The sequence below is a fragment of the Vreelandella arcis genome, assembly GCF_900103865.1.
Lineage (GTDB): Bacteria > Pseudomonadota > Gammaproteobacteria > Pseudomonadales > Halomonadaceae > Vreelandella > Vreelandella arcis.
The window spans coordinates 230,548-287,451 of record NZ_FNII01000005.1; the positions used below are offsets into that span (position 1 = coordinate 230,548).

General features: G+C 57.2%; 56 protein-coding genes and 1 tRNA gene (2 of these 57 cut by a window edge). 23 read left to right on the forward strand and 34 right to left on the reverse strand.

Going from position 1 to position 56,904, the window contains the following annotated elements:
• The 5 genes from coaBC to slmA form a co-directional block, all read left to right on the forward strand.
• Positions 1-323, forward strand: the final stretch of a protein-coding gene (gene coaBC, locus BLR97_RS07870; RefSeq protein ID WP_089704539.1) for a bifunctional phosphopantothenoylcysteine decarboxylase/phosphopantothenate--cysteine ligase CoaBC. It extends 955 nt beyond the left edge of the window; the window shows 323 of its 1,278 coding nt (coding positions 956-1,278); the start codon falls outside the window, past its left edge; the stop codon is at positions 321-323.
• Positions 320-778 carry a dUTP diphosphatase gene (gene dut, locus BLR97_RS07875; protein ID WP_089704542.1) on the forward strand — a complete coding sequence of 153 codons (459 nt, stop codon included), beginning with the start codon at positions 320-322 and terminating at the stop codon, positions 776-778. Before coaBC ends, dut begins: the two co-directional genes overlap by 4 nt.
• Before the next feature lie 32 nt (positions 779-810).
• Positions 811-2,193 (forward strand): phosphomannomutase/phosphoglucomutase, encoded by a 1,383-nt coding sequence (locus BLR97_RS07880; RefSeq protein WP_089704545.1) that lies wholly within the window; start codon positions 811-813, stop codon positions 2,191-2,193.
• A gap of 121 nt (positions 2,194-2,314) precedes the next feature.
• Positions 2,315-3,214 carry an acetylglutamate kinase gene (argB, locus tag BLR97_RS07885; RefSeq protein ID WP_089704549.1) on the forward strand — a complete coding sequence of 300 codons (900 nt, stop codon included), beginning with the start codon at positions 2,315-2,317 and terminating at the stop codon, positions 3,212-3,214.
• 19 nt (positions 3,215-3,233) lie between these two features.
• A complete protein-coding gene (gene slmA, locus BLR97_RS07890; RefSeq protein WP_089704553.1) occupies positions 3,234-3,842 on the forward strand; it encodes a nucleoid occlusion factor SlmA in 609 nt (202 codons plus the stop codon).
• Positions 3,843-3,948: 106 nt separating this feature from the next.
• Here slmA and rpoH read toward each other — a convergent pair whose 3' ends face one another.
• The 4 genes from rpoH to ftsY all read right to left on the reverse strand — a co-directional run bounded on the left by rpoH (position 3,949) and on the right by ftsY (position 7,883).
• Entirely contained in the window at positions 3,949-4,815 is an 867-nt protein-coding gene (gene rpoH, locus BLR97_RS07895; protein WP_089704556.1) for an RNA polymerase sigma factor RpoH, read from the reverse strand.
• A gap of 103 nt (positions 4,816-4,918) precedes the next feature.
• The gene (gene ftsX / locus BLR97_RS07900; RefSeq protein WP_089704559.1) at positions 4,919-5,950 is read right to left on the reverse strand and encodes a permease-like cell division protein FtsX; all 1,032 of its coding nucleotides are present in this window, start codon (positions 5,948-5,950) and stop codon (positions 4,919-4,921) included.
• A complete protein-coding gene (ftsE, locus tag BLR97_RS07905) occupies positions 5,947-6,615 on the reverse strand; it encodes a cell division ATP-binding protein FtsE (RefSeq protein ID WP_089704562.1) in 669 nt (222 codons plus the stop codon). Before ftsE ends, ftsX begins: the two co-directional genes overlap by 4 nt.
• Positions 6,612-7,883, reverse strand: a complete 1,272-nt coding sequence (gene ftsY, locus BLR97_RS07910) for a signal recognition particle-docking protein FtsY (RefSeq protein WP_089704565.1) — start codon at positions 7,881-7,883, stop codon at positions 6,612-6,614. Before ftsY ends, ftsE begins: the two co-directional genes overlap by 4 nt.
• 91 nt (positions 7,884-7,974) lie before the next feature.
• Between ftsY and rsmD the strand changes: the two genes are divergently transcribed.
• Together rsmD and zapB are read left to right on the forward strand one after the other, a co-directional pair.
• Complete coding sequence (gene rsmD / locus BLR97_RS07915; protein WP_089704568.1) at positions 7,975-8,583, forward strand: 16S rRNA (guanine(966)-N(2))-methyltransferase RsmD; 609 nt, start codon at positions 7,975-7,977, stop codon at positions 8,581-8,583.
• A gap of 104 nt (positions 8,584-8,687) precedes the next feature.
• Positions 8,688-8,876 (forward strand): cell division protein ZapB, encoded by a 189-nt coding sequence (gene zapB / locus BLR97_RS07920; RefSeq protein WP_089704571.1) that lies wholly within the window; start codon positions 8,688-8,690, stop codon positions 8,874-8,876.
• Here the strand turns inward: zapB and rimI are convergent.
• The 8 genes from rimI to BLR97_RS07960 all read right to left on the reverse strand — a co-directional run bounded on the left by rimI (position 8,873) and on the right by BLR97_RS07960 (position 16,713).
• Entirely contained in the window at positions 8,873-9,316 is a 444-nt protein-coding gene (gene rimI, locus BLR97_RS07925) for a ribosomal protein S18-alanine N-acetyltransferase (RefSeq protein WP_089704574.1), read from the reverse strand. The genes zapB and rimI overlap by 4 nt on opposite strands.
• A complete protein-coding gene (locus tag BLR97_RS07930; protein ID WP_089704577.1) occupies positions 9,306-10,142 on the reverse strand; it encodes a hypothetical protein in 837 nt (278 codons plus the stop codon). Before BLR97_RS07930 ends, rimI begins: the two co-directional genes overlap by 11 nt.
• Positions 10,139-10,447: a BolA family protein gene (locus BLR97_RS07935; RefSeq protein ID WP_089704580.1), complete on the reverse strand. Its 309-nt coding sequence runs from the start codon at positions 10,445-10,447 to the stop codon at positions 10,139-10,141. Before BLR97_RS07935 ends, BLR97_RS07930 begins: the two co-directional genes overlap by 4 nt.
• A 41-nt stretch (positions 10,448-10,488) precedes the next feature.
• On the reverse strand, positions 10,489-11,892 hold the full coding sequence (locus tag BLR97_RS07940) for an MFS transporter (RefSeq protein WP_089704584.1): 1,404 nt from the start codon (positions 11,890-11,892) through the stop codon (positions 10,489-10,491).
• Positions 11,893-12,029: 137 nt separating this feature from the next.
• Positions 12,030-12,416 carry a hypothetical protein gene (locus BLR97_RS07945; RefSeq protein WP_089704588.1) on the reverse strand — a complete coding sequence of 129 codons (387 nt, stop codon included), beginning with the start codon at positions 12,414-12,416 and terminating at the stop codon, positions 12,030-12,032.
• Positions 12,417-12,508: 92 nt separating this feature from the next.
• Positions 12,509-14,020: a lysine--tRNA ligase gene (lysS, locus tag BLR97_RS07950; RefSeq protein WP_089704591.1), complete on the reverse strand. Its 1,512-nt coding sequence runs from the start codon at positions 14,018-14,020 to the stop codon at positions 12,509-12,511.
• Positions 14,021-14,054: 34 nt separating this feature from the next.
• Positions 14,055-15,153, reverse strand: a protein-coding gene (prfB, locus tag BLR97_RS07955) for a peptide chain release factor 2 (RefSeq protein ID WP_139172907.1) whose coding sequence is annotated in 2 segments (ribosomal slippage) — positions 14,055-15,077 and positions 15,079-15,153 — 1,098 coding nt in all. Because the reading frame shifts where the segments join, the coding sequence is not laid out codon by codon here.
• 231 nt (positions 15,154-15,384) lie between these two features.
• Positions 15,385-16,713, reverse strand: a complete 1,329-nt coding sequence (locus BLR97_RS07960) for an OmpP1/FadL family transporter (RefSeq protein WP_089704597.1) — start codon at positions 16,711-16,713, stop codon at positions 15,385-15,387.
• Between the two features lie 264 nt (positions 16,714-16,977).
• Between BLR97_RS07960 and BLR97_RS07965 the strand changes: the two genes are divergently transcribed.
• Positions 16,978-17,397 carry a MerR family transcriptional regulator gene (locus BLR97_RS07965; RefSeq protein ID WP_089704600.1) on the forward strand — a complete coding sequence of 140 codons (420 nt, stop codon included), beginning with the start codon at positions 16,978-16,980 and terminating at the stop codon, positions 17,395-17,397.
• A complete protein-coding gene (locus tag BLR97_RS07970) occupies positions 17,394-19,934 on the forward strand; it encodes a heavy metal translocating P-type ATPase (protein WP_089704602.1) in 2,541 nt (846 codons plus the stop codon). Before BLR97_RS07965 ends, BLR97_RS07970 begins: the two co-directional genes overlap by 4 nt.
• A gap of 74 nt (positions 19,935-20,008) precedes the next feature.
• Here BLR97_RS07970 and BLR97_RS07975 read toward each other — a convergent pair whose 3' ends face one another.
• From BLR97_RS07975 to ffh, 11 genes are all read right to left on the reverse strand, one after another.
• Complete coding sequence (locus BLR97_RS07975) at positions 20,009-20,638, reverse strand: YitT family protein (RefSeq protein ID WP_089704780.1); 630 nt, start codon at positions 20,636-20,638, stop codon at positions 20,009-20,011.
• 71 nt (positions 20,639-20,709) lie between these two features.
• Positions 20,710-22,527, reverse strand: a complete 1,818-nt coding sequence (locus tag BLR97_RS07980; RefSeq protein ID WP_089704605.1) for a single-stranded-DNA-specific exonuclease RecJ — start codon at positions 22,525-22,527, stop codon at positions 20,710-20,712.
• A 5-nt stretch (positions 22,528-22,532) separates the two neighbouring features.
• Positions 22,533-23,921, reverse strand: a complete 1,389-nt coding sequence (thrC, locus tag BLR97_RS07985) for a threonine synthase (protein ID WP_089704609.1) — start codon at positions 23,919-23,921, stop codon at positions 22,533-22,535.
• 8 nt (positions 23,922-23,929) lie between these two features.
• A complete protein-coding gene (locus BLR97_RS07990; protein ID WP_089704612.1) occupies positions 23,930-25,246 on the reverse strand; it encodes a homoserine dehydrogenase in 1,317 nt (438 codons plus the stop codon).
• Positions 25,247-25,316: 70 nt separating this feature from the next.
• On the reverse strand, positions 25,317-26,120 hold the full coding sequence (locus BLR97_RS07995; RefSeq protein ID WP_089704615.1) for a DsbC family protein: 804 nt from the start codon (positions 26,118-26,120) through the stop codon (positions 25,317-25,319).
• The gene (gene xerD, locus BLR97_RS08000) at positions 26,095-26,976 is read right to left on the reverse strand and encodes a site-specific tyrosine recombinase XerD (RefSeq protein ID WP_089704618.1); all 882 of its coding nucleotides are present in this window, start codon (positions 26,974-26,976) and stop codon (positions 26,095-26,097) included. Before xerD ends, BLR97_RS07995 begins: the two co-directional genes overlap by 26 nt.
• A gap of 102 nt (positions 26,977-27,078) precedes the next feature.
• Complete coding sequence (rplS, locus tag BLR97_RS08005) at positions 27,079-27,435, reverse strand: 50S ribosomal protein L19 (RefSeq protein WP_089704621.1); 357 nt, start codon at positions 27,433-27,435, stop codon at positions 27,079-27,081.
• Positions 27,436-27,589: 154 nt separating this feature from the next.
• Positions 27,590-28,366: a tRNA (guanosine(37)-N1)-methyltransferase TrmD gene (trmD, locus tag BLR97_RS08010; protein ID WP_089704783.1), complete on the reverse strand. Its 777-nt coding sequence runs from the start codon at positions 28,364-28,366 to the stop codon at positions 27,590-27,592.
• Positions 28,367-28,413: 47 nt separating this feature from the next.
• Positions 28,414-28,959: a ribosome maturation factor RimM gene (gene rimM, locus BLR97_RS08015; RefSeq protein WP_089704624.1), complete on the reverse strand. Its 546-nt coding sequence runs from the start codon at positions 28,957-28,959 to the stop codon at positions 28,414-28,416.
• Between the two features lie 45 nt (positions 28,960-29,004).
• Positions 29,005-29,253: a 30S ribosomal protein S16 gene (gene rpsP, locus BLR97_RS08020; protein WP_007111767.1), complete on the reverse strand. Its 249-nt coding sequence runs from the start codon at positions 29,251-29,253 to the stop codon at positions 29,005-29,007.
• Positions 29,254-29,481: 228 nt separating this feature from the next.
• Positions 29,482-30,903, reverse strand: a complete 1,422-nt coding sequence (gene ffh, locus BLR97_RS08025; protein ID WP_089704629.1) for a signal recognition particle protein — start codon at positions 30,901-30,903, stop codon at positions 29,482-29,484.
• Positions 30,904-31,117: 214 nt separating this feature from the next.
• Between ffh and BLR97_RS08030 the strand changes: the two genes are divergently transcribed.
• Positions 31,118-31,915, forward strand: a complete 798-nt coding sequence (locus tag BLR97_RS08030) for a cytochrome C assembly family protein (protein ID WP_089704632.1) — start codon at positions 31,118-31,120, stop codon at positions 31,913-31,915.
• An 82-nt stretch (positions 31,916-31,997) separates the two neighbouring features.
• On the forward strand, positions 31,998-33,278 hold the full coding sequence (locus tag BLR97_RS08035; RefSeq protein WP_089704634.1) for an HlyC/CorC family transporter: 1,281 nt from the start codon (positions 31,998-32,000) through the stop codon (positions 33,276-33,278).
• Here the strand turns inward: BLR97_RS08035 and BLR97_RS08040 are convergent.
• Together BLR97_RS08040 and BLR97_RS08045 are read right to left on the reverse strand one after the other, a co-directional pair.
• Entirely contained in the window at positions 33,275-33,934 is a 660-nt protein-coding gene (locus BLR97_RS08040) for a 1-acyl-sn-glycerol-3-phosphate acyltransferase (RefSeq protein WP_089704637.1), read from the reverse strand. The two genes, BLR97_RS08035 and BLR97_RS08040, sit on opposite strands and share 4 nt — an antisense overlap.
• Positions 33,934-34,548, reverse strand: coding sequence for a TetR/AcrR family transcriptional regulator (locus BLR97_RS08045; protein WP_089704640.1), 615 nt, complete (start codon positions 34,546-34,548; stop codon positions 33,934-33,936). The genes BLR97_RS08040 and BLR97_RS08045 overlap by 1 nt, the downstream gene beginning before the upstream one ends.
• Positions 34,549-34,725: 177 nt before the next feature.
• Between BLR97_RS08045 and BLR97_RS08050 the strand changes: the two genes are divergently transcribed.
• Entirely contained in the window at positions 34,726-35,403 is a 678-nt protein-coding gene (locus BLR97_RS08050) for an SOS response-associated peptidase (RefSeq protein WP_089704643.1), read from the forward strand.
• A 98-nt stretch (positions 35,404-35,501) separates the two neighbouring features.
• Positions 35,502-38,282, forward strand: coding sequence for an insulinase family protein (locus BLR97_RS08055; RefSeq protein ID WP_422821914.1), 2,781 nt, complete (start codon positions 35,502-35,504; stop codon positions 38,280-38,282).
• A gap of 16 nt (positions 38,283-38,298) precedes the next feature.
• Here BLR97_RS08055 and sbcB read toward each other — a convergent pair whose 3' ends face one another.
• The 4 genes from sbcB to minC form a co-directional block, all read right to left on the reverse strand.
• A complete protein-coding gene (gene sbcB / locus BLR97_RS08060) occupies positions 38,299-39,792 on the reverse strand; it encodes an exodeoxyribonuclease I (protein WP_089704650.1) in 1,494 nt (497 codons plus the stop codon).
• A gap of 84 nt (positions 39,793-39,876) precedes the next feature.
• Positions 39,877-40,128, reverse strand: coding sequence for a cell division topological specificity factor MinE (minE, locus tag BLR97_RS08065; protein ID WP_027337743.1), 252 nt, complete (start codon positions 40,126-40,128; stop codon positions 39,877-39,879).
• Positions 40,125-40,943 carry a septum site-determining protein MinD gene (gene minD, locus BLR97_RS08070; RefSeq protein ID WP_089704654.1) on the reverse strand — a complete coding sequence of 273 codons (819 nt, stop codon included), beginning with the start codon at positions 40,941-40,943 and terminating at the stop codon, positions 40,125-40,127. Before minD ends, minE begins: the two co-directional genes overlap by 4 nt.
• A 136-nt stretch (positions 40,944-41,079) precedes the next feature.
• Positions 41,080-41,850, reverse strand: coding sequence for a septum site-determining protein MinC (minC, locus tag BLR97_RS08075; RefSeq protein WP_089704657.1), 771 nt, complete (start codon positions 41,848-41,850; stop codon positions 41,080-41,082).
• Positions 41,851-42,039: 189 nt separating this feature from the next.
• Between minC and BLR97_RS08080 the strand changes: the two genes are divergently transcribed.
• Positions 42,040-44,856, forward strand: a complete 2,817-nt coding sequence (locus tag BLR97_RS08080) for a DUF349 domain-containing protein (protein ID WP_089704661.1) — start codon at positions 42,040-42,042, stop codon at positions 44,854-44,856.
• A 64-nt stretch (positions 44,857-44,920) separates the two neighbouring features.
• Here the strand turns inward: BLR97_RS08080 and phbB are convergent, their stop codons facing one another.
• A complete protein-coding gene (phbB, locus tag BLR97_RS08085; protein ID WP_089704665.1) occupies positions 44,921-45,667 on the reverse strand; it encodes an acetoacetyl-CoA reductase in 747 nt (248 codons plus the stop codon).
• A 270-nt stretch (positions 45,668-45,937) separates the two neighbouring features.
• Here phbB and BLR97_RS08090 point away from each other — a divergent pair.
• A tRNA-Met gene (locus BLR97_RS08090) sits at positions 45,938-46,014 on the forward strand.
• A gap of 103 nt (positions 46,015-46,117) precedes the next feature.
• On the opposite strand, the gene BLR97_RS08095 is transcribed toward BLR97_RS08090, so the two are convergent.
• On the reverse strand, positions 46,118-47,515 hold the full coding sequence (locus BLR97_RS08095) for a hypothetical protein (protein WP_089704668.1): 1,398 nt from the start codon (positions 47,513-47,515) through the stop codon (positions 46,118-46,120).
• A gap of 269 nt (positions 47,516-47,784) precedes the next feature.
• On the opposite strand from BLR97_RS08095, the gene BLR97_RS08100 reads away from it, so the two are divergent.
• The 6 genes from BLR97_RS08100 (at position 47,785) to BLR97_RS08125 (ending at position 53,037) form a co-directional block, all read left to right on the forward strand.
• On the forward strand, positions 47,785-48,174 hold the full coding sequence (locus BLR97_RS08100) for a lysozyme inhibitor LprI family protein (RefSeq protein ID WP_089704671.1): 390 nt from the start codon (positions 47,785-47,787) through the stop codon (positions 48,172-48,174).
• Positions 48,175-48,566: 392 nt separating this feature from the next.
• Positions 48,567-49,232 (forward strand): ABC transporter permease, encoded by a 666-nt coding sequence (locus tag BLR97_RS08105; RefSeq protein WP_089704674.1) that lies wholly within the window; start codon positions 48,567-48,569, stop codon positions 49,230-49,232.
• Positions 49,233-49,274: 42 nt separating this feature from the next.
• The gene (locus BLR97_RS08110; RefSeq protein ID WP_089704677.1) at positions 49,275-50,435 is read left to right on the forward strand and encodes an ABC transporter ATP-binding protein; all 1,161 of its coding nucleotides are present in this window, start codon (positions 49,275-49,277) and stop codon (positions 50,433-50,435) included.
• Positions 50,436-50,437: 2 nt separating this feature from the next.
• The gene (locus BLR97_RS08115) at positions 50,438-51,169 is read left to right on the forward strand and encodes an ABC transporter permease (RefSeq protein ID WP_089704680.1); all 732 of its coding nucleotides are present in this window, start codon (positions 50,438-50,440) and stop codon (positions 51,167-51,169) included.
• A 45-nt stretch (positions 51,170-51,214) separates the two neighbouring features.
• Positions 51,215-52,096, forward strand: coding sequence for a glycine betaine ABC transporter substrate-binding protein (locus tag BLR97_RS08120; protein ID WP_089704682.1), 882 nt, complete (start codon positions 51,215-51,217; stop codon positions 52,094-52,096).
• A 98-nt stretch (positions 52,097-52,194) separates the two neighbouring features.
• On the forward strand, positions 52,195-53,037 hold the full coding sequence (locus tag BLR97_RS08125; RefSeq protein WP_089704685.1) for a nitrilase-related carbon-nitrogen hydrolase: 843 nt from the start codon (positions 52,195-52,197) through the stop codon (positions 53,035-53,037).
• A 42-nt stretch (positions 53,038-53,079) separates the two neighbouring features.
• Here BLR97_RS08125 and BLR97_RS08130 read toward each other — a convergent pair whose 3' ends face one another.
• A complete protein-coding gene (locus BLR97_RS08130) occupies positions 53,080-54,357 on the reverse strand; it encodes a M24 family metallopeptidase (protein ID WP_089704688.1) in 1,278 nt (425 codons plus the stop codon).
• 51 nt (positions 54,358-54,408) lie between these two features.
• On the reverse strand, positions 54,409-55,290 hold the full coding sequence (locus tag BLR97_RS08135) for a HalD/BesD family halogenase (RefSeq protein WP_089704691.1): 882 nt from the start codon (positions 55,288-55,290) through the stop codon (positions 54,409-54,411).
• A 109-nt stretch (positions 55,291-55,399) separates the two neighbouring features.
• On the opposite strand from BLR97_RS08135, the gene BLR97_RS08140 reads away from it, so the two are divergent.
• Positions 55,400-56,281 (forward strand): LysR family transcriptional regulator, encoded by an 882-nt coding sequence (locus BLR97_RS08140; RefSeq protein ID WP_089704694.1) that lies wholly within the window; start codon positions 55,400-55,402, stop codon positions 56,279-56,281.
• 73 nt (positions 56,282-56,354) lie between these two features.
• Here BLR97_RS08140 and BLR97_RS08145 read toward each other — a convergent pair whose 3' ends face one another.
• Positions 56,355-56,486 (reverse strand): entericidin A/B family lipoprotein, encoded by a 132-nt coding sequence (locus BLR97_RS08145; protein ID WP_089704697.1) that lies wholly within the window; start codon positions 56,484-56,486, stop codon positions 56,355-56,357.
• A gap of 147 nt (positions 56,487-56,633) precedes the next feature.
• Between BLR97_RS08145 and BLR97_RS08150 the strand changes: the two genes are divergently transcribed.
• Positions 56,634-56,904 carry the 5' portion of an HIT domain-containing protein gene (locus BLR97_RS08150; protein ID WP_089704700.1) on the forward strand. The gene runs 155 nt beyond the window's last position, so only the first 271 of its 426 coding nucleotides appear in the window; its start codon is at positions 56,634-56,636; its stop codon lies off the right edge, out of view.

Sequence of the window (56,904 nt, forward strand, 5' to 3'; positions counted from 1 at the left end):
ATCCCGATATTATTGCCGACGTAGCTGCGCTTTCGCCCCAGGGCCGCCCATTTGTGGTGGGATTCGCCGCCGAAACCCAGGACGTTGAGCATTATGCGTCTGATAAACTCACCCGCAAAGGGCTCGACATGATCGTTGCCAACGACGTTGGTCAGCCCGGTCTTGGGTTTGGCAGCGACGAAAACGCGGCGCTGCTGCTATGGCGCACGCCCCAGGGTATTGAACGTCGGATGGAAACCCCACAACCCAAAACACAACTGGCGGATCGCGTGATTCAACAAGCTCTCATGCTACTGCCCTCGTCTACCGGAGAGTCCTCATGACCGCCCGCCCTCGCCTGCAGTGCAAAGTCCTCGATGAACGACTGCGTGACTATTTGCCTCATTACGCGACCGACGGGTCGGCGGGCATGGACCTTCGCGCGCTGCTCGACGAGCCGCTAACGTTAAACCCCGGTGATACACACCTCGTAAGGACAGGCCTGGCAATCTATATTGAAGACCCGGGCCTTGCCGGCATGATTCTGCCTCGCTCCGGCCTGGGGCATAAGCACGGCATCGTTCTAGGCAATTTGGTGGGCTTGATCGATGCCGATTACCAAGGAGAGTTAATGATTTCCGTATGGAATCGCGGGCAAAGCCCCTTTACGCTCGCGCCGTTTGAACGGTTGGCACAGTACGTGCTTGTTCCTGTGGTGCAGGCTGAGCTTGATCTGGTCGATCAGTTCAGCGACTCCACTCGCGGCAGCGGCGGCTTTGGCAGCACTGGCCGTCATTAACTTGTACAGGCCACTTTTGTAAGGATACTCCCATGACACACCCCACAATTCCCGCTTCGATTTTTCGCGCTTACGACATCCGCGGCATCGTCGATGACACGCTCACCGAGGACACAGTGGAATGGATTGGCCGCGCAATCGGCTCTGAAGCCGCTGATCGGGGCGAATCCACCGTCGTGGTCGCACGCGATGGACGTCTCTCGGGCCCGCGGCTCCAGGCGGCCCTAATGCGCGGCCTGAACGCGGCGGGGCGCGACGTCATTGATGTCGGCATGGTACCCACCCCGGTGCTGTATTTTGCCACCCATATTCTTGACGGTACGCGCTCCGGGGTGATGGTCACCGGCAGCCACAATCCGCCCGACTATAACGGCTTCAAGATTGTTCTCGATGGCGACACCCTCTCGGGCGATGCCATCACCGCTCTCTACGAGCGACTTGCGTCTGACCAACTGGCAAGCGGCAGCGGCAGCATTCGCCAAGAGGACGTGCGCGATGCCTATCTTCAGCGCATCCTCGGCGATGTCAGCGTCAGTCGCCCGCTGAAGGCGGTGGTCGACTGCGGGAACGGCGTCGCGGGGGAACTGGGGCCTCAGTTGATCGCCAAGCTGGGCGTCGATACGCACCCGCTGTTTGACGATATCGACGGCACCTTCCCCAACCATCACCCCGACCCCGGTAAGCCCGAAAACCTGCAGGATCTGATTCGCACGGTCCAGGAAACGAACGCCGATATCGGCCTAGCCTTCGATGGTGACGGCGACCGACTAGGCGTCATTACCCCTCGTGGGCGGCTGATCTACCCGGATCACCTGTTGATGGCGTTTGCCACCGACATGCTAGGCCGCAACCCTGGCGCCAAGGTCATCTTTGACGTCAAGTGTACCGGCAACTTAATCAAGGTGATCAGCGACGCCGGGGGCGAGCCGGAAATGTGGCGCACGGGCCACTCGCTAATCAAGGCACGCATGAAGGAAACGGGGGCTCAGTTGGCCGGCGAAATGAGCGGGCATATCTTCTTCAAGGAACGCTGGTACGGCTTCGACGACGGAATTTACGCCGCCGCTCGGCTGCTAGAGATTCTGGCCAATTTCGAGGGCGACGCCGATGCTTATTTCGACAGTTTCCCGCAAGACATCGGTACCCCGGAAATTAATATCACCGTCACCGACAGCAACAAATTCAGCCTAGTGGATAAACTTGCTCGAGAGGGCGACTTCGGCGATGGTATCAAAACCACATTGGATGGCATTCGGGTCGACTACCCCGACGGATGGGGGCTATGCCGCGCCTCGAACACCACCCCCATGCTAGTACTGCGTTTTGAAGGAAAAAATGAAGCGGCTTTAACGCGCATTAAAGCGCAGTTTGCCAGCGCACTGAAAAACGTCGACCCCGCTTTGACGCTACCCTAGGCAAAGCCAGCCACGTCATCGCGTGGCGGGATCGTGCCCATTAGAAGGCACGGCCCGCCATGGGCTTCAAAGTGTGCTTAATGCCAATAAATGAGCCACATCATTATCAAGGGACAACGCCATGAGTTCAGCCAGTCACGGCCCGCAGGTCGTTGTGGAGGTGCTTTCCGAAGCCCTCCCCTATATCCAGCAATTTTCCGGCAAAACCGTCGTGGTCAAATACGGCGGCAACGCGATGACGGAAAGCACTCTGATTGATTCGTTTGCCCGCAACATTGTGTTAATGAAGGAAGTGGGTATTAACCCGGTGGTGGTTCATGGCGGCGGCCCCCAGATTGGCGAGTTGTTAACCAAGCTCAATATCGAATCGCGCTTTGTTAACGGCATGCGCGTGACCGACTCGCAAACCATGGACGTAGTCGAGATGGTACTCGGCGGGCTGGTCAATAAAAGCATCGTCAACCTGATCAACCAAAGCGGCGGCAAAGCGATTGGCCTGACCGGCAAGGACGGCGCACAGATCCGTGCCCGCCAGTTGAAGGTCGAGCATCAGAGCCCCGAAATGAAAGCCCCGGAAATCATCGATATCGGCCATGTCGGTGAGGTGGAGTCGATCTCCACCGACTTGATTGAAATGCTCGCGGCGCGTGATTTTATCCCGGTGATTGCGCCGATTGGCGTGGATGACGCAGGCCACAGCTATAATATCAATGCCGACCTGGTGGCGGGCAAGATTGCCGAGGCGCTCAATGCCGAAAAGCTCATGCTGCTGACCAACGTGGCGGGGCTGATGAATGCCGACAGCGAGGTGCTCACCGGCTTGACCACGGCTCAAGTTGACGCGCTGATTGCCGATGGGACTATTCATGGCGGCATGCTGCCTAAAATTCGCTGCGCGTTAGATGCTGTGAAAGGCGGCGTTAACAGTGCTCACATTATCGATGGTCGTGTGCCGCATGCCGTGCTGTTGGAGATATTCACCAACGCCGGTGTCGGTACGCTGATCACCGATACCCACTAACCGCGACGGGAGAAACGCAATGAGCGATGATCGCAAACCTCGCCGCCGCGAGCAGATACTCCAAGCCCTCGCCCTGATGCTTGAGGAAGACAGCGGCAAACGGATTACCACGGCGGCCCTGGCTCGCCAGGTGGGTGTATCAGAAGCCGCCCTCTACCGCCACTTCCCCAGCAAGGCGCGCATGTTCGAAGGGCTGATCGACTTTATCGAAGAAAGCATCTTTGCGCGCATTAACCGCATTATGGAAGAGGTACCCGACGCCACCAACCGCTGCCATACGATCCTGTCACTGGTGCTCGGCTTTGCCGAAAAGAACCCGGGGCTTGCCCGTGTGATGGGCGGCGATGTACTCACCGGAGAAACTGCGCGACTGCGTCAGCGGATTCACCAGCTTTTCGAGCGTCTGGAAACCCAGTTCAAGCAGATTCTCCGCGAGGCTGAGATCCGCGAGGGACGTCGGCCGAATATTTCTGCATCGGCCGCCGCGAACCTACTGATCGCCCATGCAGAAGGCCGCATTGCTCAATATGTGCGCAGTGATTTCAAACGTTTACCCACTGACTACTGGGACGACCAGTGGACGCTGCTTTCAAGCCAGCTGCTACGCGAGGCAGCGCAGCCTGCTTAACCGCTTGTCCAGGATGATGGTAGCCGTTGGCAGATAAAACCTTGGCAAATAAAAAACGGCGCCCCCACAAAGGGAGCGCCGTTTTTGTTGGGTCGAACTTATGCGCTTATGCCGCGATCGTATCGCCCATTTTTTGGCGCAGTTTCTTCATGGCATTTTTTTCGAGCTGGCGAATGCGTTCGGCGCTAACGCCGTAAACATCAGCCAAGTCATGCAACGTGGACTTATGTTCGCCCAGCCAACGACGCTGCAAAATATCCCGCGAGCGCTCATCCAAGCCTTCAAGCGCCAGCTGTAAGCGGCGAGTTGAGTCTTCCTCAAAATCGCTGTCTTCTAGCTGCGTTGCCGGATCTGAGGCCGAATCGTCTAAAAAGTGCACCGGTGCTTGATACGCACTATCTTCATCGTCGCTGGGCGATGCATCAAAGCCCGCATCGTAGGAAGACAGGCGTCCTTCCATATCGCGCACGACATGCGGCTTTACGTCGAGATCCTTGGCAATGGCCTCAACCTCGTCGTTATTAAGCCAGGCGAGGCGCTTTTTCGCACCGCGCAAATTAAAGAACAGCTTACGCTGTGCCTTGGTCGTGGCGATTTTGACAATACGCCAGTTACGCAGCACAAATTCGTGAATTTCAGCTTTAATCCAATGCACCGCAAACGAAACCAAGCGCACACCCTGATTCGGGTCAAAGCGCTTGACGGCCTTCATTAAGCCGACGTTACCTTCTTGAATTAAATCAGCTTGCGGCAAGCCATAGCCCGAATAACTGCGGGCGATGTGTACCACAAAGCGCAAGTGCGATAGCACCAAACGGCGTGCCGCTTCCAAATCGCCTTCATCGTACAGGCGGAACGCAAGCTCACGCTCTTCATCGGCACTCAGTACCGCAATGCCGTTGACCGCTTTGATGTAGCCGCCCAGGTCGTGGCCTGGGGAAAGCTGTCCCACCGGTAGAAGACTTGTGCTCATGTGCAGGTGGTCTCCCTGATAACCCTTACGTGATTTGTATCGCTAAGACCTTGTCGTATCAACAAGGTTCCCTCACCGCTACCTAATTGGCGACGCGGGAGGTTTAACGCGGGCGGATGCTGGCAAGATGCCGAGAGACGGCAAGCCATGCCCCTAACCAGCCAAGTAGTGTACTGCAAGATAGCAAAATTGTGGAGCCTGTCACGTCCAATTGAGGTAGCGAAAAACTCGCCCCGTAACTCGCCGCCAAGGCTGCGACCGGTAGCGACAACCAGTGATTGCCCAGGGATAGCAGCCCAAGCGCCAAAAGCCCCCCACCAAAGCCGTACCAGGCACCGCTGTATAAGAAGGGACGCCTGACAAACGCATGGGTAGCGCCGATCAACATCACCACTTCGATTTCACGGCGGCGACTCTCCACCGACAGTCGGATGGTATTGCCCACCACCAGTAGCACCCCAAGGCCAAATAAAACACCCAGGGCCAGCGCCACTCGCGTTCCCAGCTCGGCCAGGTGGCGCAGTCGCTCGACCCAGGCCAGGTCGACCCGCACTTCATCAACCCCCGAGAGAGCTGCCAAGCGATCGGCGAGCGTCTGCATGAGATCGGGATCAACGCCACTAGGACGTACAACAATGCTGCTCGGCAGCGGGTTGCCTTCAAGCCCGGAGAGGGCATCGTCAACGCCCAGCGACTGTTGAAAATCGGCCATACCCTGCTCGGCGCTAATAAACCGAGTGCGTTGCACATCGTCATCAGCGCGTACCGCTTGTTCGATGCGTTCCGCCTCCTCTGCCCCAACGTCCATTTCAAGGTACACCGTTAACGTGGCGCTTTCGTCCAGCTCTGCATCCAGCAACCTGGCACTGTCCAGCGTTAGCCACAATGCCGCGGGCAGTACCAGCGCAATGGCAATGGCTAGCATGGTCAGTAAATTGCCCAGCGGGTAGCGAATCAGCCGCTGGAGGCTGTCGAGCCACATCGCACGGTGGTGCCGTCCCCATGCACGCAGACGGCTTACAAGGCGTGGCTGCTGGGCCCGCGCACGTGGAGCGGGGCGCTGAGAGCTTCGTGGGGCGGCTCTGCTACGCGACCGAGGGGCGGCGCCTTTCGGCTTATCGATGGGTCGTTTCATGCGGCCCCCTCATCGGCCACTAAGCGCCCGTCGCTCAGGCGTAACATTCGATGCTGCAATCGCGCAATTAATGCCAAATCGTGGCTGGCGATCATGACGGTCGTGCCGATACGATTAAAATCTTCAAACAGCGCCATAATGTCGGCCGATAGTTGAGGATCAAGGTTCCCTGTGGGCTCGTCGGCAAGCAACAGCGCCGGCTTATTGACCACGGCACGCGCGATGCCCACACGCTGCTGCTCGCCGCCGGAAAGCTCAATGGGTAACGCTTTTTCGCGGTGCAGCAGGCCGACTTTATCCAGGGCAGCGCGGACGCGACGAGCAGACTCCCGGGGTTCGATGCCCTGAATATCCAACGGCAGCGATACGTTGTGAAACACGCTACGATCAAACAACAGTTGGTGATCCTGAAAGACGACCCCAATCTGGCGGCGATAAAACGGCACTTGGCTGGCATGCAACTGGGCAATATCGTGCCCTGCCACGACCACTCGCCCACGGCTCGGCTTTTCCAAGCGCATAATCAAACGCAATAGCGAGCTTTTCCCGGCGCCTGAATGCCCGGTGAGAAACACCATTTCGCCTCTCGCAACGCGAAAGTTAAGGTGCGAAAGCGCTTCAAAGCGCCCTCCGTAGCGCTTACCCACATGCTCAAAGGCGATCATGGGTTGGCATCGTCTCCCTGGCGGTCAAACAGTGCGTTTACGAAGTCCTTCGACTCGAAGGGGCGAAGGTCATCTAACCCCTCGCCCACGCCGATATAGCGGATCGGTGTGTTGAGCTGCTTCGCCAGGGCAAAAATAATCCCGCCTTTCGCGGTGCCATCCAGCTTGGTGAGCGTGATACCGCTGACCGGCACCGCCTCGTTAAACGTGGTGGCCTGGGAGACGGCGTTTTGCCCCGTGCCAGCATCCAGCACCAGCATCACTTCATGGGGCGCGGTGTCGTCGACCTTTTTCATCACGCGATGAACCTTTTTCAGCTCTTCCATCAGGTGGCTTTTGTTATGCAAACGTCCGGCGGTATCGGCGATTAACACATCCACCCCACGGGCTTTTGCAGCGGCCACCGCGTCGTAAATCACCGAGGCACTGTCGGCACCGGTGTGCTGGGCAATGACCGGCACGCTATTGCGCTCGCCCCACACTTTAAGCTGCTCTACCGCTGCGGCGCGGAAGGTGTCCCCCGCCGCGAGCATGACGCTTTTGCCTTCGCGCTGGAAACGCTGAGTGAGCTTACCAATCGTGGTGGTTTTACCCACACCGTTAACCCCCACGACCAATATGACGAAGGGGCCTTCGCTATCTTTATCAAAACTAAGCGGCTGGGTGACGGGTTCAAGCATCGCCGCCAGTTCTTCTTGCAAGCCACGATAAAGCGCTTCGGGATCATTCAGCTCTTTGCGGGATACCCGTGCCTCCAGCCGCTCAATAATCTCGCTGGTCGCCTCAATGCCGACATCGGCCATCAGTAGCTGGGTTTCAAGATCTTCGAGCAGTTCGTCATCTATCTGCTTTTTACCCAGAAATAAGTCGGCAATGCCATCGGTTAAATTCGCGCGGGTTTTGCCAAGGCCTGACTTAATACGCGCAAGCCAGCCTTTCTTGTCGCCTTTGTCGGCAACCGGTTTGTCTTGCAGCGCCGGTTTTTCAACGGGCGCGGGCTTAGCTTCTGGCTCTGGCTCTGGCTCTGGCTCTGGCTCTGGCTCTGGCTCTGGCTCTGGCTCTGGCTCTGGCTCTGGCTCTGGCACAGCGTCAGGCGCAGACGGTCGCTCGTCAACATCGGCTTCCTCGCGACGAGCGCTCGGTTGATCTTGTTCTTCCAGGGGGAACCCGTCGGCCTCCTGTTCCTGTGAGGGATCGACCGGCGTCTCGTCTTGCTGCGCTTCCTGCTGGGAATCCTGCTTTTGTTTACGCTTAAAAAAACCAAACATGGATGTCATCCGACTAGTAAAGGTAAAGAATGCGATTATCCTACCACCGCCAACCAAGACTTTGGATAAGTAGCCCGCTACAATCCACGTTATGACACGACAACGTTCCTCTCGCTCATCCGCTACTCGACGGTCGCCTGCCAAATCCATGGGTAAGCTGCGTATTATTGGCGGCGACTTTCGCCGCCGCCAGCTACCGGTTCTCGACAGCCCAGGCTTGCGCCCCACACCCGACCGTGTCCGTGAAACCCTGTTCAACTGGCTCGGCCAGCAGCTTTACGGCAAACGGGTGCTCGACCTTTTTGCCGGCACCGGCGCATTGGGCATTGAAGCGCTATCCCGCGGCGCGACCCAGCTCACCTTTGTCGAGAGCGACGCCCAGGTTGCCCGTCATATTACCCAGAATCTGGAGACCCTCGGCGCCCATCAGGGTCATGTGATCGTCGGTGACGCCCGAACCTTTCTGTCTCAAAGCGCGGCGCGCTACGACATTGTGTTCCTCGACCCACCGTTTCACCAAGGTTGGGTAGCCGACTGTTGCAGCGCCCTGGAAACGGGCGGCTGGCTGGCTGAAGAGGCGATGATTTACGTCGAAACCGAGCGCGATTTGATCCCCGAGGTGCCGACGCGTTGGTCGCTGCATCGCGAGACCCAGGCGGGGGAAAGCACGGCCAGGCTTTATCAACGCCATGCCCCGTAATCAGCGCTTGCGGCATCGCATTACGGGCGTTACGCTCGCTCCATTGTTAATTACCCGTTTGTTTTACAGGCAAGCATGTCGCTTGTTTTTACCTGGAGGTAGGCATGAGCCTAGAGTTATTCAATCAGCTTGAGCAGCGCGTTACCGATACCGTTGAGGCGTTGGAGATGATGAAACTGGAAAACGAAACGCTGCGTGAGGAAAATACCCAGCTGAAGCAGGATCGTGAAGAGTGGGAGCGTCGCCTAAGCGAGCTGCTGAATAAATTTGAAACGGTCGACGATGCATCTTAAACCAGCCGTGACATAAGCAGCGCATCCTCTCGCCCGGCGCCACCCTCTGCCGCCGGGTAGTAACCTCGCCGAACGCCATCTTGTTGAAAACCAGCCCCTGCATAGAGCCGAATCGCCGCCGCGTTCGTTTCACGCACTTCAAGCAGTACACGCTCACTTTGCCACCGCACCGCTATACTTAACACGGCTGTGAGCAATGCGTGCCCGACACCCTCACCCCGCCGCTCAGGCAGCACCCCGATGGCTTGAAGCTCAGCCTCGAAAGGTAATCGCGCCAACAGTGCGTAGCCGGTTAACTCGCGTGCCTGCCAGGCCCCAAGGACACAGGTCGTGTCTGCCGACAGCGCGTCTTTTAGCAGCGTTTGATTAACGCCGCTCAGCGTGCGCGCCTCAAGCGCTACGAGCGCCTTGGCGTCTTTCTCGCCAAGCTCAGCGATCATCCGCACGACCTGAGAGTGGCGTATGCCAGCGCTGCCCTAATGCGTGAAGCTTGGGCCACAGGGCGCGCTTAGCGCTAATGCTATGGGTAAGAGTCGACAAGGCGGGAGCCTGCCATACCGGCAAGGCCAAGGAGCGGCTCTGGTCGTCATGCACGTCAAGCACCTGGGATAACGCTTCGTGATCGCTTCCCGTCGTGTCAGCGCCCCACCACAACAGTTCCTCCAGTTGCCACCCCTGGCGACTGGCCACGCCATTGACAAACGCACTGACGCCTTCCCGCGCTTCCTCTAGCGGGTCGTCCGCCGCGAACGTCATGGCCATGGGCGGCCATTTAAACAAGGTAACGTCCGGCATCGCACCGTCAGAAAGGCCTGCTGCTTGCAACATATTGGCGAGTAACCGCTGCTCAGCGGCAGATAGCTTGCCCGCGTGCAGGCTTAACCAACGCCCACCGATGCATACGCACGACAAATGAAACTCAAGGGGCTGAGCTCGCGTTGGCTGAGGCTCAGCCGCCGGTGTTGGGGATGGCTTAGCAGGTTGGCTCGGGGCGGTAGAGCGTTGCTCCTCCAGCAGTGCGCGCACCGCCGAGGGCGACGCGGGAACGTCACCCTTGGCGGGCTGTACGTCGGTGGGCGGTGTGCGTGGCGCTGGGGCGTCATCTAACAGCGCCTGCAACCGCTCGCGCGGTGGAGTCGACGCAGCGGGCGTGTCGTCCCACTCGCAGGCTTCAGTCGGCCGTGCATTGGGAAGCTGATAGCGGCACGCCCAGGCGGTAATGCCCATCGCCTCAAGGTAATGCCGGCGAATAACCTCTGGGGTCACTGCCCGCCGCCTCGACAATTAGGCGAGTCAGGGCGTTGACCGCCACGCACTTCCCACTCGTGGGGAGTATAAAGATGAAGGGCTAGCGCGTGCACCGGGCCCGACAGCTCATCAGCCAGCAGCGCATAAATCTTCTGGTGGCGCTTGACCGGCATTAAGCCGTCAAAACTATCGCTCACCAGAGTCACTTTAAAATGCGTTTCGGCGTTCTCGGGCACGTTGTGCATGTGGCTTTCATTTTCTACCTGCAGCACGTCGGGCGCGAGCGCCGCTAACTTCTGCTCTATCTGTGTCTGCAGCGTCATGGAAGCTCTCCTTAGATAGTAAACCCTTTCATTGTACGCGCTTACTCGACGCCAGACGATGCCCGCCGCGCAACCAACGCGCGCCGCGCCAGCGACACGCGAGAAAGGCTCGCCACCAGTGCCATCAGCGTCGTCGCAGCCCCTAACCACAGAGTGACTTGTACGGGCGCGCCAAGGGCCAATGCAGCACCGACCAACGCCACCCCAAACGACTGCCCTACCGTGCGGGTGGTGCTCATCACCCCCGAGACGTTTGAGCTGCGCTCGGGCGGCAGGCTACCCATCATTTCGCGGTTGTTGGGCGGCTGGAAGAGCCCAAACCCAATACCGCACAACGCAGTTCGCCAGAGGCTGCCCACCACCCCGGTGGACTCATCCACTAGCGCCAGGGCAATCAACCCAATAATCAGCAACACCAAGCCTGTGCTGGACAGCACACTGGGATTGACCCGGTCGGCAAGCCGCCCGGCCAAAGGCCCCACCAACATGATGGCCAGCGGCCATGGGGTAAACAGCCAAGCCGTTTCGAGCGGCGAAAAGCCCATTTGCTCCTGATAGAAAAACGACAGCGCAACAAACGTCAGCCCCTGGCCAATAAACGCCAGCCCCGAGGCCGACACGGCCAAGGTAAAGCGCTTTTCTGCAAACACGCTCAGCGGTAGCAGCGGATAAGGCGCGCGACGCTGACGATGAACAAACCCCACACAGGCAAGCACCGCTAGCAGCGTCCAGCCACTGCTTTGCCAAACAGGCGCGGCGTGGCTCACGGCGTCCATCGCGATAAAGAAACTGGCCAGCATGACGATGGAAAGCAGTGCCCCTGCCACATCAAAGCTGCCTTGTCGCGGCTGCTCCTGGGGCAACGCCCGCTTGGCGAGCCACAGTGAGCAAACGCCTAGGGGCACGTTCAGTGCGAACAGCCATGGCCAATCGGCAAACGAGAGAATCACGCCGCTTAGCGTAGGGCCTGCAGCGTAGCCACCCGCCACTACCAAGGCGCTTAAGCCCAGCGCGCTGCCTAACAGCCGCGAGGGAAAAATCGCTCGGTACAGCGACGGCCCAATGGACAGCGTCGCCGCGGCGCCTAACCCTTGCAGCGCGCGGAACACCAACAGCGTCTCTAAGTTGCGCGACAGCGCAGCCCCCATCGCGGCGATGACAAACGTTGACAGCCCGAAAAGGTACAGCCGCCGACGGGTCACCAACTCGCTAATACCCGCAAACACCAACAAAAACGCGGCGCACACCACCTGGAATAAGTTGGTGATCCACACCGCTCGGGAGGCAGACACGTTGAGGTCGGCGGCAATCGTCGGCAGGGCAAGATTGATCATGGTGGTATCGACCACCGCCATCAGCGTACCGGTCACCAAGGCCAAGACGGCCAAGGTGCGCTCGGGCCCTGGCAGACCGTCGTCGCCGGGTCGGGTTTCAAACAATCGCATGGTGGTGAGTTCCCAAACAGCACCAGTAAAACAACGAAACCGGCAAAAGCCGGTTTCACAATGCGCTTACGCTAAGACGGCGACACGCTAGTCTTGGTCTGAAAAGTCGGCGAACGCAGCCAGTTTTCAGACAGAGCCTAGTCTTGCTCGTTATCGAGCAGCAAGGCATCGTCGACGTCGGATATTTCAAGGGGGGTATCATCGTCCAGGTCAATGGCGAGGTAGCTGTGTTCAATGCGTATAAACGTCTGAAACAGCGACCAATCGAGTTTCTCTGGCCACTGGCGTTCATCCTCTTCCCAGGCGCGCAGCTCGGTCTCTAGGATTTCCACATAGCGTTCGCGGACAAACGTCTCAAGCGCTTCCGGGGTATCCATTTCAGGGATCAGATACACCGTGCTTTCACGTTCGACATCGTCCAGGGTCAGATCGTCGTCTCCCATGGTGGGTTCAAGCGCATTGATCCAGTCCACAAAGGGCTGGGTCGGCCTGACGCTCAAGGCAGAGCGATTAAGCAGTTTCATGGGATTCTCCTCGCCGTCGAAACGTGGACATTATGGGCGCTATAACGCGCCCTTACCAACTTTTCATCGCTAACCAGCAGTTATCGTAAAGTTTAGTCCGCTTCCGGACGCATCGCCGGAAACAACAGCACATCGCGAATCGAGGGGCTGTCGGTAAACAGCATCACCAAGCGGTCGATACCAATGCCTTCACCCGCCGTTGGCGGCAAGCCGTACTCCAACGCGCGAACGTAATCCGCATCGTAGTACATCGCCTCCAGGTCGCCCGCGTCTTTCTCGGCAGACTGCTCGCGGAAGCGCTCAGCCTGGTCTTCGGCGTCGTTAAGCTCCGAGAAGCCATTGGCAATCTCACGGCCGCCAACAAAGAACTCAAAGCGGTCGGTGACAAAGGGGTTAGCGTCGTTACGCCGCGCCAACGGGCTGACTTCCGCCGGGTATTCGGTGATAAAGGTTGGCTGGTCGAGCTTATGCTCGGCCACCTCTTCAAAGATTTCGGTCTGAAGTTTGCCCAGCCCCCAACTTTCTTTGACCTTGATCCCCCGCTTTTCGGCCACCGCCCGCGCGGCGTCGAGCGAATCCAGATCCGCATCGCTGATGCCGTCGCCGTGATCAAGAATCGCCTGGCGCAAGGTTATGCGGTTAAACGGTTTGCCGAAATCATAGCTCGCACCCTGGTATTCAATGGTGGTGATACCCAGCACTTCCTGAGCCGCCGTGCGCAGCATCGCCTCGGTCATATCCAAGAGGTCGTTGTAATCCGCGTAAGCCCAGTAAAACTCAACCATGGTGAACTCAGGGTTGTGCCGAGTGGATAACCCTTCGTTGCGGAAATTACGATTTATTTCAAAAACTTTCTCGAAACCGCCCACCACCAGACGTTTGAGGTAAAGCTCTGGTGCAATACGCAGATACATGTCGATATCCAGCGCATTGTGGTGGGTGATAAACGGACGCGCCGCTGCACCGCCGGGAATCGGCTGCAGCATCGGCGTTTCCACTTCCATAAAGCCGCGCGCTTCAAAGAAGCGGCGCATGGAGCTGATCACCGCGGCACGGGTCTCGAACACCTTGCGCGACTGCGGGTTCATAATCAGGTCAACGTAGCGCTGACGATAGCGGGCTTCCTGGTCGGTCAAGCCGTGGAACTTATCGGGCAGCGGGCGCAGGCTTTTGGTTAACAGCTGCGCCTCTTTCATCATGACGTACAGATCCCCTTTACCGGATTTATGCACGGGACCATGAGCGGCCACGATATCGCCAATATCCCAGCTTTTGATGTCGTCGAGCACATCGGCGGGCAGGCCTTTTTTATTGACGTAAAGCTGGATCTGGCCCGCGACGTCCTGGATGACGATAAAGGGCCCGCGCTGACGCATAACGCGCCCCGCCACTGACGCGTGGTGATCAAGCGTCTCAAGCTCGGCTTTGTCCTTCTCGCCCAGCAGATTGTGAAGCTCAACGGTTAAGCTGTCGCGGCGAAAATCGTTCGGGAATGCGCTTTTGCCCTGCTCGGCCGCACGTTCTCGACGGGCAGCGAGCTTGGTGCGCCGCTCAGCGATCAGGTGGTTTTCGTTGTCTGCAGAAGACGCGTCTTGGTTAGCCATCGGGCACCTTATTAATGATCAAACCCTGAAAAGATTACAAACCTTGCTTAAGGCTGGCGACGATAAACTGATCTAAATCCCCATCGAGCACTTTTTCGCAGTTGCTGGACTGAACATGGGTACGCAGATCTTTGATGCGCTGATCGTCGAGTACGTATGAGCGAATTTGGCTGCCCCAACCGATGTCGGCTTTGGAGTCTTCCGCCTGCTGCTTAGCCTCATTGCGCCTTTGCATTTCATGCTCCCACAGCTTCGCCTTCAACTGTTTCATGGCGAAGTCGCGGTTGGCGTGCTGGCTACGCTGGCTCTGACACGCCACCACAATGCCACTGGGATCGTGGGTAATGCGCACCGCCGAATCGGTAGTGTTAACGTGCTGACCGCCGGCGCCGCTCGAGCGATAGGTATCCACGCGCAGGTCGGAAGGATTAATTTCCACTTCGAAGCTATCGTCGATTTCCGGTGATAAGAAAACCGACGCAAAAGAGGTATGCCGACGACCGCCGGAATCAAACGGGCTTTTACGCACCAGGCGGTGAACGCCGGTTTCGGTACGTAACCAGCCGAAAGCATAATCCCCCTGGATATGCAGCGACGCCGATTTGATACCCGCCACATCGCCTTCGGAAATTTCAAGAATATCTGTTTTGAAGCCGTGGCTTTCCGCCCAACGCAAATACATGCGCAGCAGAATATTAGCCCAATCCTGAGCTTCGGTACCACCCGACCCCGACTGGATATCCAGATAGGCGTTATTCTCGTCCATCTCGCCAGAAAACATACGCCGAAACTCAAGCTTCTCTAAGACTCGTTGCAGGCTATCAAGCTCTTTGTGAACCTCGTCAACGGTGCCTTCGTCGTCCTCCATTTCAGCAAGCTCTAGCAAATCACGGCTGTCGCCGAGCCCCTGATCGAGATCATCAATGGTGGCTACAATGGCTTCGAGGGACGCACGCTCCTTGCCGAGCTTCTGTGCGTAGTCTGGGTCGCTCCAGACATTGGGGTCTTCAAGCTCGCGGGAAACTTCTTCTAGCCGGTCTTTTTTCTCGGCGTAGTCAAAGATACCCCCTAAGAACGTCTGTCCGCTCAGACAGGTCCTTGATCTGGAGATGAATCGGGTTAGTTTCCAACATGGATTGCCCTGGCCTTAGTCGGTTAAAACACTTCAGTAAACGCGGCTCAAAAGAGACACGCGCCGCTGGGGGATAAGCCTCTAATCAGCGCTTACCACCCCAGCGGCGAAATCCTATGGAACGTATTGTAACGAAAGCCCGCGCTTACCGCATCCATCCCGCCGACTTTGCCTATCGCACAAAAAACCCGGCCTGGGCCGGGTTTGGGTCGTTCTAGCAAACGCTAACGCGTTAGAAGCGATACGTCAGCTGAGCACCGAAGCCGTGGGCTTCGTTTTTGTAGTCGGCAGCGTAGGTTGCGTCAACGTCTGAGGTAAAGGTGCCTAGTGTAGATGTATCGTTTCTGGCTTGGTCGACCCGAGTGCCGCGCTCAGTTAGGTAAGAGTATGCCAAGTCGAGCGTCAGGTTATCGACTGGCGTCCAACCAGCGCCAATGGAGAATATGCGCCGATCATCCGAGGGTATACGCGCACTGCGGAACTGATCGCTGGTCGGGGTCTGGTCGAGCGTGACACCCGCGCGCAGTGCCCACTGTGGATTAAGCTGGTACTCACCGCCGACGGCAAAGGCCCAGGCATTCGAATAGTCCTGCTCTTCTCGCGTAATCTCCGGAATGGAGTCCCCCTCAACCAGTATCTGATCGAAACGACTCCAACGCACCCAAGACACTCCGGCCATCAGCTTGAGGTTATCGGACATCTGCTGAGTGATGGAGAAGTTAATCGTCTCAGGAGTGGTCAGATCGAGATTAGCGCTATCGCTTCTGACCGTATCGCCTTCACTGACGCCAGCGATAGCCAGAGAATTGTCCGTCGCTGTCGCTCTAAAATCACCGGTAAGCGTGTAGCTGACTTTGGAGCGGTAGGTCAGGCCCATCGTTGTTTCGGGGACAGGCTGAAAAATCACACCGAGATTGTAACCCCAGCTCTCATCATCTCCCTCAACCCTTGAATCTAGCTCAGTATCGACACCAAGGGCCGCCACTTGAATTGGCACCTGGCGGCGTAACTCTCCATCCACACGGTTATAAGTAATACCCGCACCGATCGCCCACTGATCATTGAAGCGGTAGGAGACTGTCGGTTGCGCGCTCATCACCGTCAGTTCCGTGTAGTTACCAAGACCGCGTCCAAGGAACCCGTCCTCGTAATCCGTTTTAGAACCAAACGGCGCATAAACCCCGAAGCCAAACGCTAATTGCTCATTCACCGGATGTGCATAGAAAGCATAAGGAACTAACGTCCCTGGAACCATATCGCCTTCACTACTGCCTTCTATAGGAGCTCCATTCCGTGTGGCGCTAGCATTATCGATATCAGTCTTAACGTTTAGATACGTCCCACCTACAGAGATTTGCGCACGATCCAAAAACGACATACCCGCCGGGTTGCCGTACACAATGGTGGCGTCTTCTACGTTGGAACTACGCCCTGCATGACCGTAACCCTGACCGCTGACGCTCTGTTCGTTAATTTGGTAGCCACCGGCGTGAGCTTGGCTGGCGAAGGCGGCGGTGGCAACGGCGACTGCTAAGGCGAGCTTGTTAAATTTATTTTGCATAGAGGGCCTCTCTTCCCAATGATCCGACGGGATGGCATCCATCCGTCATACTTTTTTTGTACACGTCAGTTTTGGCCGAAAAGCGTGTTTCATTCAAGGGCAAACGAGCGTTTTATTTTATTTTTAGCTTATACATTAGTCGCACGACCGTTTTAAATCATTGTTTTAGGCCTTTGGCCTCTTTTTGCGTTCACGCTTGACCTTTGTGTAACCCATAGGTTTTAGACTGCGTAGCATGATCAATACACATCTTGGAACTACACAATGAAAGTCAGCGAGCTGGCGAAACGTGGTGGCGTTACCCCCGAAACGGTACGCCATTACACCCGGGAGCTACTCTTAGCGCCCACACGACATCCTGAAAACGGCTACCAGCTATACTCAGCGACGGATCTTGAACGGCTGCACTTTATACAGCGCGCGCGCAAGCTCGGGTTTAGCGTGGCCGAGATTCGCGACATTCTCGCCCATGCCGACCAAGGCGATTCCCCCTGCCCAATGGTGCGCGACCTGCTGGCGAACCGGTTGCCGCAAATTCGTGCGCAAATCCAAGAGCTTGAGGCGCTTGCCCAACGTATGGAACAAGCCTTGGAGAGCTGGCAGCACATGCCCGACGGCACACCGGACGGGCACAGCCTGTGTCGCCTGATCGAGAGCTTTCCCGAGGAGCAGGAGACCCCATGAGTCAACACACCCTGACGCGCACAGTCCCCGGCATGAACTGCCAAGGCTGCGTAAAACGCATGCGCGACGCGATCCAACAGCAAGATAGCCACGCCGACGTGGTCGGCACGCCTGGGGAAAAACATCTTGAGGTAACCACCACGCTGGACGACGCCACCCTCGACCAAACGCTGGAAAGCGCGGGCTACCCACCCGGCGAGCGGCCCGAGGAAGCGCCGACTAAAGATGAAAACCGCAACGACACCGCTTCTCAGCCAGCGCAAAGTGCGCAAACTAAAAGCGCGAGCCCCGGCAGTCGTCAGCAAATCCGCCTGGCGATTAGCGGCATGACCTGCGCCAGCTGTGTGAAAAGCGTTCAAAAAGCCCTAGAGAACACCGCAGGCGTTGAAACCGCCAGCGTTAATTTTGGTACGCACGCCGCACAAGTCGTTGGTAATGCCGACGAACGCGCCTTGATAGCGGCGGTGGAATCGGTTGGCTATGGGGCTGAGCCGATTGTCGATATGCGCGAGGCGGAGAAAACCCGCGCCGAGCAGGAAGCGCGCGACTACAAGCGGCGCTTGAAAGGCAGCGCTTGGTCGTTGGCGCTTGCCATTCCGTTGATGCTCAGCATGTTTGTCTACCACCCTCATCCAGAGGGAACTGGTCGTTTATTCTGGCTGGTCATCGGGCTTTTGACGCTGGGCATCCTGGCGTTTCCCGGCCGCCATTTTTTTGTCAACGCGTGGAAAAACCTCAAGCACCATCAAGCCAATATGGACACACTGGTGGCCATGGGCACCGGCACTGCCTGGCTCTACTCGATGGCGGTGGTGCTGTTTGCCCCCTGGCTACCCGAGGTGGCTCACGGCATTTACTTTGAAGCCTCGGCCATGGTGATCGGCTTGATTTTGCTGGGCAATGCGATGGAACTGCGCGCCCGGGGCCGCACCAGCGATGCATTAAAGCGCCTTTTGGATCTGCAAAGCCGCACCGCCCGAGTGATCCGCGACGGCGAAGAGCGTGAAGTTGAGATTGACGCCGTGCGCGAGGGCGACCAGATCCGCGTTCGCCCCGGCGAGCGTCTGCCGGTGGATGGCGAGGTCATGGAAGGCTCAAGCCATATCGATGAATCCATGCTGACCGGCGAGCCCGAACCGGTGAAAAAAGCCCAAGGCGATGACGTCAGCGCTGGCACGGTGAACGGCAAAGGCGGCTTGGTTTACCAGGCGACCCGCGTGGGTGCCGACACTCGCCTGGGCCAAATCACCGAACAGGTGGCCAGCGCGCAAAATTCGCGCCCACCGATTGGCGAGCTGGCCGATAAAGTGTCCAGCATTTTTGTCCCCTCAGTGATGATCATCGCCGTGCTCACGGCACTGGTGTGGTTCAATTTCGGTGCCGAGCCACGCGTCATTCACATGCTGGTGACTGCTACCACCGTGCTAATTATCGCCTGCCCCTGCGCGCTGGGCCTGGCCACACCGATTTCCACCATGATTGGCGTCGGCAAGGCCGCCGAACACGGCGTACTGGTGAGAAACGGCGATGCACTGCAAACCGCCAGCAAACTGACCACGCTGGTGGTGGACAAGACCGGTACGCTCACCGAAGGTAAGCCCCGCGTCACCGAGGCGGAGGTATTAAGCGACGATACCCCACAAACACTGGGCTACATCGCCGCCTTGGAGCGCGGCTCCGAGCACCCGCTTGCCGCGGCGCTAATGGCCTATGCCGACGAACACGACGCTGAGCCTACTGAGATCCGCGACTTCGATAGCGTCACCGGTGGCGGGGTGAAAGCACAAACCACTGACGGCCAATCACTACTGCTGGGCAATGCGCGCCTGATGGAAGACGCCGGCGTCGATCTTTCCGCAAGCCAGGACAACGCCCGCGCGCTGGAAGAAAAAGGCCGCACGCTGGTGTATTTTGCCCTGGACGGCAAATTGGCGGCGCTCTTTGGCATCAGCGACCCGCTGCGTGACGACGCCGTTGACGCCGTCAAGCGGCTGCAAGCCGACGGTTTGAATGTCGTCATGCTGACCGGTGACAACCCCCACACAGCCGCGGCCATTGCGCGCCAAGTGGGTATTGACGATTATCGCGCCGGGCTGCTTCCTGAAGATAAACATGCTGACATCGAGCGGCGCCAAAACGCAGGCGAAGTGGTGGGTATGGTCGGCGACGGGATTAACGACGCCCCAGCGCTAGCCCGCGCCCATGTAGGCTTCGCGATTGGTCAGGGCACCGACGTGGCCATCGAGAGCGCCGGTATGACGCTGATGCGCGGCTCGTTGCATGGCGTGGCCGATGCCATCGAAATCAGTCGCGCCACGCTGCGCAACATTAAGCAGAACCTGGTCGGCGCCTTTGGCTACAACGTGCTGTGTATTCCCATCGCCGCCGGGGTGCTTTACCCCATCACCGGCACGCTGCTTTCGCCGATGATCGCCGGGGCGGCAATGTCGCTGTCCTCCATCACTGTAGTCAGCAACGCCAACCGCTTACGTCTATGGAAAGCTAATGCCACAAAATCACAAGGAGGCAACTCATGAGCCTACTGGTCAATCTTGCCGGGCTCGGCCTTATCGCCGCTATTGTGTGGTGGTTCTGGCTTGGCTGAACGTTTCTAACTAACGCCGATATAACGTCCTGGCTTATGATTCAGAGCAATCATCAGGTTGAGCGTCAGCGCGCCCAGCACCGAGTAACCCACGCGGTCGAGCGGTAGCTGGGTCAGCGCTACCAGCAGAATAAGCCCGTCGATGCCTAGCTGCACATAGCCTGCCCGCAGGCCGTGCTTATCTTGCAGGTAGAGTGCCAGGATATTAATACCGCCCAGGCTAGTGCGGTGGCGGAACAGCATCAGCATGCCGATGCCCATCAAGGCTCCACCCATCAGTGCCGCGTATAGCGACGGCACGGCGGCAAACTCGACCCACCCCTGGGTCAGCTCGGAAAACAGCGATACAAGGCCAATGGCCGCAAAGGTACGCAAGGTAAAACTCCACCCCATGCGTTTTATCGCCAGGTAATAAAACGGCAGGTTAATGGCGAAAAACCACACCCCAAACCCCCACCCGGTGACACTGCTCGTCACATAGCTGAGTAATAGCGCCAGCCCGGCGGTACTACCGGTCAGCAGCACGGCGTGGGTGTAAAAGGTTACCCCGAGCGCGACGAAAAACGTGCCCAAGAGCATCGCCATGACATCCTCATAGGGTTTATGAGGGTCGGTAGGGAGGTCTTCCATGCGCATCGCACAACGTCCTGTTTTATTAAGAAATACGCTAATAGGCGCAAGGCTATCCAACGGTTGTTGGGCCAGCATTAAATAGCGCTGGCGTGCTCCACCATCAACTGCAACGAATCACGCCCCCGCCAGCGGTTGCGATTGAGCTTGTAGGCGCAGTGCAGCGTATCGCCCACGCTAAACGCGGGCAGCTCGCCCGGCGTTAAGGCACGGAACCAGATGGCTTTGCAGGTCACAGCACCCATGGAAAGCTCCATCATCAAATGCGCGCCGTCCGCGCCCACGGGGCGCAGCGCTTCAACGATAAAACGACCTTCAAACAGCGGCGGGTCGAATTCGCGACCATAGGGGCCAAGCGCTTCGATATCGGCAAGCGTCGCAAGCGACAGCTGCGCCGTGGATAGCTCGCCATCCGTCCAGAGACGCGGATAAAGCTCTCGCCCTTCCAACTGCTCACCCACCGCCTGCAGAAACGCCGCTTTAAAGGCATCAAGCTGCTCGCGTGGCACGCCCACGCCAGCAGCCCCGCTATGGCCACCAAAGCGGGGCAGCGCTTCAGGCGCAAGCTCGAAGGTACGTTGTAAGGCGTCACGCAGGTGCAACCCGTCAATGGATCGCCCCGAACCGGTCAACATATTGGGAGCCGCCGCCTGGGTAAGCACCAACGCCGGGCGGCCATAGGCCTGCACCAGACGTGAAGCGACGATGCCCTGTACGCCGGGATGGCCATCTTCCAGCAAAACCACCACCGCCGGCTCATCAGCGTCCAGCGCACTGACGGCGAGGCGCCGCGCCTCTTCGGCCATGTCCGCCTCAATGGCTTTGCGAGACTGGTTGTCTTGATCCAGCACCTCTAATTGCCGATTAGCCACGCCATCGTTTTCGGCCAACATGTAGTGTAGCGCCGCGTAGGGGTCGTCCAGCCGTGAGCGGGCATTAATTCTTGGCCCCATTTGGAACGCCAGCGTTTCGGCGTTAAACGGTACGCTGTCTGCCCCTAAGCGCGTGGCCATGGCGCGCCAGCAGGCGGCGTCCATGCGGTTAATCAGCGTAAGGCCGTGATTGACCACGGCGCGGTTGGCAGGGCTTCCGCCCAGCGACACACAATCAGCCACCGTGCCCAGCGCTACGTAGGAAAGCCAAGGCGACAGTTTGGGCGTTGTCTCGGAAAGCGCGCCCCACTCGATCAGCACGCCGCGGGCGAGTGACATCAAAAGCCAGGCCACCATGCACCCGGCGATGGTTTTATCCGGGTAGTCGCAATCCGAGCGGGTAGGGTTAACGCAGGCATAAGCAGAAGACGGCGGCCCTTCGAGGGGCAAGGCGTGGTGGTCGCTGACGACCACGTCGATGCCCGCCGCCTTTAAGCGCGCGATACGCGGCTCATCGCTGCTGCCGCAGTCGGCGGTGATGACCAACGACGGCAGCGGCTTTAGATTTAGGGTGCGCTCGACCAGCGGCAGGCTGATCCCGTAGCCGTCGTGAATACGGTGGCCAATCAAGCTGTGCAGTTTGTGCTCCGGCACGCCAAATAGCTCTACCAACGTTCGCCGGATCACCACGTGGGAGGTAATGCCGTCCACGTCGTAATCGGTCAAAATGCCAATTGACTCACCTTCGGCGACCGCTTGGGCAATACGCTCGGCGGCGCGCTGACCATCGGCCAGCTTTTGCGGATGCGCCAGATAGCGAAGGCTGGGCGACACCAGCGGTGCCAGCTCTCCCTGATACCCAGGTAAGCGCGAGGCCAGCAGGCGCGCCTGAAGCTCATTTAAGCCTTCCGCCTGGGCACGCGCATACACCGCCTCGTCCAGCGGACGAGGCTCTAGCCGGGGGGAGCTGGCATGCTGCAGTGGCGCGGAGTGCCTGTCGGGCACATCTGTTACCTCAGACATACGCCTTAGCGCCGGTTGTCAGCGACGAACTGCTGTACAGCACTCAGCTCGGCGGGCAACACCGTATAGCGCTCCTCGCGCTCCAGCAGGTCGTCCATGTGAGTCGGCAGCGGCACTCCCTGGAATCCGGCTTTCACCACCGCTTCGGCAAACTTGGCCGGGTGAGCCGTCGCCAGGGTAATCACCGGGGTAGATTGATCGGCCCGGGCACGTTCGGCGGCCCGGTAACCGGTCGCCGTGTGCGGGTCGAGAATTTCGCCGGTACGGTGATGGGCTTCGCGAATCACCTCCAGGATTGTCGCGTCGTCGACGCTGTGGCTTGCGAACTTCTCGCGCAGCTTGGCCAGCGGCGCATCGGCCAGCGCCGTCGGCTCCTGCTGAAAACGCTCAAGCAGTGCCGCTACGGCGGCGCCATCCTGGTCGTACGCATCAAACAGCAGACGCTCGAAGTTCGACGACACGACAATGTCCATGGACGGCGCAAGCGTGGCCGCCAGCTCTTTCTTGGAGAAATCGTTCGCGGCCAGGGTGCGGTGCAGAATATCGTTGGCGTTGGTGGCAATGATGAACTGCTTAACCGGTAGGCCCATTTTGTAGGCCATATAGCCCGCAAAGACATTACCGAAGTTAGCTGACGGCACGCAGAAGCTGACCTCGCGCTGCGGCGCGCCCAGGGCGACACCAGCGGCCACGTAGTAAACGATCTGCGCCATAATCCGCGCCCAGTTGATCGAGTTCACCGCCACCAGCCGTGTGCCTTTCAGAAAATCCTGATTGGCGAAACTCGCCTTGACCATCGCCTGGGCATCATCAAAGTTGCCCTCGATGGCAATATTGAACACGTTGTTGGCCAGCACCGAGGTCATCTGGCGGCGCTGTACTTCCGATACACGGTTGTGCGGGTGCAGGATAAAAATATCCAGATTGTCGCAGTGACGACAGCCTTCAATCGCTGCCGACCCGGTATCGCCGGAGGTCGCGCCCATGATCACGGCACGCTCGCCGCGTTTCTGCAGGAAGTGGTCGAGCAAGCGACCCAGCAGCTGCAGGGCGACGTCCTTGAATGCCAGGGTCGGGCCATGGAACTGCTCGAGCAGAAAGTGGCTAGCGTCCAGCTGTTTGAGCGGCAGCACGGCGTCGTGGTTAAACGTCGCGTAGGCGTCGGTCACAATCTGGCGGAAGGTGTCATCGTCTATCTCACCGTTTACGAACGGCTTCATCACGCGAAAGGCGATCTCCGCGTAGGAAAGCCCGGCCATGTCAGTCAGGTCTTCTTTCGAGAACGACGGCAGCGTTTCCGGCACGTAAAGACCGCCGTCGCTGGCCATGCCGGTCAACACCACCTCTTCAAAGGAGAGCGCGGGCGCTTGCCCACGCGTGCTGATATAGCGCATGCGGTTAATTACTCCCCTTCGTCCAGGCTTTCCACACGAATGCGGGTCACCGGGCCGGCGATATCCGCCATGGCTTCGATTTCACGAATCGCTTCGTTCATCTGCTTCTCTTTGGTGCGATGGGTCAGCAGAATGATCGGCACCAGCTCGCCTTCGGTGGCTTCTTTCTGAATCAGCGCCTCGATCGACATGCCCTGCTCAGCAAGAATTGTCGCCACGCGGGCCAGCACGCCCGGCCGGTCGACCGCCAGCAGGCGCAGATAATAGGCCGTGGTGATATCTTCCATGGGCATGATCGGCAGCTGGCTGACGTCTTCGTCGATGCCGCTGAAGGCCAGGTAAGGCACCCGGTAGTGATGGTCGGTGGTGATGTCGCGCGCTACATCCAGCACATCGGCCACTACGGCCGAGGCCGTTGGTTCCGCGCCTGCACCAGCCCCATAGTAGAGCGTTGGCCCCACGGCATCGCCCATCACCGCAATGGCATTCTTAACGCCGTGAACGTTAGCCAGCAGGCGCTCTTTGGGGATCAGCGTGGGGTGCACCCGCAGCTCTAGCCCATGATCGGTTCGCTTGGAAATACCCAAATGCTTGATCACATAGCCGAGGTTGTCGGCTTGCTCGACGTCTTCCGCGGTAATCCGCGAAATGCCTTCGGTGAAGGCCTTCTCAAACTGGAGCGGCACGCCGTAGGCGATCGAGGCGAGAATCGTCAGTTTATGCGCGGCGTCGATACCCTCAACATCAAAGGTCGGGTCGGATTCGGCATAACCTAGCGCTTGGGCTTCAGCGAGCACGTCTTCAAAGGCGCGGCCTTCGTCACGCATATGGGTCAGAATGTAGTTGCCGGTACCGTTGATGATACCCGCCACCCACTCGATACGGTTGGCCCCTAGGCCTTCGCGCAGCGATTTAATCACCGGAATACCACCGGCCACGGCGGCTTCAAAGGCGACGATCACGCCTTTTTCGTGGGCCGCCTTGAAAATTTCGTTGCCGTGAACAGCAATCAACGCCTTGTTGGCGGTCACTACATGCTTGCCGTTAGCAATCGCGGTGAGTACCAACTCACGGGCAGTATCGTAGCCGCCAATCAGTTCAACCAGCACGTCCACGTTAGGGTTAGTGGCCACCTCAAAAACGTCCGAGGTGGCATTAATACCGGTAATGTCGCAATCGGGGTGAATGCTGCGGTGACCTACCTGCTCAATCACAATCGGGCGGCCTGCACGACGTGCAATATCTTCAGCGTTTCGCGTTAGCACGTTAAACGTACCGCCACCGACGGTTCCTAGCCCACAAATGCCTACTCTTACCGGTTTCAAAATACTTCCCCTTTTATGTTGTGCACCGAGCGGTGCAGTGTCTCAGCGTGCTCGTTATGGATCAATCGGCCTAGGCGTCATTCAGCTCTAGCATTTGCATCATGCGATCCGGCGGTACGAAGCCGGGCACCATCCGCCCATTGGGCAGGATAATCGCTGGCGTGCCTTGCACCCCCAGCGTACGGCCCAATTCGTACTGCTCCGCCACTGGGTTGTCGCAGTTGCCCGAACTGGGGAGCGTTTCACCCCGCTTCGCGCGAGACATAGCCTCGCTGGGGTTATCCGCACACCATACGCGTTGCAGCGTCCTACCGGCGTCGGCATTCATGCCACTACGCGGGAATGCCAGATAATGCACCGCGACGCCACGTTCGTTAAGCTCCGGTACGGTTTCGTGCAGCTTGGCACAATAAGGGCAGCTTGGGTCGGTAAACACCACGATTGTCGCTTTGGGCGTTTCTTCACCGCGAAATATCACCCGGTCGCTTTCCGGTATGGCAGCGATGGCGTCTGCCCGTTCTTGGTTGCGCGACTGCTCGGTCAGGTTCACCAGACCACTATCGGCGTTTTCATACAGATCGCCAACCAGAAAATGACTGCCGTCGGCATTCGAGTAAAAGGTTTCCCCGTTGTCTAGACGCACATAATAAATGCCTTCCATCGGCGTTTCACGCACGTCGTCAACCGGCATGGCCTGTCCGTTGACGCGCAACGTGTCGCGAAGCTCATCGGCCGCACTATTGGCCTGTGCCACCATGGGTAATATCGAACTGATCAGCAGCCAGCCCATCAGTCTGCGCGGTTTACTCATAAACGTCGTGTGTTCTATGCCTCGGCGCATAATGCCCTCAACCTCTTGGGTGATGTTCAGCATGCAGGCTTTCCAAGCGAGCCTGGGCCACATGCGTGTAAATTTGCGTGGTGGATAAGTCACTGTGACCTAACAGCAACTGTACGACTCGTAAATTGGCCCCATGATTCAATAAATGCGTCGCGAAGGCATGGCGCAGCGTATGCGGTGAAAGCGGACGTGAAATACCCGCGGTGATAGCGTGCGCCTTAATGCGGTGCCAAAAGGTTTGCCGCGTCATCGCTTTATCGCCACGGCCGGGAAACAGGGCCGGTCGGGTAGGATCCTGCATCAATGCCGGCCGGGCCGTCTTCATATAGCGAGCCAGCCAATCGGCGGCCTCTTCACCCATCGGCACCAGACGATCTTTGTCGCCTTTACCCCGCACGCGGACAACCCCTTGGCGCAAATTCACCGCATCCCCGGTGAGCCCCACCAACTCCGACACGCGCAACCCGCAGGCGTACAGCAGCTCTAACATGGTGCGATCGCGCACACCCAACGGGGTATCCAGCGCCGGGGCCTGCAGCAAGCGCTCCACCTCGTCTTCTTCCAAGGTGTTCGGTAGACCAGGTTGTACACGGGGCAGGCGTACCTCGGCCAACGGGTCACTCGTCACATGGCCGTTAGCCCGTGCCCAACGATAAAAGCTGCGTAGACTCGATAGCACTCGGGCGTTACTGCGCAGTTGGTAACCCGCTTCACGACGACTGGTTAACCACGCATTAAAACGCTCTGACGACGGCGATAGCAGTGACTCATCATGTGTTTCCAGGTGCTGCTGCCAGGCATTCAGATCGCGTCGATAAGCCGCTAACGTATGCTCACTGGCCCCATGCTCAAGCCAAAGGGCATCCAAAAAAGCATCAATAACACGCATACGCAAGCCGCCTGTTAGGTTCGTTATAAACAAAACCCCGCCCCGCAGAGCGGTGACGGGGTTTTGGTACCCAGGCGCAAGCGCCTGTGGAAAAGGCTCGCCTTAAGCCAGCTTTTCCTTGATACGTGCCGATTTGCCGCTGCGCTCGCGCAGGTAGTAAAGCTTGGCTTGGCGCACGTCACCGCGACGCTTGACTTCAAGAGAGTCAACCAGCGGGCTGTAAGTCTGGAAGGTACGCTCGACGCCAACACCGTGAGAAATTTTACGCACGGTGAATGCGGAGTTCAGACCACGGTTACGCTTACCAATAACGACGCCTTCAAACGCCTGCAAACGCTCACGGTTACCTTCTTTCACTTTGACCTGAACGACGATGGTGTCGCCCGGTGCAAAGTTCGGCACCTCTTTGGACATTTGCTCGGTTTCGAGCGCCTGGATCACTTTGCTTTTACTGCTCATTATCATACTCCTAAATAACGTGGTGGCTAAACCGCTCAGTCATGGAAGGCGGTCGCCGTGATCCCGGCGCTCAATACGAGCGACGCGGGAGTCGTTATGGGTGACACAGGTGCGCAGGCTTATCGCCGTTGTCGCCCTGCACCGCCGCCCTGGCCTACTTCGTTTTATTCGGCAAAGAGGACAGAGCGTATTCCTCGATAAACTCGTTTAGCAGCTGTTGCTGATCGGCCTTTAGCGCGCGCCCTTCCAGCAAATCCGGGCGTCGTTGCCACGTACGACCTAACGACTGCTTCAACCGCCAGCGCTTGATCGCGGCATGATTACCGCTCAGCAGCACATCCGGCACCTGGCGTCCGTCGATAACTTCCGGACGGGTGTAGTGCGGACAGTCTAACAGACCGTCGTTAAACGAGTCTTCGATAGCGGAATCCTGGTGCCCCAATACCCCGGGAACCAGCCTTGCCGCTGCATCAATTAACACCATGGCGGGCAGCTCACCACCGCTTAGCACATAGTCGCCAATCGACCATTCTTCATCGATGTCACTTTCCACCACCCGCTCGTCGATACCTTCATAACGCCCGGCGACCACGACCAGAGGGCCTTTGGAGGCCAGTGTCTTCACGCCTTGCTGATCCAACTTACGCCCCTGGGGGGATAGATAGATCACGGTCGGCGTTTGGCCTGTGGCGTGGTGCGCCTGCTGGCGGGCAGCAAAGATCGCCGCTCGCAAGGTATCAACTTTCATCAGCATGCCTGGCCCACCGCCGTATGGGCGGTCGTCCACGCTACGATGACGGTCGGTGGCATAATCGCGCGGATTCCAGAACGCGAGTTCAATCAGCTGTTTATCAATTGCTCGACCGACCACTCCCTGCTGGGTCAGTGCGTCGAACATTTCGGGAAACAGCGAGACGACGCCGATCCACATCGCTGGGGTTGCACTTTCGTTTTCGCTCTCCGGCCCGTGTTCACTGTTCAAAACTCAGGATCCCAGTCAACGACCATGCGGCCGTCTTCAAGGTTGATTTCGACAATGACATCGCCCGGCATAAACGGCAGCAACCGCTCGCGCTGGTCGATCGCATCAACATCACCGCGTACCACCATGACATCGTTGGCGCCGGTTTCGAACAGATAACTGACCCGTCCTAACCGTTCGCCGGCCTGAGTGAAAACCGCTAAGCCTTCAAGCTCATGCCAATAATACTCATCGTCAGAAAGCTCAGGAAGGGCGGCTTTGGGCATCAAAATGTCCGCTTGAGCCAATGCCTCGGCTGCACTGCGGTCATCAATGCCTTTCAGCTGTGCCACAAGACCCTTGCCTTGCCGACGGCCCTGAACAATGGTCATTTGCGTTAGGCTGTCGCCTTGGCGCACCCACCATTCGGGGTAATCCAAAATGCTGTCGATAGGGCTGGTATAAGAATATACCTTCAGCCAGCCTTTCACCCCGTGGGGGCTTGTGAGCTTGCCGAGCACCACATGTGTGTCGTCAGTTTGGCTTGATTCAAAACGCGTCATTGACGACCTCGACGTACAACAGCACTTGCCACATCGCGAACAAGCTTAGGCCTGCTTACGTGCTTCTTTTACCAGCTCAGCAACGCGACCCGACAGCTGGGCACCTTGGCTCTGCCAGTGCACAACACGATCCAGATCAACGCGCAGACGCTCTTCTTGACCGCGTGCAACGGGGTTGAAGAAACCGATGCGCTCAATGAAACGACCGTCGCGGGCGTTACGTGAGTCAGTCACGGTTAGGTGGTAAAAGGGACGCTTTTTGGCGCCACCACGTGCCAAACGAATGGTAACCATACGATAACTATCCTTCGGTTGAGGTTACGAGAGTGAGCAATAGCGGCTATCGCTACCGGAAAACACTCCTCATACTATATAAAAAGCCCCTATGGCAGGCGTTTGCCGCATTATGGCCAACACCCACGCAAGAAGACGCCGCATTCTACGCAAATGCGCTCGGCTTGGAAAGCCTGGCCGCCAGAAAACTATTAGGCCGTCAAGCTTACCAGCTGGCGACATTGCCAATTAACGCCTGGGCAATCCACCGGGACCGCCCATTCCGCCCATGCCACCTGGGCCGCCGGGCCCACCTGGACCACCACCGCCGCCCATCATGCCGGACATGCCACGCATCATTTTTTGCATACCGCCTTTTTTACCGGCTTTCTTCATCATTTTCTGCATCTGCTTATGCTGCTTGAGCAGACGATTCAGATCCGGCACCTGCAGCCCCGCGCCCGCGGCGATACGGCGCTTGCGAGAGCCGTTGATGATCTCGGGCTTATGGCGTTCTTTGGGGGTCATGGAGTTAATCAGCGCTTCTAGCTTACCCAGCTCTTTCTCGGGGCCGGGCCCTTGCGCCATATCCGCCATTTGTCCCATGCCCGGCAGCTTGCCGAGCAAGCCACCCATACCGCCCATTTTCTTGAGCTGCTGCAACTGCTCGCGAAAGTCTTCTAAATCGAAACCGTCGCCTTTCTTAACCTTCTTCGCCAGTTGATCGGCTTTAGACTTATCGACCGTACGCTCGGCTTCTTCGATCAGCGACAGCATGTCGCCCATGCCCAAAATCCGCGAGGCTACACGGTCAGGGTGGAAGGGCTCTAAGGCGTCAACCTTCTCCCCCACACCCATGAACTTGATCGGTTTGCCGGTAATATGACGCACGGAAAGCGCAGCACCACCCCGCGCATCACCGTCGGCTTTGGTCAGAATCACCCCGGTCAACGGCAGCGCATCATGGAAAGCCTTCGCCGTATTGACGGCATCTTGACCTGTCATGGCATCGACGACGAACAGCGTTTCGTCGGGCGACACGGCTTTGTGAAGCCCTTGAATCTCCGCCATCATCGCTTCGTCGATCGCCAGGCGGCCGGCAGTATCGATCAGGACGACGTCATGAAACTGAATCTTGGCGTGCTTGATCGCGGCTTCGGCAATGTCCACGGGCGCTTGATCAGAGCGAGAGGGAAAGAAGTCGACCTCTACCTCTTTGGCCAGCATTTCCAGCTGGTCAATCGCCGCAGGGCGGTAAACGTCTGCCGACACCACCAAGACTTTTTTCTTTTCGCGCTCGCGCAGGTAGCGGGCCAGTTTGGCCACCGAGGTGGTTTTACCCGCCCCTTGTAAACCCGCCATAAGCACCACGGCCGGGGAGCTCTTTAACGTCAGCCCCTCGTTTGCCTCGCCCATGGTGGCTTCCAGCTCTTGCTGGACGATTTTGACGAACTGCTGCCCGGGCGAGAGGCTTTTGGATACCTCCTGCCCCACAGCCCGCTCGCGTACCCGCTCGACAAAGTCCTTGACCACCGGCAGCGCTACGTCTGCCTCAAGCAGCGCACGGCGAACTTCGCGCAGGGTATCTTTAACGTTATCTTCGGTCAGGCGCGCCTGACCTTTAATCGATTTTAGCGTCTGGGAAAGACGCTCACTAAGACTCGAAAACATGGGGCCTCTCTGCCTCCGTCGCTGTCGCCGGGCGTATCCGCCCCTAGGCTAATGTGCAAAAGATTATACGCGCTCGCGCCACGAGTCTCCATGGGACTCGTGGTCTAGATGGCTGTGCGTCACTGTAAGGATTCGTTATAGTAGACGAATCACGACTCGATTTATTTCATTACTACCTTCATCACTACGCGCTGCAAGGCGCACGGATAGCATCATGCAGGCGCTACCTTTCGCCACTATTGCCTTTGTTCTGTATGTCGCCGCCGCCATCTGGCAGGGCATGACATTGTTTCGACGCGTTCCTCCCCGCCAGGGCATGGTGCGGGTTGTCGCCGCCCTGGGCCTGCTTCTACATATCCCGGTGGTGGTTCATCTCGTGGGGCAAACGCCAGGATTACTCCCCGGCTTTACCACTAGCGCGACGCTGCTTATGGCCGTTGCGGTCAACGTGGTATTGGTGGCAAGCCTATTCAAGCCGGTGCTCAACGCGGGCATTGCGCTTTTCCCCCTCGCCGGTATCGCGCTGATCGCGGCCACTTGGCTGCCCAGCCAAGGCGGCCATAGCGGGCTAACACCGGGCATTCTCATTCATGCCATCAGCTCTGCGCTGGCCTTTGCCGTGCTTGCCATCGCCGCAGTTCAAGCGGTATTAGTCGGTTTGCAAAACCAGGCGTTACGCCATCATCATATTCGTGGCATCGTCCAATCCCTACCGCCATTAACCACCATGGAGCGGCTGCTCTTCGAGCTCGTATGGGCTGGAATTGTGCTGCTCACCCTGTCGATTATCAGCGGCCTGCTGTTCTTGGACAACTTCTTTGCCCAGCACCTAGCCCACAAAACCGTGCTCTCGCTACTCGCCTGGGTGATTTTCTCCACGCTGTTGGTTGGCCGATACCGCTTTGGCTGGCGTGGCATGCGCGCGGTGCGCTGGACTCTCGGCGGCTGCGCGATCCTAATACTGGCCTACTTTGGCAGCAAATTCGTGCTAGAAGTGATACTCAACCGCTAACCTTATGAGCACGGGCGGTGTTGACGCCCTTGTTGCAAACGCTTACAAATCGAGCTGAATACGGCATAAAGGAATTTCTGACTTGAGCGATGACTTCCCCCTGGGATTACTCTTTGGCTTGCTGGCCTTGCTGATCGCCCTCTCCGCTTTTTTCTCCAGCTCTGAAACCGGCATGATGTCGATTAATCGCTATCGACTAAGCCACAATGCCAACAGCGGCGACCGCCGTGCCAAGCGCGTTATGCGTTTACTGGCGCGTCCCGACCGGTTGATTGGCGTCATTCTTATTGGCAACAATTTCGTCAATAACCTCGCCGCCTCCATCGCCACCATTATCGCTATTCATTTTTTCGGCGATGTCTCAGGCCCCGCGATTTCCACCGCGCTGCTCACCATCACCATCCTGATTTTTTCGGAAGTCACGCCCAAGACCTATGCGGCGATAAAGCCTGAGCGCATCGCCTACCCCAGCTCGTACGCGCTAGAGCCGTTACTTAAACTGCTTTATCCGCTGGTATGGCTGGTCAACGCGGTATCCAACGGCCTGTTGCGATTGATCGGCGTCAAAAGTGTGGAAAACGGCGGCGACAACCTGACACGGGATGAACTGCGCACCGTGGTACACGAAGCCGGCACGCTGATTCCCTATCGCCACCGCGCCATGCTGCTGTCGATTCTCGATTTAGAAAACGTCACCGTGAATGACATTATGGTGCCGCGACACGAAGTCCTGGGCATCGACCTGGATAATTCGTTAGAAGATATTCTGGCGCAAATCCGCACCAGCCAGCACACCCGCTTACCGGTCTATAAAGGCGACATCAATAACATTATCGGCATGCTTCACCTGCGCAACGCGGCGCGCTTCCTGTCACGCAGCGAAGTCACCAAAGCATCGATTGTCCAGGAAGCGCGTGAGCCCTACTTTATTCCCGAGTCCACACCGCTTCACACCCAGTTGCTCAACTTCCAGAAACAAAAGCGCCGCATTGGCATTGTGGTTGACGAGTATGGGGACGTAGAGGGGCTTGTTACCCTCGAAGATATTCTCGAAGAGATTGTCGGTGAGTTTACCACCGACGTATCGGAAGACGATGATATACATCAACAAGCTGACGGCAGTCACGTCATCGAAGGCACCGCCACCATTCGCGATATCAATAAGATGCTGGGCTGGCAGTTACCCACCGACGGCCCGAAAACCCTCAACGGGTTAATCTTGGAGCATCTGGAAGGCTTCCCCGAAGGCCCTGCCTGCTTACAGATCGGCACGACGCGGATGGAGATTTTGGCGATTAAAGAGAACTTAATTACCTCAGCACGCTGCTGGAAAGCTTCGCGCGGGTCGGGGTTAAGCCATTAACGCGGCGCTATGTCCTGGTCTGCCTCAGCCTTAAGCGACCGAACTTGCTGCTCCAGGTAGCGCCGCAGTGCGAGATCGCCGATTTCGCGTGGGTTAATCGGCTTGCCGAAGTGCAGGCTCACCGGCGCTCGAAAGCGCCGGGGCCATTTCTTAAACGCTTTGCCGTCATAATGGGATGTCCATGACCCCCACAGCCCCGCCAGCCCGGCGGGCACCACCGGCACAGCGTCCCGCATGAGGATCGTTTCTAGCCCGCGCCGGAAGGCATGAATCTCGCCGTCGGGCGTTAGACGCCCCTCAGGAAACACCATGACCACCTCGCCATGACGCAGCGCTTGGCTGACATCATCTAACGCACGGCGAATCCCGCCTGGGCTACGCCGCTCCGACTCAATGGGAATAGCGCCCACCAGTTGGAACCACCACTTAAGCCAGGGCGAGTCGAAAATCGGTTGATCCATCACAAAACGCAGCGGACGTGGACTACTGCCCCCCAGCACTAAGGCGTCCATGAAGCTAACGTGATTACACACCACCAACGCCGCGCCCTGCTGAGGAATATGCTCGCGACCCTGAACACGCAGGCGATAGCACAGCCGCATCACCAGAAAGATGGCCCCTCGCAACAGATGACGCACTGACTTAACCCATCGCATTACGGGCGCTGCTCACGGTTACGTAGCCCCGCCAAGATAGTGCTCAGCAGTTGATCAAGCAGCTCGTCCACCTTGAGTTGCTGACCCTGCCAGTAGCCGAGGCGCTCATTCAGCCCCAACTGCACCAACCCATGCACGCTCCCCCAAAGGGTGCGGCCCAGGCGCCGTGCCTCAGCATCATCCAGTGCCGGTTGATAAGCCTTGAGCGATGCTTCGACCTGGGTGAACAAGGCTTCGATTAAGTGGCTTTGGCGCTGATCAAGCTCACCCTCTTTGGCCAGCGGATGATCAAACAGCAGATGCCAGCGGTAACAATCCTGTTCGGCAAACCGCCAATAGGCTTTCGCCAACGAGCGCAACCAGGGTTCGGGCTCGTCGGACGCTAAGCTGGTAATGGTGAACTGCAAGCGCGCCAATGTCTCAACGTTGACGTACTGCAATAGGGTATTAAAACTGCCGTATAGTTTTAGCAGGGTACTCGGTGCGCAACCGACCTCTCTGGCCAAAGCACGCAACGACAAGCCATGAACTGACTGCTTAGCCAGCCATTCATCGCAAGCGTGCATAACCTGCGCATGGAGGGCATCGGGCGCATGCTGTCTGGGACGGGCCATGGCGATCTCTTAAGGTGAACGGCAAACAGGAAGAATGCCTCATCGCGCTTTAGCGTGAGCAAGGGATGTTATAGGATACCCCACATCGAACACTGTTTTCGACTCTAAATCGCGACATTTCATGCATAACGGCCCCTAACCGGGTAAACACAACGCGTTAGCGTTAAGGAGGCCTGCATGGCCGGGCGTTTACATGTTCAGCAACTGCCCCTTGCCCGCCTACTCCCAAGCCTTAAGATAACTGAACCATTGATTGAGTCGCCCAACTTGGCCCCTCGCCAGCCAGTGTCGGCTATCCGCATGGTTGAGGGGGCGCTCAGCTTAGCGCCGTTGTTTTGGGGATTAACCCCGCCATGGCTGACCGTGCTCGACAATGCGCCCCACTGCGCCCGAGCGGAAACTTTAGACCAACGCGGCATGTTTCAAGAGGCCTACCGCTCACGTCGCTGTCTTGTGCCGGTCAGCGGCTTTTATATTTGGAAACGCCTGCCCCGCGCCAAGCAACCCTATTTAGTGACGCAGGTGACGCGAGGGCCGCTGTTGCTGGCCGGGTTATGGTGTCGTTACCACACTACGTTAACCGCGTTTACCGATTCCACGGCGCTGGTGACCGTACCTGCGAATGCGTGTCTATCGCCGCTTACTGACCGACTACCGGCCGTGATTGGCGCGCAGGATGCTGATACCTGGTTAAACCCCGACACCGACAGCGCTACCCTTGATCAGTTATTAGCACCCGCACCGCTGGAACTGTTGGGCGCTTTTCCGGTATCAAAACAAGTTAACGTTCCCACCAATCAGTCCACGGCCTGCGCGCACCCCACCGGGTCGATGATACGTTGGATCACGCCATAGGAGCTTACATGCGGCAACTTATTGGTTTAAAGACTTATTTTAAGAAAAAAGGCGCGCTGCCTGGGCGAGCCCTTTTGGGCATGGCGCTGGCCAGTTTGATGCTGCCCCCCAGTGCCTTTGCCGATAACCATGACGTTATCGACGAGGTTATTGCGCCCCACGTCAGCCCCGTTGATGAACGTGACTACCGTATTCTTGAGTTAAACAATGGCTTAACCGCGTTATTGGTTAACGACCCCGACGCCGACAAAGCAGCGGCGTCAATGAACGTCCAGGTTGGCAGTGCTCAGGATCCGGATGATCTCCTGGGTCTGGCCCACTTCTTAGAACACATGCTGTTTTTAGGCACCGAGGCTTACCCTGAAGCCGACGCCTATCAGCAGTACCTATCGCGTAACGCCGGGTCGCACAACGCTTTTACCGCCCCACAAGACACCAACTACTTTTTTAATATTGAGCCGTCGGCCTTAGAGGGCGCGCTTGATCGGTTTAGCGCTTTTTTTGTCTCACCGCTATTCAACGCCGACCGTCTTGAAAGCGAACGCAACATCGTCCACTCCGAATATATTGCGCGCCGGCGGGATGAAGGGCGGCGCGAAAACGAAGTGCTCGATCAATTGCTCAACCCTGACCACCCCACTACTCAATTTGCTATCGGCAGCCGCGAGACCCTAGCCAACCCGCCCGAGGGTGAGGAAAGCCTTCGCGAGCGAGTGATGGCATTTTATGAGCGCTACTACGATGCCAATGTGATGCACTTAGCCGTAGTGGCCCCTCAGTCACTGGACACGTTAGAAAGCTGGGTTGTAGAGCGCTTCGCCGAGATACCCGATAACGACCGAGAAGCGCCGACCATCGACACACCCCTCGTCGAAAGCGACACGCTGCCCCGTTATGTGGAACGTCAGACACTTGAAGACCGCCGCCATGTCCGCTTTCACTTTCCTATCCCGGATCCCATCGACGCTTATCGCCAAAAGCCGACCCAGTTGATTGCCCATTTGCTGGGCGATGAAGGCGACGGCAGTTTGCTCGCTGCGCTCAGAGACGCGGGGCTCGCCGATGCGCTCTCCGCGGGGATTAGCCGCGCCGATGGTCAGCACGCTTTATTGACGGTATCCATCAGTCTTACCGATGACGGTGCAAAGCGGTTAGACGATATTGAAGCCACGCTGCTTGCCACCATCGAGGACATCCGTCAGGGCGGCTTGGAAGAATGGCGCTACGCCGAACAAGCCGACCTGAACGAACAAGCGTTTCGCTTTCAACAACCCGGCGCGCCTCAGCAAGAAGCCACCCGGCTATCGATGAACCTCTCGCGCTACCCGGTGGAAGACGTTCAATATGCCGCGTACCGGATGGATGCGTTCGACGCCGAACAACATCAGCGCTATCTTAACGCGCTCACGCCAGACAATATGCTGCGCATTTACTCTGCGCCCGATATTGAAAGCGACCAAGTGACGCCTTGGTTCGAGACCGCCTGGCAGGAACAAACGCCCAGTCAAAGCGGGCAGGCCTTAAGTGATTTAGCGCTACCCGGGCCCAACCCGTTTATCGCCAATGACCTTACCCTGCTGAACGGCCAGGACGAGCAGCCCAACACGCTCATTGACTCGCCATCGTTTACCGCTTGGCACATGCAGGTCGCACGGTTCAACACCCCAAAGGTTGAGTGGCGCCTCAGCCTTCAGCACCCCAGCGCCAGCTATTCCGCCGAAGAGGCAGTGCTCACTCAGCTACTGGCCAACTGGCTTAACGACAGCCTTAACGAATCGCTTTACCCGGCATGGCTGGCGGGGCAATCCTTCAGCGCCTACGCACACGCACGCGGCATCACGCTGTCTTTCTCAGGCTGGCGAGATGGCCAAACCCCGCTAATCGAGGAAGCACTCAACCAACTCACCAATGCCGATATTCAGCCCGGCGATTTCAAACGTGTGCGTGAGCGGTTGCAACGCGAGTGGCGTAATGCGCCTCAAGACTCGCTATACGCGCAGGCCAGCGGCACACTAGGCAAGGCGCTATTAACGCCCCAATGGTCCACCCAGGCACTGCTGGACGCCAGCCAGCGCTTAGAGCGGGTTCACTTGGTCGACTTTCGTAAGCGCTTCCTGGACGACCTTTACGTCGACGCCATGGCCGTTGGCAACTTATCGCCCAGCCTGGCACGCCAACAGGCCAATTTGATGCGTGGCAAATTAACGCCCCGGCTAACTGACGATGCGATTCCACCGCTTACCCCGCTGTCAGTGGATAGCGCCAGCGCCGACACGGTGCTGCACCCGAATAGTCGCCGTGAAGAATCCATCGTATTGCGCTATCTGCAAGGCCGTGACCAAACGCTGCGCGAGCAAGCCGCCACTCAAGTGCTCGCCCAGTGGCTGGAAACGCCTTTCTATCAGCGCCTGCGCACCGAAGAGCAGCTCGGCTACGTGGTCAATGCGGGCTACTCACCCTTACTCGAAGCGCCTGGGATTGCCATGGTCGTGCAATCGCCCGACACTGATAGCAACACCATTGCCGAGCACATGGATGCATTTCTGGAAGAGGCCGATAAGCGGCTGGAAAACCTGGATGATGCGACGCTTGACGACTACCGGCAAGCCGTGAATAGCCGCTTGAGCCAACGCGACACGCGTTTAGGGCAAATGGCTAATCGCTATTGGCAGGCCACCGCCCTGGACGAGGTGCGTTTCGACCGGCGCGAGCAGCTAGCCGAGCTGGCACTGGAGGTCACGCTAAACGACCTGCAAACGCTATGGCCGGCACTGCGTGAACGTCAGCTAGACGTGCGCTTTAACCCCGGCGACGAACCCAGCAAGGTGGCAGATATCCGCCAACAGCTCTTGCCCTTACCCCAAAACGCATCGCAATAACCGCCCTCCTGCCTGCTCAGGCGTCAAATGCCTGGGCAGGCAACATCGCCTCAACGTAGAGCACCAACTCTTCCAGTATCTGACGCTCATGATCGCCAAGCGACTGTTGATTGTAACGCTCGATCTCCCGCGCGAAGGCTTTCAACGTAAAGCCCGATAGGGTCGCGTCATTCATGCGCATCCAGCGAAACGCTTCCCATTGCTCGAGTTCGTCTCCCTCCAGCGTTTCTGGATAGCTGCGCGCACGATAGCGGAACAGCATTTCTTCAAGGCGAGGATCTTGAAAAGCAAATCGCTCGCCGACCAGATCCCAGGGATCCATTGCCCGCACCCGCTCCATTTGTTTGCGATCAGCCGCTGAGAAAAATGACCCGGCGTAAAGCATCAAATCAGGGTCTTGAGGCGCATCGTCGTAGCCCACGCTGAATACCTCGGCGACCTTCTGGGTCACCGCAGGCGCGTCGCGAAGCATCTTCCAGTGTTGTCGGCAGGCATCCATTTCAAGGCCCAAGCGGGCCACAATTGCGCCGTATTCGCCTTGCTGAGGGCCATCCACGTCTTTTAGCGCGGTGGCGGGAAATACCACCGGGCAGCGGTTAATGTGAATCACTTTCAGCGGGATACGGGCCTCGCCTTCCGCCAAGTCTTGCTGACTGACGAAAACCCGTTCGCGGATTTGCTCCGCCGACATGGCCAATAAATCGCTGGGATCCACGCTTAAATCGTAAACGATGACCCCATTAGGGTTACTGGGATGTTCGGCCAACGGCATCACCAGCGCACTGCACCCGCGGCTTGCCGGGTAGCGGCGAGAAATATGCAAAATGGGTTTAGCGCTGGGCAAATCGAGCTGTTTGGCGACCGCCCGCTTACCGCGCAGTCCTAATAGATAGTCAAACAGCTTGCCATTACACGACTTGAGCAGACGCGCTAGTGCAATCGTGGCGCGCACATCGGCGACCGCGTCGTGGGCTCCTTCATGGGCAATACCATTGGCCGCCGTTAGGTCTTCAAGCTTAAAACTAGGCGCACCATCATCGCGCAGTGGCCACTCAATCCCCTCAGGCCTCAGGGCGTAAAACGCCCTGACGACATCGATCAGATCCCAGCGTGAGTTACCGTTTTGCCACTCACGGGCGTAGGGGTCTAACAGGTTACGGTAAAACAAGTGGCGGGATACTTCGTCGTCGAACCGCAGGCTGTTATAGCCCACCACACAGGTTCCCGGCTCGCTCATATAGCGCTGCACTTCGCCCGCAAACTGGGCTTCAGGCAGTCCATGACGCTGGGCTTTTTGCGGGGTAATACCGGTAATTAAACAGGCGGCGGGGTGGGGAACGTAGTCGTCAGCCGGACGGCAGAAGAGCTCGATAGGCTCACCGATTTCATTTAAATCCGCATCGGTGCGCAAGGCAGCGAATTGAGCGGGCCGATCACGACGCGGATCGGCCCCGAAGGTCTCATAGTCATGCCATAAAAAGCTGGCGGGGGCAGCATTGGGTGACGCCATGGACAAGCACTCCGCTGGGCAATGAAAAGCCCAAGCCTAGCATATCCATCCTGGGTTTCGCCGTGTGTTTAGCAAACCGCCGGCTTAGCTTTTGGGCAGCGTCACATTCAATTCGAGCACCGAACAGTTATCTTCGCTATCCAGTGAGATCTGGATGGCGTCATCGTCGACGTGAACATAACGACGAATGACCTCCAGCAGCTCGCGCTCCAGCATCGGCATGTAATCGGGCTGACCTCGCTGACTTCGCTGATGCGCCACGATAATTTGCAGGCGTTCTTTGGCCACCGAGGCAGACTTCTTGCGCTCACGCTTTAAGAACTCCAGCAGTTTCATCGCCGACCTCCCCCAAACATGCGGCTTATCAAGCCTTTACGCTGCATTTCGTGAAAGCGCAGCGGCATGTCTTCACCGAGTAAACGTGAAACGGTATCGCTATAGGCTTGGCCGGCGTCGCTTGAAATATCGTGGGTCACCGGAACGCCTTGGTTCGACGCCCGCAACACCGCTTCGGACTCGGGAATCAAGCCGAGCAGGTTAATCGCCAATATTTCGCGGATATCGTCCAGCGTCAGCATATCCCCGGAGGTCACTCGCTCAGGGTTATAACGCGTGACCAGCAGGTGCTCTTTGATAGGATCGCTGCTCTCCTCGGCGCGACGTGTTTTCGACGCCAGCAGGCCAAGAATACGGTCGGAATCGCGCACTGACGATACTTCGGGGTTGGTCACCACGATCGCTTCATCGGCAAAGTACATCGCCAACTGCGCGCCGCGTTCGATCCCCGCAGGCGAGTCGCAGAGGATAAAATCAAAGTCTTGTTTGAGTTTATCGAGCACTTCAGCGACCCCTTCCTGGGTCAAAGCATCTTTATCGCGGGTTTGCGAGGCCGGCAGGATAAACAAGTTCTCAACGCGTTTGTCGCGAATCAGTGCTTGGTTAAGCCCTGCTTCGCCCTGAATCACGTTGACCAGGTCATATACCACACGTCGCTCGCAGCCCATTATCAGATCCAGGTTGCGCAAGCCCACGTCGAAATCGATCACCACGGTTTTCTTGCCGCGCAGCGCTAATCCTGTAGAAATAGCGGCAGCACTTGTGGTCTTACCGACCCCTCCTTTACCCGAGGTCACTACAATAATTTTGGCCAAGAGTCACTTCCTTCTTGAAGTCGTTCTTCGCAAGCACGCCGGTGGCGCACTACGTACAACGGGAACGTCTATGTCATCAATAAGCCACGCGGTATGGCCGCATGGCTGGTATTCTCAACGATTGTCACTGTTATCGCTAATTAAGCGGTTTAATTTCTAACTGTTCTTTTGTGAAATGCACCTCAGCGGGAGCACCTAGCAGCTGAGAATCGATATCTTCCAGACGTTTATAATTACCCGCCACTGACAAGAGTTCCGCGGTCAGCTCGCGGCAATAGATACCTGCCTGCATGTTGCCATGAATACCCGCTAACGCTCGTCCGCGCAATGCGCCATAAACATGAATACTGCCAGCGGCGAGTACTTCAGCACCGGCATTCACGGCACCAATGACCACCAAGTCCCCAGAAGATGCGCTGACTTGCTGCCCCGAACGCACTGTACCGCGGTACACCCGCGTGGCTCCAAGGGCTGAAGATTCTCCGTTCTCCGCGCTTTCGTCACCTAGCGCACTGGGAGCTGCGCCTTCGCTAGACGCGACAGGTTCGCTGCTGACACTTTTAAGCATCTGTGCGCGGCTCTCATCGACCGGAGCGAACCAGCCAAGGCCGAGCGCCCAAGCCGATTGGCGAACCGGTTCGCTACCGCCTCTCACTGCGACGGGTAGTAGCTTGTGGTCGCGACAAACCGCGCAGATGCGCTCCAGCGATAGGTGTGGCTCATCGAGTTTTTCCACGCTGAGCACAACCGGTGTATGCTGAAAGAAGGCGGGAGACTGAGACAGCTTGCTCGCCAGTTGACGCCGGATATGCTCTGGGTCAGCGCTGCTTAGCTCCATGACGGTCATCGGCAGCATGCCGCCTTTAAAGGTAAAGGCCACGTCGGCACTATCCACATTGAGGCTCATGGCCGAACTCCATGTCATGATCAGGTAAGATATTAAGGTAGCGCATTAGCGCATTTAGGGCGGTGAGAATTTGCTCTCGCCATTCCCAAGTAATAAGGCAACGCTAAGCGACAGCGCCGACAACTGCAACCTCCTAAAGGTCGGTGTCTGATTTTTTTTCACGCAAAGCGCCCCACAGCAGGATGATCCATGCACGGACTGTTAAGACGCCTGTTCGCACCTCGCTGGCAACACCCCAACCCCGAGGTACGTCGCCAGGCCCTCTATCGCCTTGATCCGGACAATGCAGAGCAGCGTAAAGCGCTTGCCTCACTTACTAAGGATCAGGACAGCGCCATTCAGCTAGCAGCGCTCCTCGCCCTTGATGACCTTGACGGACTCGTCGAGGCTTACCCGACACATCAAGACGACCCCGCTTGGCAAGAAGCAGTATGCCAACGCCTCAGCGGCCAGCAGGGTCACACGGTGCTTAGTCAACGTGAAGCACTGCTTGAGCGCATCGATGATGCCACGCTACTCAATGCCATTGCCTTCAAAGGGGACAATCTCAATTTACGCCTCGACGCGCTGGCCAAACTGACTGACGAAACCGACCTAATCGAACACGCTTGCCATAATGGCGTGGCGGCCGTTCGTCACCAAGCAGCGGATCGCGTGACCAGCGAAGCCGGCTTAAAACAGCTGTTGAAGCAGGCAAGGCGGGATCGCCAAGTGACTCGACTGGCCCGCGATCGCCTGCATGCGCTGCGCGCGGATGCCCAGTGGGCAGACGCCCAGCAGCAGCAGCGCGAAACCCTCTTGCAACAGCTAGAACGTCTCGCCAAAACCCCTTGGGAACCATTATTCGGCGGCCGTTTGCGTCACCTGCAACGTGAATGGGAACACCTCAGCCAATCGCCTAGCCATGATCAAGAAGTGCGCTATCACCAAGCGGTGCTCACCTGCCGCAAAACGCTGCACGATCACGAAACGCAAGAGCAAGCTCGCCAGCAGCACGAACAACAGCGCGAGTCCGCCGATCAAACGCGTGAGCAGCTACTAGAGGGCATCGAGGAAACGCTCGAAGGACTACGCCTGGGCAACCCGCTCACCGCACAGGATATCGACAGCCTTCGCGCTCAGCGGCAACTGCTTGGCCAACGCTGGCAGCATCTGTCCGACGAGCACCCGCCCAGTGACTCGACCCGCCAGCGCTATGCCCAGGTGCTCAACGATTGCGAGGCCTGCATAGCAGCATGGCAACGCTGGCAGCTCGTTAGCGCTGACGTAGAACAAGCGCTAGCCGATACCGACCACGACAGGCTTGCGACGCTGCTCGACCAATGCCGCTGGCCCGACAGCTTGACGATGCCGGCACTGGCTCGCCAAGCGCAAGAGGCCATCGGGGCGGCATCACACGCCAATGATATTGGCAATGACACCGCCACCGACACCCAGCAACTCAACGCCTACAACGCTGATTTAGATAGCTTTGAGCAGTTACTCGAGCGCGGGGCTTTCAAAAGCGCCAGCCGACTTCATCAGCGGTTAAAGCCACGTATCGATGCGCTCACCGGCCCAGAGACGAGGCCGCTCAAATCGCGACTCAAATACCTGGGAGCGCAACTGGCCGAACTGCGCGATTGGCGAGGTTTTGTCGCCGGGCCAAAGCGCGAGCAACTGTGTGCTTCCATTGAGGCGCTAGCCGATGACCAGCATATGGCGGATACAGCGCTGGATCGCCATCATCGTCAGCTGGTGAAAGAATGGAAATCGCTCGGCGATGCCGCCGCTAACCGAGATCTGTCCGCGCGTTTTCGCGCCGCTTCAGACCGTATCCACGAACGTCTCGCCCCATGGCGTGAACGGCTAACCGAGGAGCGCGAGGCTAACTTGCGTGCCCGGGAAGCCCTATGCGAACAGCTCGATACGCTGCTGGCTCAGCCGTCGGAAGATGCCGACCCCGATATTCTGCGCGAAATCCGCGATAAAGCGCGCCAACAATGGCGGCACCATTCGCCCGTACCGCGCGATCAGGCCGAAGCCATTGGTCGACGGTTTGGCCGCCTTCGACATCAGTTGCAAGCCTTGATCGACACCCGCGCTGAGCATATTGCCAGCCAGAAAAAAAGCCTGGTCGAAAAAGTCCAAGACCTGCGTCAGGACGACCGCCCGATAACCGAGCGCATCGAGCAGGCCAAGCAGCTCCAGCAGCAATGGCGACAGCTTGGGCGCGCACCTAAAGGAGAAGAACAGTCGCTTTGGAAAGCTTTTCGCCACGAATGCGACCAGCTATTTGCGCTGCGCGATGCGCATAAACATGAGCAACTCGCCCAACAGCAGCACCAGCTCGACACGCTGCAAGCGCTGATTGACGAAATGGATAGCTGGCAACCACAAGAGGCCGCCGACAGCGCGACGTTAGAGGCCTTTATTGATCAGGCCACGCGCCTAGAGCCGTTGCCCCGCAGCCGTCGAAGCGAAGGCATGCAGCGACGCCTAAGCGGTATTATTCGCGCCCGCCGGGAACGCTTAAATCGCCTTGAGGTCGCTGGCACTGTCACCACCTGGCAGCAACTAATGCCCTTAATGGAGGCGCACTTAAATGCCGACGAGCGCCGCTTGGCGGGGGAGCCGCCCGAGACGGTAGACGCGACAACGGTGCTGGGCGAGCAATCACTGCCTGCGCCTTTTGCCGACGCTCACCATCAGCGTAATCAACGCCGCGAGGAAGCTCTGCCCGACGGTCACGAAGCACAGCTGCAGGAACAGCTAGCCCGCCTTCGCGTCCACCTTTCATTACTGGCCATGGGACGCGTACAACAGCAAGATGAACCGCTTCGGCTCGCCATTCAGGTGGAACGGCTCAACGGCGGCCTTCAACAGGAACGCACCCGAGCGCAAGAAGTCACCGATGTACTCGCCGGCCTTATCGCCCTAGGCCCCATGCCCAAGCCGTTATGGTCGCAAGAGATCAATGAACTGGACGAGTTGCTCACGCGACTTGCCAAGATGCCGCTTGTTTAAACAACAAAAGCCAGCGAGGCACATCCTCGCTGGCTTTTTCGTCTTGGGCCAAGTCACACGGGGCTTATCCCATGAACTGGCCACCGTTAATATCAATGTTAGCCCCGGTGATAAACCCGGACTCCTTATCGGCTAAAAACGTCACAAGACGTCCAATTTCTTCTGGCGTACCGTAACGCTTGACGGGGATCGTCTCACGGATCGCCTCGCGCACTTTTTCAGGAATATTCATAATCATATCGGTGGCTATGTAGCCTGGCGATACGGTATTCACGGTAATGCCTTTGGTCGCTGTCTCCTGGGCAAGCGACATGGTTAAGCCATGCATACCCGCCTTCGCCGCCGCATAATTCACTTGGCCAAACTGGCCTTTGCGGCCATTGATCGAGGAAATGTTGATAATACGTCCGTAACCGTGCTCGAGCATCGTCTCAATCACGCTGCGGCAGGTATTAAACACACTATTAAGGTTGGTATCGATTACCTCATGCCACTGTTCGTAGGACATTTTTTTCATGGTGCCGTCACGGGTAATCCCCGCGCAGTTGACCAACACGCTGATAGGTCCATGTTCCTCTATGATTTGCTGGGCACCTTGCAGGCAGGCTTGATGGTCGGCGAGGTCGACACCGGATAACGCAATATTGTTGTAACCGTCCGCTTGCTGCGATGCCAGCCAGGTTTTGGCCTTCTCGGGGTTGTGATAACCCGCCACGACCAGATAACCCGCATCTGCCAACGAACGGCAAATCGCCGTACCGATACCACCAGTTCCACCAGTTACCCAGGCGACGGGGGCTTGATTGGCCATTGACTACCTCCCTGATATAACGAATGACTTGGGCGTTGTTCAACATAAACCACAAGCCATTATGAAAAGCGCCTTAGCGCTTAAGTACCAACGGAAAATCGCATCATTAGGCGCGACCAACCGAGAGTCAGCATTGTTCTTGTTACTTTATTTAGCATAGCGCTACTCTCCATATGTTGCAGTACCAAAGCCATCATCGGCTATAGGCCAAACGTTTTAAAATGCCTATTGACGAAACGTCAAAAAAGCGTAGAATACGCCACACGTTGATGCGGGGTGGAGCAGTCTGGTAGCTCGTCGGGCTCATAACCCGAAGGTCATCGGTTCAAATCCGGTCCCCGCTACCAATATTTAGAGAGGCAGATCAGTTACTTACTGATCTGCCTTTTTTATTTGCCTGGGGTTTTGTGGGGAGCGATCAGAAAAGCCGTTACCGACAGAAGGATCGCTTCAGCGCGTTTCTACCTGAACGGAAAGCTGGCTTGGCAGACCCAGCAGGTCTTCGGTGTAGGTCTGCAAGTTGCTTTCAGTTGGCAGTGTGATATCGAGCATCAGTTGGCTAGCACTGCCTTCAAGCAATTCGACCATACCCATCATTACCGACTGGATTTCAGGGCCAAACATCATGCCGAAACCCTGCGCCTGGGTACGGGCCATCTCAACAATCTGAGCCTCTGGCACGCCCTCCATCGTCGCGCCCAAGATGACCAGCCGTTCCAGGAGGCCTTCATCATCCAGCGTTAGCGCGATATCACCGCCAAGCAGTGTGGCCGTATCAAGCAGGCGGGTATCACGTAGAGCATCCATGGGCGCGACATTCTCTGGCAGCACCATCGGCAAATTGAGATCAAGACTCAGGCCCAACGCATCATTTAGCGTGATACGGCTATCTCCGCCTAGCACGCTGTGGCTCTCTTGCTCTTCCCAGCGTCCCGTAAAGTGAGCGTCAAGGGCAAGCTTGCCGCTGCCATCGGTCAGCACATTGCTGACCATGCGCATTTCGGTGCGTTCATCAGGAGGAGCCAAAGTGATCATTCGGTTGAGATCGAGTTCAAACGTCTCTAGCCATATGCCACCTTCACCGTCATTGAAATCGCCATCGACCCGAAAATTACCAAATGATGCGACCAGCGCATCACTCTCGATGGCCATGTTCTCGAACAACATGGCGCCTAGATGCTCCTCCTGTTCACTCTGCATTCCGCGAAGATCGTCGATACGCATCCGCTCCAGAATGAAAGAGCCACTTCCAAAATCACCCAGATCCTCACTATGCATCGCCACGCCGCTGAATTCGAGCATGCCTAAAGCATCCGCCGAGAGGGCTTCACCGCGCACTTTAGCAATCTTTAGACGCCCAGAACTCTGGTGAATATCAAACTCGTCGACAATCTCACTGGCTAGGTCAGAATTAAGATCCAGCGCTATGCCATCAACACTAAAACTTGCTAGATGCAGAGGCGTCTCTCGCATCGCCTCATCGGTGAAGACCGCCATGCCCGGCTTCCCCAAGACCAGGCTCTCAAAGCTCAATAGCGGCAGCTCAGTAAGGCTGTCTTCGACGCGGACGCCCTCCAAGCGAACCTCATCAGGGTTATCGTAGTTACCGATGACAATATAACGCTCGACCTGGAGACGCTCCCCTTCGAGCGTTTCATAAACGATGTCCTCCGCTGTGAATCGGTCACGCATCGTTGCTTTTGAGACATCCCCAAGACTCAGTTCACCGTTGGCAAAGAGAGCCATAAGATCGGACTCAAGACGCTCCGCACTAGCCAAGCTTGGCCCTGCTACCAGTAGGCTACACGCGGCCATACCGACACACGCGGGCTTGAAATGAAATGGCATTTGACAATCTCCATGTGGATAAAGCCGTTGGCTTAGCAGCTTTGCCGCGCCAGACTTGCTACGCTCTGATTGTGGCGGGTGTGAGAACGCCCAAAACATTGTTCCCGCTTTCATAGACACCTTCAGGCCTTATACCGGGTCTCTATGAGCAAGTGCAACAACTGAGGCAATAGGTAAGCTATTGTCATGACTCATTGCTATGAAAAGCCTGCTCTCCCACCTCCACAGGCGTGAGCACTTTTTCCTCTTTGAAGGAGATAAATAAATCCATGCAACGTCAACGCATTCGGCACTATCTACTTGGCGCTACCCTGCTGGTTAGTGCTACCGCTTACGGCGAGGAACCATCGCAATCGCATGCGGCGTGTATGCAGAAGGCCATCAGCACACTCGACATCATCACTTGCATCTCAAGTGAGTATGAACGCCAGGACCAGAGGCTCAATGAAAACTACCAGCGGCTTCGCAGCCAGTTAAGCAGTCGTCGTCGCGAGCAGTTGCTTACCGCCCAACGAGCGTGGATTAAGTACAAGGAAGCCAACTGCGCCTTTTATGCCGATCCTGAAGGGGGGACGCTGGCGCGCGTAAACGCCAATGCGTGCGTGCTAAACGAAACTATCCAGCGAGCGGATGAGCTGGAAAATCTGATGAAACCCTAACAAGACAGCCTAGCAGACAAGATTCTAAGGCTCTTCTGCGCAAACATCGGTAAGGGTGGGCAGAAATTCGACATGACTAGAGTAATACCGTCGTTGGGGTGAACTTCCCCCATTAGTTAGGCGCTTCTTTTGGCCAGCTCTTAAGACCTCAGCCCTGTATTGCACGGGCCCAGGCCTTTCTTACCCCAGGGAAGCTATTGGTTAAAACACGCTCATGACGAACCAATATAACGTCTGCTAATTCAGCCTATTTCGCATCGTCATCCTTATTACCAATAATCGCGCTACCCTTTTGTTAAGCTTCTTCCTTCCATAAAGAGCCCTAAAGGGGCGATGCCTCCTGACGGACGGCGTTCTGGCCACTCACCATTTTTATAATAAGGAGGCTGCGTTTGGAACTACTTCAGTATGCCCTAGACAATGCAAGCCTGCTGCTTTCGCGCACGATAGAGCATATTGCCTTGGTTGGCGTTGCAGTGGGCATTGCCACCTTGACCGGGGTGCCGATAGGTATCGCCATCACCAAAAACGAGCGGGTGGCTCAGGGGGTGCTGTATATGGCTTCCATTATCGTCACTATCCCGTCAATTGCGCTTTTTGGCATCATGATTCCTGTGCTGTCGCTGATTGGGCACGGCATCGGCTATGTACCTGCGGTCATCGCAGTCCTGCTCTACTCCCAGCTTCCTATCATCCGCAACACCTACACGGCGATTAATAACGTTAGCCCCGCCTTGCGAGAAGCCGCTAGGGGCATCGGCATGAGCCCCAATCAGCGCTTGCGTTTGGTTGAAATTCCACTCGCCATACCGGTCATCATGGCGGGGGTTCGCACGGCCGTGGTTCTCAATATTGGCGTCATGGCGATTGCTGCCTATATCGGCGCTGGTGGGTTAGGCACCTTTATCAGCCGGGGTATTTCTCAGTCTGATCCGCGCCAGCTAATCGTCGGCGCGATCGCCGTGAGCCTGCTGGCCATTATCGTTGACTATTCGCTGTTGTATCTACAAAAGCGCCTAACCCCTAGAGGGATGAGCCGTGAGGCCGCGGCGACCTAACGCCTCTTTCCTGATGTAATTTTTAATATAAGAGACACCCATATGATTCGACTTGAAAGCCTGACAAAGGTGTTCGATACACAGAAAGGCGCGGTGGTGGCCGCTGACCATATCGATATGGAAGTGCCGGAAGGGGAAATCTGCGTCCTCTTAGGGCCATCGGGTTGCGGCAAGACCACCACACTTAAGATGATCAATCGGATCGTTAAGCCCACTTCCGGCAAAGTGTTTATCAATGGCGACGATACCACCGGCCTCGACACCCAGACACTGCGCCGCAACATTGGCTATGTGATCCAGCAGATCGGGCTGTTTCCCAACATGACCATCGAGGAAAACATCACCATTGTGCCCAAGCTGTTAGGCTGGGATAAGACCAAATACAAGGCACGGGCACGTGAAATGATGGCGATGATTGCGCTGGAGCCGGATGCGTTTCTAAAGCGCTTCCCCAGCGAATTATCGGGTGGCCAGCAGCAACGTATCGGGGTTGCTCGTGCACTCGCCGCCGACCCGCCGGTGATGTTGATGGACGAACCTTTCGGGGCCATCGACCCGATCAACCGTGCCGTCATTCAAGATGAGTTCCTGAAGATGCAGCAGGATCTCAACAAAACCATCATGTTCGTTAGCCACGACATCGATGAAGCGATCAAAATGGGCGACCGCGTGGCGGTTTTCCGTGAGGGGAAGTTGGTTCAGTACTCCACGCCTGATGATTTACTCGCAGCGCCCAAAAACGCCTTTGTGGAATCCTTCCTCGGCGAAGACCGTGCGCTCAAGCGCCTTAATCTAGTCAAAGTGCGCGAGATTGTCACCGATGAGATCGGCACGGTCATCCCCAGCGACACGCTAGAAAGCGCGCTCGCCAAAATCGACGACTACGGCTACCAAAATGCCATCCTGATGGTCAACGAGCGAAAACAGCCTGCCGGTATTATTAACCGCTCCATCGCCCGCACCACCAAAGGCTACTGCCGCGACCACTTCCAAGCCGTCCCGGCGGTTGTCGATCTCGACGATGACCTACGCAAAGCCGCCTCATTGATGTTTGCCCACGACCAAACCTGGCTGCCCTGCGTCGATAAAGAAGGCACGGTGTGTGGGCAAATTACCCAGCGCGCCATGACCAGCCACTTAGGCGCACGCTACCGCGCTCGCCAGGGGGATGATCGCAAGCCATCGGCGGCCATTAAGGAGTAACCATGCCTATTCGATCCATAAAAGGGGCGCTAAAGGTACTGGTGCTAGTGGCTATTTTTTTCGCCGGTGTATGGAGCCAGTCGAGCGGTGTTATTGATGAGTTCATCTGGTATCTGCCTGACGTCCAGTATTTGATGGTTCAGCATATCTGGCTCACGGCGATGTCGGGTAGCCTAGCGATCATCGTCGCCATTCCGCTGGGTGTTTTGCTCTCCCGCCCGAGCATGGCCAGAGTGGCCGAGTCACTCATGCAAGTGCTCAACGTAGGCACCACTATCCCCACCCTGGCGGTGCTCGCGCTGTCGATGAGCTTTCTAGGCATTGGCGTGTTGCCTGCGGTGTTTGGTCTTTTTGTCGCCACGCTGTTACCGATTACGCGTAACACCTATGCCGGGTTAAAAGGTGTTAACCCGGCACTGATGGAGGCCGCTGCCGGTATTGGCATGTCACCCATGCAGCGGCTTTTCAAAGTCGAGCTGCCCAATGCCCTCTACGTGATTTTTGCGGGAATGCGCACAGCACTCACCATCAATGTAGGCACGGTTCCACTGGCGTTTTTGATCGGCGCTGGCGGTCTCGGTGAGCTGATTTTTACCGGCATTGATCTTTACGACCCGGTCATGATGCTTTCCGGTGCCATTCCCACCGCACTGTTGGCGATCGTGGTCGATGCGCTGATTGCAACTATTGCTTTTCTCATTGTGCCCCGTGGGGTCAACCCCGGTCGCGCTTAAGTTTCACCACCACAGACGTTTCACTAACAAAAGAAGGATTCGATAATGAAAACACTCACCACCGCACTCACAAGCATTGCCCTGGCGAGCAGCGTCTCGCTGGCTAACGCCAACGAAATCAGCGTTGGCGGTAAGAACTTTACCGAGCAGCAGATCCTCGCCACCATGACCACCCAGTATCTGGACAGCCTCGGCTACGATGTTGATAGCCGCGCAGGCATGGGCTCGGCCATTCTGCGCCAAGCCCAGGAAAACGGTCAGATTGACCTTTATTGGGAATACACCGGCACGTCACTGATCAACTACAACGACATCAGCGAAAGCCTAAGCCCTGAAGAAACCTACCAACGGGTCAAGGAACTCGATGCCGAGAAAGGCCTAACCTGGCTTGAGCCGTCGGATGCCAACAACACCTATGCGCTTGCCATGCGCGAAGCGGCCGCCGAGGAACGTGGCATCGAAACGCTCTCCGATCTGGCCGAAGCGGTCAATAATGAGGAAGGCCTGACCTTTGCGCTTAACGCTGAATTCTACGCCCGTGAAGATGGCTGGCGCCCGCTAATGGAAGCCTACGATTTTCGCGTAGGTCGCAGCGAAGTGAGCCGCATGGATACAGGCTTGGTATATCAAGCGCTGCGTGATGAAGAAGTCGACGTTGGCCTTGTGTTTGCCACCGACGGTCGCATCCCTGCCTTTGACTTTTACGTACTCGAAGACGACCAGGGCTTTTTCCCGGCTTATGCCCTCGCCCCGGTAGTACGCACGGAAACCCTGGAAGCTAATCCCGAACTTGCCGACCAGATGAATAAACTCTCGGCGCTGCTCGATGACGAAACCATGGCCGAACTCAATGCCAGCGTGGATGTCGAGCGCGAGTCAATCGAAGACGTATCAAGAAGCTTCCTCGAAGAAAACGATCTGCTCTAACACAGCTAGGCGCTCGTGCATGGCACTGGCATAATGTTTCGCTACAATATCGCCACAAAGCCGCTCCAATGGAGCGGCTTTTTCAATGGGGGAGCCCAATGCACTATCAAAATAAGCTTCGGGTAGGCGCTGCCCAGATCAATACCACGCTTGGCGACGTGAACCATAACCTTGAGCGTCATTTGACGCTGATAGGTGAGGCGCAGCGTGACGGTGTGGAGCTGCTGGTATTCCCCGAACTTTCGCTAACGGGCTATCGGCTGGCCAGCCGGGTAATGCAGGTGGCGATGCCGCTGGAAGACCCACGCCTTAAAGCGCTGGCTGACGCGTGCGGCTTTATGCAGGTGGTGGTCGGCTTTGTGGAAGAGGCGAGCCCCGGTGAGTATTACAACGCGCTGGCCATCTTTCAGCATGGTCAGCTAATGGCCGTGCATCGCAAGCTTAACCTGCCTACCTATGGCGGGTTGGAAGAAGGCAAGTGGTTTACCCATGGCAGTGAGCTCACGCACACCGATATTTGTCCTGGATGGTCCGCCACTCAACTAATTTGTGCCGACTTATGGAATCCGGCGCTCGTGCATGCGGCCCTACTCGCTCGCCCGACGGTGCTTTGCGCGCCGATCAACTCGGCCAGCGGCATCGTCAGCGACGACTTTTCCAATGAAGAAAACTGGGCGTTGAATACCCGGTTTTACGCCATGACCTATGGCACGCCGGTCATTATGGCCAACCGCTTTGGGCCGGAGGGCGACAGCCACTTCTGGGGCGGCTCGCGCATTCTCGGTCCAGGTGGTGAAACGCTCGCGCAAGCCGACGACGAAGAGGCGCTGATCGTGGCCGATCTATCGCGCACCGCGATTGCCAAAGCGCGCTTTGAATTACCTACCCACCGCGATGCCGACACACCGCTGGTGAGGGAACTGATGGAGGGATACCGCTAACGTTGAAGAAGTAACGCTAGCGGCTAGTCAGGCCGATGACACTTACCTATTGAGCAAGGCGTCGTTAAACGGGTAGCGCGAGAGCCGCTCGATACCAGTCTCGGTGATCAATACTTCTTCTTCCAGCTTAACGCCATCGGCAGCGCCTACTTCGCCAATGTAGCTTTCCACCGATACCACCATACCCGGCTCGAGAACACCGTCCTTGGAGAAGCGGTCGAAATCCATGTGGTGAGCCACCAGCGGGGTTTCGCCGTGCATCCCCACCCCGTGAATGATCGAGGGGTAGCGGCGGTCGATAAACCGCTCGGGGATTTTCCACGCCTGCTCGGCAATTTCACGGTAGCTAATGCCCGGCTTGAGCAAGCCCATATTGTGCTGCACCTGATCGTAGGCCATGCGGTATATTTCACGCTGGTAGGAAGATGGCTTGCCCGGCCCAACATGAAAGGTGCGCGAGAAATCCGAGTAGTAGCCATGGCAGCCGATGGTATCGGTATCTAGCGCCACCAGTTCACCGGGGCGGATCTTGCGGTCGCTGGCTTCGTTAAACCAAGGATTGGTGCGCGGCCCGGAGGACAGCAAGCGGGTTTCGATAAACTCACCACCGCCTCTTATCACCTCGCCGTACATGATCGCGAACAGCTCGTTTTCGGTAATGCCCGGTTTAATCGCGGCTTCGACTTCTGCCACGGCGGCTTCACTGGCGGCCATCGACTGCGCCAAGCAGGCGATTTCCTCGGGCGTTTTGATGCGACGACAATGCAGCGTGTCCTGCATGCAATCGTAGACATCAAGCCCTTGCGCTTCTAACGCACGCGCTAGGTTGAGTGCACAGCGGTCGAGCCCGACTTTTTTGTTGCCTTTACCGTGTTCTTTGACTAGATCGGCAATCTCAACCCCAAAAGGGTCAGATGACATGCCGTCGCGCTGATTAACCGCCGACCACACCACTTTGGAGGTACGCGCCTCATCGATGGTTTCAAGCCAGGTGGAAACATGCGCGCTGCCGGGGTATTCGAACAGAATAATCGGCCCGTCCAGCGGCACGTAGACGTAACGCGTTGAGTTGCGCAAAAAGTAGCCAAACATGTTGCGCGAGCCGGTCGCATAACGCTGGTTATTGGGGTCAAACAGCACCAGCGCCGCGTACCCTTCTTCCGCCATCATGGCACGCAGTCGCTCAAGGCGACCGGCGCGAAGCTGCTTGGGATCAAACGCGGTGGGAATACTATCGCCGTTGCCCATGGGGGCTGACGGGACGACCGGAATGTTATCCGGCTCGTTATCAGTAAGGCTTTCGCTTTCGACAATGCTCATGGATATCTCGCATCGGGAGTGGGGTCAGGAGGTAACGAGGGCGAAGCGAGGTTAATCCGCCAGACTATCGCTACGCTGCATGCCGTCTTTAAGGATTCGTTCATGAACCGGCGCCATGCGGCCGAAGATACGCTGCGCGCGTTCTGGGCGACCCACGAAGCCAGGCTCCTTGGCATAGGCGAAGATAACGGTGTGGCGCTCTTTATCGCCCTCAACCGGCGTGACGCGGTGGAGCGAATAACGGCCAAAGAAAATCTGCAAATCACCCGGCTGAAGATCGAGCGCTTTCAAGCGTGAGCGGTCACCATCGATGACTTTTTCTACCTCAGCGAAGTTTTCCCCCTCGGGGCTACGAATCCCCGGCGCATACTCAAAGCGCCCGCCAGCGTGGGATTGCCGGGTCATCATGGTGACGATGAACTCGTTGGTGTCGTAGTGCCAAGGATGCTGGCAGCCCTCGCGCAACACATTCACCACCAGGTCAGCCAGCGGGTCAGCGTATTGGTGGATGGTTTCGAGACCTACCACCGCGCCGATAAAACGTTGGAACGCTGGATTCTCGTACACCTGGCGAATAATGGTGTCATGGTCGATACAATCACCGGCGACAAAACCGTTGGTACGGTCATCAAAACGATTTTTGGGATGGCTGGCCGGCAGCGAGGGGTCGCCGTCGCTGTTGTAGGGGTTTGTCTCGGTTTGGTTGTAGTGAGCGTCCGGCGATAGCCGTTCCGTTTCACGCTCAAGCCGGGCTAGCGCTTCTTCAGGGACGAAGTTCTTAAGCACCACGCAGCCGTCTGCTTCTAGCTGGCGACGGCAGTCGGCGATAAACGCCTCCCCGTTGGATGAGGCCAATTCATTGATCGGATATCGTTCAAGATCAATCAGCCCGTCAAGTGCATTGGCGGATTGTGCGGTCGCCGTCATCGGCATAGCGGTCACTCTCCTGTCGCATTAATGTTCTCATAGACAGGCTAGTGAAGGCTCTTCCATAATAGAAATGAATAGTTGAGATAACACCCATTTAAAAGACTCATTCATTATGGACACGGATTTACTACGCGCGTTTGTCACCGTTGCAGAATGCCAAGGGTTTAGCGCGGCCGGTAAAGTGCTGCACCGAACGCAATCAGCGATGAGCTTACAAATAAAGCGCCTTGAAGATCAGATGCACCAAGCGCTTTTTGAGCGCACCAGCCGGAGCGTTTTGCTTACGGCGGCGGGAGAGCGCCTGCTTCCCTACGCGCGCCATATGCTCAAGCTGGAAGATGAGGCCAAAGATTTACTCAAAGGCGAAACCCACGGCGAAATCATTCGGCTAGGCACATCCGAAGAGCAGGCCGCCACCTACTTGCCCGATCTACTCCCCCGCTTCTCAACTCAGTTCCCGCATATTCAACTAGAAGTGCAGTGTGATATCAGTGACGCCTTGGTTAAGCGATTCCAGGAAGGGTTATTAGACATTGTGCTGTCGGTGCGGCATAAACCCACCCAATCCGGTCAATTACTCGGCTGGGAGCCGATGGTCTGGGTCATGGCCGATCACGCATCGCTTGAGCAATGGCAAACACTGCCATTGGCCCTCAACCCAGAGGGCTGCATTTTTCGGGCGCACGCCCTCTCCGCGCTAGGTCGCGAGGAAACACGCTGGGAACTTCGTTACGTCAGCCAATCCCCAACGGGCATTAACGTTCCGGTACAAAACGGGCTGGCGATAACAGTTAAAACACCGCGTAGCGTACCGTTAGGCTGTCGAATCATAACGGAAGCCGAGGGGCTGCCTCACTTAGGGCATGTCGAAATTGAGCTGCACCAACGCCCTGGGCACACCAGTGAAGCGTTTCAGGCTTTGTGCCAATCGCTCGAAGGTGTGGTCGCGGAGCATGAGTCGATTGCCTGTCTGGGCGATAGGGGGAGGTCATAGGTAGAGAATCACCCCTTTATATAACGCAGTAGGCCGACGCTTAGCGCCGGCCCATAAAGACGCTAGGCAGTGTTTAGCTTGCGGCGTCTTGAACGGCTTCACCGCCTTCTTCAACGTCCTGACCTGCACCACTGATCGTGTTACAACCTGCCAGCGCGCCGGCGGACATCAAAAGAATGAAGCTCATCGCGAGTAGTTTTTTCATGAGTGTTCTCCTTAACAAATCATTGAATATCGGGATGCTCCGACTCAAACGTATGAGTGAAGTACTCTCTCAGGGTAACAGTCTTTTGATAACTTCGCCTTCTCGGGCAAGACGCGGCACAACATTGCTGAACAAAGGAACGACACCATGACGACGTTTGTGCTTGATGAACGCTTGGCGTGCGACACTCAACATCTCGCGGATTTGCCACTGTGTCGCGCGCTGTTGATGCTGGATGCGCGCTACCCCTGGGTTGTGCTAGTGCCCCGTCGTGAGGGACTAAGCGAGGTTTTCGAATTGACCACTGCCGAACAGCAGCAACTATGGCGGGAGGCGAGCCAGTTGGGGCAGGCAATGAAAGCCGCCTTTGGCGGTGACAAGGTGAATATCGCCACGCTGGGTAACGTGGTCAGTCAGT

Excerpts from the sequence above, each read along its gene's own strand:
- BLR97_RS07880 (WP_089704545.1), top strand. The coding sequence starts at position 811 with ATGACACACCCCACAATTCCCGCTTCGATTTTTCGCGCTTACGACATC.
- slmA (WP_089704553.1), top strand. The coding sequence starts at position 3,234 with ATGAGCGATGATCGCAAACCTCGCCGCCGCGAGCAGATACTCCAAGCC.
- BLR97_RS07995 (WP_089704615.1), bottom strand. The coding sequence starts at position 26,120 with ATGCTGAACATCACCCAAGAGGTTGAGGGCATTATGCGCCGAGGCATA.
- lysS (WP_089704591.1), bottom strand. The coding sequence starts at position 14,020 with ATGGCTAACCAAGACGCGTCTTCTGCAGACAACGAAAACCACCTGATC.
- rimI (WP_089704574.1), bottom strand. The coding sequence starts at position 9,316 with ATGATCGCTGAGCTTGGCGAGAAAGACGCCAAGGCGCTCGTAGCGCTT.
- argB (WP_089704549.1), top strand. The coding sequence starts at position 2,315 with ATGAGTTCAGCCAGTCACGGCCCGCAGGTCGTTGTGGAGGTGCTTTCC.
- sbcB (WP_089704650.1), bottom strand. The coding sequence starts at position 39,792 with ATGGCGTCACCCAATGCTGCCCCCGCCAGCTTTTTATGGCATGACTAT.
- BLR97_RS08080 (WP_089704661.1), top strand. The coding sequence starts at position 42,040 with ATGCACGGACTGTTAAGACGCCTGTTCGCACCTCGCTGGCAACACCCC.
- phbB (WP_089704665.1), bottom strand. The coding sequence starts at position 45,667 with ATGGCCAATCAAGCCCCCGTCGCCTGGGTAACTGGTGGAACTGGTGGT.
- ftsX (WP_089704559.1), bottom strand. The coding sequence starts at position 5,950 with ATGAAACGACCCATCGATAAGCCGAAAGGCGCCGCCCCTCGGTCGCGT.
- BLR97_RS08045 (WP_089704640.1), bottom strand. The coding sequence starts at position 34,548 with ATGGCCCGTCCCAGACAGCATGCGCCCGATGCCCTCCATGCGCAGGTT.
- BLR97_RS07945 (WP_089704588.1), bottom strand. The coding sequence starts at position 12,416 with ATGAAACTGCTTAATCGCTCTGCCTTGAGCGTCAGGCCGACCCAGCCC.
- BLR97_RS07970 (WP_089704602.1), top strand. The coding sequence starts at position 17,394 with ATGAGTCAACACACCCTGACGCGCACAGTCCCCGGCATGAACTGCCAA.
- BLR97_RS07940 (WP_089704584.1), bottom strand. The coding sequence starts at position 11,892 with ATGCGATTGTTTGAAACCCGACCCGGCGACGACGGTCTGCCAGGGCCC.
- BLR97_RS08115 (WP_089704680.1), top strand. The coding sequence starts at position 50,438 with ATGCCTATTCGATCCATAAAAGGGGCGCTAAAGGTACTGGTGCTAGTG.
- BLR97_RS07975 (WP_089704780.1), bottom strand. The coding sequence starts at position 20,638 with ATGCGCATGGAAGACCTCCCTACCGACCCTCATAAACCCTATGAGGAT.
- thrC (WP_089704609.1), bottom strand. The coding sequence starts at position 23,921 with ATGCGCTATATCAGCACGCGTGGGCAAGCGCCCGCGCTCTCCTTTGAA.
- BLR97_RS07935 (WP_089704580.1), bottom strand. The coding sequence starts at position 10,447 with ATGACGCTGCAGACACAGATAGAGCAGAAGTTAGCGGCGCTCGCGCCC.
- dut (WP_089704542.1), top strand. The coding sequence starts at position 320 with ATGACCGCCCGCCCTCGCCTGCAGTGCAAAGTCCTCGATGAACGACTG.
- ffh (WP_089704629.1), bottom strand. The coding sequence starts at position 30,903 with ATGTTTTCGAGTCTTAGTGAGCGTCTTTCCCAGACGCTAAAATCGATT.
- BLR97_RS07965 (WP_089704600.1), top strand. The coding sequence starts at position 16,978 with ATGAAAGTCAGCGAGCTGGCGAAACGTGGTGGCGTTACCCCCGAAACG.
- BLR97_RS08140 (WP_089704694.1), top strand. The coding sequence starts at position 55,400 with ATGGACACGGATTTACTACGCGCGTTTGTCACCGTTGCAGAATGCCAA.
- BLR97_RS08030 (WP_089704632.1), top strand. The coding sequence starts at position 31,118 with ATGCAGGCGCTACCTTTCGCCACTATTGCCTTTGTTCTGTATGTCGCC.
- ftsY (WP_089704565.1), bottom strand. The coding sequence starts at position 7,883 with ATGTTTGGTTTTTTTAAGCGTAAACAAAAGCAGGATTCCCAGCAGGAA.
- rimM (WP_089704624.1), bottom strand. The coding sequence starts at position 28,959 with ATGACGCGTTTTGAATCAAGCCAAACTGACGACACACATGTGGTGCTC.
- BLR97_RS08130 (WP_089704688.1), bottom strand. The coding sequence starts at position 54,357 with ATGAGCATTGTCGAAAGCGAAAGCCTTACTGATAACGAGCCGGATAAC.
- minE (WP_027337743.1), bottom strand. The coding sequence starts at position 40,128 with ATGAAACTGCTGGAGTTCTTAAAGCGTGAGCGCAAGAAGTCTGCCTCG.
- BLR97_RS08125 (WP_089704685.1), top strand. The coding sequence starts at position 52,195 with ATGCACTATCAAAATAAGCTTCGGGTAGGCGCTGCCCAGATCAATACC.
- BLR97_RS07960 (WP_089704597.1), bottom strand. The coding sequence starts at position 16,713 with ATGCAAAATAAATTTAACAAGCTCGCCTTAGCAGTCGCCGTTGCCACC.
- BLR97_RS08100 (WP_089704671.1), top strand. The coding sequence starts at position 47,785 with ATGCAACGTCAACGCATTCGGCACTATCTACTTGGCGCTACCCTGCTG.
- BLR97_RS08095 (WP_089704668.1), bottom strand. The coding sequence starts at position 47,515 with ATGCCATTTCATTTCAAGCCCGCGTGTGTCGGTATGGCCGCGTGTAGC.
- BLR97_RS07980 (WP_089704605.1), bottom strand. The coding sequence starts at position 22,527 with ATGTCTGAGGTAACAGATGTGCCCGACAGGCACTCCGCGCCACTGCAG.
- BLR97_RS08135 (WP_089704691.1), bottom strand. The coding sequence starts at position 55,290 with ATGCCGATGACGGCGACCGCACAATCCGCCAATGCACTTGACGGGCTG.
- rsmD (WP_089704568.1), top strand. The coding sequence starts at position 7,975 with ATGACACGACAACGTTCCTCTCGCTCATCCGCTACTCGACGGTCGCCT.
- BLR97_RS08110 (WP_089704677.1), top strand. The coding sequence starts at position 49,275 with ATGATTCGACTTGAAAGCCTGACAAAGGTGTTCGATACACAGAAAGGC.
- rpsP (WP_007111767.1), bottom strand. The coding sequence starts at position 29,253 with ATGGTTACCATTCGTTTGGCACGTGGTGGCGCCAAAAAGCGTCCCTTT.
- xerD (WP_089704618.1), bottom strand. The coding sequence starts at position 26,976 with ATGCGTGTTATTGATGCTTTTTTGGATGCCCTTTGGCTTGAGCATGGG.
- rpoH (WP_089704556.1), bottom strand. The coding sequence starts at position 4,815 with ATGAGCACAAGTCTTCTACCGGTGGGACAGCTTTCCCCAGGCCACGAC.
- BLR97_RS08120 (WP_089704682.1), top strand. The coding sequence starts at position 51,215 with ATGAAAACACTCACCACCGCACTCACAAGCATTGCCCTGGCGAGCAGC.
- zapB (WP_089704571.1), top strand. The coding sequence starts at position 8,688 with ATGAGCCTAGAGTTATTCAATCAGCTTGAGCAGCGCGTTACCGATACC.
- rplS (WP_089704621.1), bottom strand. The coding sequence starts at position 27,435 with ATGAGCAGTAAAAGCAAAGTGATCCAGGCGCTCGAAACCGAGCAAATG.
- ftsE (WP_089704562.1), bottom strand. The coding sequence starts at position 6,615 with ATGATCGCCTTTGAGCATGTGGGTAAGCGCTACGGAGGGCGCTTTGAA.
- BLR97_RS08050 (WP_089704643.1), top strand. The coding sequence starts at position 34,726 with ATGGCCGGGCGTTTACATGTTCAGCAACTGCCCCTTGCCCGCCTACTC.
- BLR97_RS08055 (WP_422821914.1), top strand. The coding sequence starts at position 35,502 with ATGCTGCCCCCCAGTGCCTTTGCCGATAACCATGACGTTATCGACGAG.
- BLR97_RS08145 (WP_089704697.1), bottom strand. The coding sequence starts at position 56,486 with ATGAAAAAACTACTCGCGATGAGCTTCATTCTTTTGATGTCCGCCGGC.
- BLR97_RS08040 (WP_089704637.1), bottom strand. The coding sequence starts at position 33,934 with ATGCGATGGGTTAAGTCAGTGCGTCATCTGTTGCGAGGGGCCATCTTT.
- minC (WP_089704657.1), bottom strand. The coding sequence starts at position 41,850 with ATGAGCCTCAATGTGGATAGTGCCGACGTGGCCTTTACCTTTAAAGGC.
- trmD (WP_089704783.1), bottom strand. The coding sequence starts at position 28,366 with ATGTGGATCGGCGTCGTCTCGCTGTTTCCCGAAATGTTCGACGCACTG.